The 57671-nt window shown below is 52.7% G+C and carries 49 protein-coding genes, 5 tRNA genes and 1 rRNA gene (1 of these 55 running past the window's edge); 53 read left to right on the forward strand and 2 right to left on the reverse strand.

Annotated features, from left to right (window positions below; all coding sequences use genetic code 11):
* The first annotated feature begins 133 nt into the window (after positions 1 to 133).
* The 10 genes from I4V53_RS07355 to I4V53_RS07400 all read left to right on the forward strand — a co-directional run bounded on the left by I4V53_RS07355 (position 134) and on the right by I4V53_RS07400 (position 5197).
* A tRNA-Lys gene (locus I4V53_RS07355) sits at positions 134 to 209 on the forward strand.
* 61 nt (positions 210 to 270) lie between these two features.
* Positions 271 to 345, forward strand: a tRNA-Glu gene (locus tag I4V53_RS07360).
* A 68-nt stretch (positions 346 to 413) separates the two neighbouring features.
* Positions 414 to 530 (forward strand): 5S ribosomal RNA (gene rrf / locus I4V53_RS07365).
* A 7-nt stretch (positions 531 to 537) separates the two neighbouring features.
* Positions 538 to 613, forward strand: a tRNA-Asn gene (locus I4V53_RS07370).
* Between the two features lie 46 nt (positions 614 to 659).
* A tRNA-Ile gene (locus tag I4V53_RS07375) sits at positions 660 to 736 on the forward strand.
* 401 nt (positions 737 to 1137) lie between these two features.
* Positions 1138 to 2337 carry a DNA polymerase IV gene (gene dinB, locus I4V53_RS07380; RefSeq protein ID WP_353616497.1) on the forward strand — a complete coding sequence of 400 codons (1200 nt, stop codon included), beginning with the start codon at positions 1138 to 1140 and terminating at the stop codon, positions 2335 to 2337.
* 65 nt (positions 2338 to 2402) lie between these two features.
* Entirely contained in the window at positions 2403 to 2822 is a 420-nt protein-coding gene (locus tag I4V53_RS07385) for a PPC domain-containing DNA-binding protein (protein WP_195985027.1), read from the forward strand.
* Between the two features lie 14 nt (positions 2823 to 2836).
* Entirely contained in the window at positions 2837 to 3133 is a 297-nt protein-coding gene (locus I4V53_RS07390; protein WP_195985029.1) for a Dabb family protein, read from the forward strand.
* A 158-nt stretch (positions 3134 to 3291) separates the two neighbouring features.
* Positions 3292 to 3627, forward strand: coding sequence for a phasin family protein (locus I4V53_RS07395; RefSeq protein ID WP_195985031.1), 336 nt, complete (start codon positions 3292 to 3294; stop codon positions 3625 to 3627).
* Positions 3628 to 3649: 22 nt separating this feature from the next.
* On the forward strand, positions 3650 to 5197 hold the full coding sequence (locus tag I4V53_RS07400) for an ABC1 kinase family protein (RefSeq protein ID WP_286167069.1): 1548 nt from the start codon (positions 3650 to 3652) through the stop codon (positions 5195 to 5197).
* A 68-nt stretch (positions 5198 to 5265) separates the two neighbouring features.
* Here I4V53_RS07400 and I4V53_RS07405 read toward each other — a convergent pair whose 3' ends face one another.
* Positions 5266 to 6111 carry a YitT family protein gene (locus I4V53_RS07405; protein WP_195985035.1) on the reverse strand — a complete coding sequence of 282 codons (846 nt, stop codon included), beginning with the start codon at positions 6109 to 6111 and terminating at the stop codon, positions 5266 to 5268.
* A 345-nt stretch (positions 6112 to 6456) separates the two neighbouring features.
* Here I4V53_RS07405 and thyX point away from each other — a divergent pair, with 345 nt between their 5' ends.
* The 27 genes from thyX (at position 6457) to I4V53_RS07540 (ending at position 39668) form a co-directional block, all read left to right on the forward strand.
* Positions 6457 to 7227 (forward strand): FAD-dependent thymidylate synthase, encoded by a 771-nt coding sequence (gene thyX / locus I4V53_RS07410; RefSeq protein ID WP_195985037.1) that lies wholly within the window; start codon positions 6457 to 6459, stop codon positions 7225 to 7227.
* Positions 7224 to 7901: a dTMP kinase gene (locus I4V53_RS07415; RefSeq protein WP_195985039.1), complete on the forward strand. Its 678-nt coding sequence runs from the start codon at positions 7224 to 7226 to the stop codon at positions 7899 to 7901. Before thyX ends, I4V53_RS07415 begins: the two co-directional genes overlap by 4 nt.
* The gene (locus I4V53_RS07420; protein ID WP_195985040.1) at positions 7894 to 8811 is read left to right on the forward strand and encodes a DUF2156 domain-containing protein; all 918 of its coding nucleotides are present in this window, start codon (positions 7894 to 7896) and stop codon (positions 8809 to 8811) included. The genes I4V53_RS07415 and I4V53_RS07420 overlap by 8 nt, the downstream gene beginning before the upstream one ends.
* 14 nt (positions 8812 to 8825) lie before the next feature.
* A complete protein-coding gene (locus I4V53_RS07425) occupies positions 8826 to 9731 on the forward strand; it encodes a GNAT family N-acetyltransferase (RefSeq protein ID WP_195985041.1) in 906 nt (301 codons plus the stop codon).
* 26 nt (positions 9732 to 9757) lie between these two features.
* Entirely contained in the window at positions 9758 to 10300 is a 543-nt protein-coding gene (locus tag I4V53_RS07430) for a DJ-1 family glyoxalase III (RefSeq protein ID WP_195985042.1), read from the forward strand.
* 74 nt (positions 10301 to 10374) lie between these two features.
* On the forward strand, positions 10375 to 10977 hold the full coding sequence (locus I4V53_RS07435) for a 5-formyltetrahydrofolate cyclo-ligase (protein WP_195985043.1): 603 nt from the start codon (positions 10375 to 10377) through the stop codon (positions 10975 to 10977).
* Complete coding sequence (gene mltG / locus I4V53_RS07440) at positions 10974 to 12239, forward strand: endolytic transglycosylase MltG (RefSeq protein WP_195985044.1); 1266 nt, start codon at positions 10974 to 10976, stop codon at positions 12237 to 12239. The genes I4V53_RS07435 and mltG overlap by 4 nt, the downstream gene beginning before the upstream one ends.
* Complete coding sequence (locus I4V53_RS07445) at positions 12236 to 13465, forward strand: peptidase U32 family protein (protein ID WP_195985045.1); 1230 nt, start codon at positions 12236 to 12238, stop codon at positions 13463 to 13465. The genes mltG and I4V53_RS07445 overlap by 4 nt, the downstream gene beginning before the upstream one ends.
* A gap of 11 nt (positions 13466 to 13476) precedes the next feature.
* Positions 13477 to 14544: an acyltransferase family protein gene (locus I4V53_RS07450; protein ID WP_195985047.1), complete on the forward strand. Its 1068-nt coding sequence runs from the start codon at positions 13477 to 13479 to the stop codon at positions 14542 to 14544.
* A gap of 91 nt (positions 14545 to 14635) precedes the next feature.
* Complete coding sequence (locus tag I4V53_RS07455; protein ID WP_286167070.1) at positions 14636 to 16240, forward strand: peptidoglycan D,D-transpeptidase FtsI family protein; 1605 nt, start codon at positions 14636 to 14638, stop codon at positions 16238 to 16240.
* A 296-nt stretch (positions 16241 to 16536) separates the two neighbouring features.
* Positions 16537 to 19170: an alanine--tRNA ligase gene (gene alaS / locus I4V53_RS07460; protein ID WP_195985049.1), complete on the forward strand. Its 2634-nt coding sequence runs from the start codon at positions 16537 to 16539 to the stop codon at positions 19168 to 19170.
* 72 nt (positions 19171 to 19242) lie between these two features.
* Positions 19243 to 19581, forward strand: coding sequence for a histidine triad nucleotide-binding protein (locus I4V53_RS07465; protein WP_195985051.1), 339 nt, complete (start codon positions 19243 to 19245; stop codon positions 19579 to 19581).
* A gap of 65 nt (positions 19582 to 19646) precedes the next feature.
* Positions 19647 to 20171 (forward strand): phosphoribosyltransferase family protein, encoded by a 525-nt coding sequence (locus I4V53_RS07470; protein ID WP_195985166.1) that lies wholly within the window; start codon positions 19647 to 19649, stop codon positions 20169 to 20171.
* 54 nt (positions 20172 to 20225) lie between these two features.
* On the forward strand, positions 20226 to 22370 hold the full coding sequence (locus I4V53_RS07475; RefSeq protein ID WP_195985053.1) for a ComEC/Rec2 family competence protein: 2145 nt from the start codon (positions 20226 to 20228) through the stop codon (positions 22368 to 22370).
* The gene (gene holA, locus I4V53_RS07480; protein ID WP_195985055.1) at positions 22370 to 23425 is read left to right on the forward strand and encodes a DNA polymerase III subunit delta; all 1056 of its coding nucleotides are present in this window, start codon (positions 22370 to 22372) and stop codon (positions 23423 to 23425) included. Before I4V53_RS07475 ends, holA begins: the two co-directional genes overlap by 1 nt.
* A gap of 13 nt (positions 23426 to 23438) precedes the next feature.
* Positions 23439 to 24029, forward strand: a complete 591-nt coding sequence (locus I4V53_RS07485; protein WP_353616493.1) for a ribonuclease M5 — start codon at positions 23439 to 23441, stop codon at positions 24027 to 24029.
* A 96-nt stretch (positions 24030 to 24125) separates the two neighbouring features.
* Positions 24126 to 24209, forward strand: a tRNA-Leu gene (locus tag I4V53_RS07490).
* A 186-nt stretch (positions 24210 to 24395) separates the two neighbouring features.
* A complete protein-coding gene (gene cbiQ / locus I4V53_RS07495) occupies positions 24396 to 25307 on the forward strand; it encodes a cobalt ECF transporter T component CbiQ (protein WP_195985057.1) in 912 nt (303 codons plus the stop codon).
* A 12-nt stretch (positions 25308 to 25319) separates the two neighbouring features.
* Entirely contained in the window at positions 25320 to 26135 is an 816-nt protein-coding gene (locus I4V53_RS07500; protein WP_195985059.1) for an energy-coupling factor ABC transporter ATP-binding protein, read from the forward strand.
* Between the two features lie 461 nt (positions 26136 to 26596).
* Positions 26597 to 27739 (forward strand): spermidine/putrescine ABC transporter ATP-binding protein, encoded by a 1143-nt coding sequence (gene potA, locus I4V53_RS07505; RefSeq protein WP_195985061.1) that lies wholly within the window; start codon positions 26597 to 26599, stop codon positions 27737 to 27739.
* A complete protein-coding gene (locus I4V53_RS07510) occupies positions 27729 to 28547 on the forward strand; it encodes an ABC transporter permease (protein WP_195985062.1) in 819 nt (272 codons plus the stop codon). Before potA ends, I4V53_RS07510 begins: the two co-directional genes overlap by 11 nt.
* Positions 28544 to 29359: an ABC transporter permease gene (locus tag I4V53_RS07515; protein ID WP_195985063.1), complete on the forward strand. Its 816-nt coding sequence runs from the start codon at positions 28544 to 28546 to the stop codon at positions 29357 to 29359. Before I4V53_RS07510 ends, I4V53_RS07515 begins: the two co-directional genes overlap by 4 nt.
* Positions 29356 to 30564, forward strand: coding sequence for an ABC transporter substrate-binding protein (locus I4V53_RS07520; RefSeq protein WP_353616494.1), 1209 nt, complete (start codon positions 29356 to 29358; stop codon positions 30562 to 30564). The genes I4V53_RS07515 and I4V53_RS07520 overlap by 4 nt, the downstream gene beginning before the upstream one ends.
* A 205-nt stretch (positions 30565 to 30769) precedes the next feature.
* Positions 30770 to 31648, forward strand: coding sequence for an aldose 1-epimerase family protein (locus tag I4V53_RS07525; RefSeq protein ID WP_195985064.1), 879 nt, complete (start codon positions 30770 to 30772; stop codon positions 31646 to 31648).
* A 309-nt stretch (positions 31649 to 31957) separates the two neighbouring features.
* Entirely contained in the window at positions 31958 to 33229 is a 1272-nt protein-coding gene (gene spoIVB, locus I4V53_RS07530) for a SpoIVB peptidase (RefSeq protein WP_286167071.1), read from the forward strand.
* 123 nt (positions 33230 to 33352) lie between these two features.
* The gene (gene spo0A, locus I4V53_RS07535) at positions 33353 to 34129 is read left to right on the forward strand and encodes a sporulation transcription factor Spo0A (protein WP_195985065.1); all 777 of its coding nucleotides are present in this window, start codon (positions 33353 to 33355) and stop codon (positions 34127 to 34129) included.
* Between the two features lie 256 nt (positions 34130 to 34385).
* A complete protein-coding gene (locus I4V53_RS07540) occupies positions 34386 to 39668 on the forward strand; it encodes an NPCBM/NEW2 domain-containing protein (protein ID WP_195985066.1) in 5283 nt (1760 codons plus the stop codon).
* A gap of 157 nt (positions 39669 to 39825) precedes the next feature.
* On the opposite strand, the gene I4V53_RS07545 is transcribed toward I4V53_RS07540, so the two are convergent.
* Positions 39826 to 40308, reverse strand: a complete 483-nt coding sequence (locus I4V53_RS07545) for an acyl-CoA thioesterase (protein WP_195985067.1) — start codon at positions 40306 to 40308, stop codon at positions 39826 to 39828.
* Positions 40309 to 40905: 597 nt separating this feature from the next.
* On the opposite strand from I4V53_RS07545, the gene ispD reads away from it, so the two are divergent.
* The 16 genes from ispD to yabP all read left to right on the forward strand — a co-directional run.
* Positions 40906 to 42084 (forward strand): 2-C-methyl-D-erythritol 4-phosphate cytidylyltransferase, encoded by a 1179-nt coding sequence (gene ispD, locus I4V53_RS07550; RefSeq protein WP_195985069.1) that lies wholly within the window; start codon positions 40906 to 40908, stop codon positions 42082 to 42084.
* An 83-nt stretch (positions 42085 to 42167) separates the two neighbouring features.
* A complete protein-coding gene (locus tag I4V53_RS07555) occupies positions 42168 to 42398 on the forward strand; it encodes a putative Se/S carrier-like protein (RefSeq protein WP_242846263.1) in 231 nt (76 codons plus the stop codon).
* The gene (locus tag I4V53_RS07560; RefSeq protein WP_195985071.1) at positions 42395 to 43537 is read left to right on the forward strand and encodes an aminotransferase class V-fold PLP-dependent enzyme; all 1143 of its coding nucleotides are present in this window, start codon (positions 42395 to 42397) and stop codon (positions 43535 to 43537) included. Before I4V53_RS07555 ends, I4V53_RS07560 begins: the two co-directional genes overlap by 4 nt.
* Before the next feature lie 138 nt (positions 43538 to 43675).
* Positions 43676 to 44548: a diadenylate cyclase CdaA gene (gene cdaA, locus I4V53_RS07565; protein WP_195985073.1), complete on the forward strand. Its 873-nt coding sequence runs from the start codon at positions 43676 to 43678 to the stop codon at positions 44546 to 44548.
* Positions 44548 to 45828 (forward strand): CdaR family protein, encoded by a 1281-nt coding sequence (locus I4V53_RS07570; protein ID WP_195985075.1) that lies wholly within the window; start codon positions 44548 to 44550, stop codon positions 45826 to 45828. Before cdaA ends, I4V53_RS07570 begins: the two co-directional genes overlap by 1 nt.
* A gap of 149 nt (positions 45829 to 45977) precedes the next feature.
* Positions 45978 to 48137 carry a single-stranded-DNA-specific exonuclease RecJ gene (gene recJ, locus I4V53_RS07575; protein ID WP_286167072.1) on the forward strand — a complete coding sequence of 720 codons (2160 nt, stop codon included), beginning with the start codon at positions 45978 to 45980 and terminating at the stop codon, positions 48135 to 48137.
* Positions 48112 to 50292 carry a RelA/SpoT family protein gene (locus I4V53_RS07580; RefSeq protein ID WP_195985079.1) on the forward strand — a complete coding sequence of 727 codons (2181 nt, stop codon included), beginning with the start codon at positions 48112 to 48114 and terminating at the stop codon, positions 50290 to 50292. Before recJ ends, I4V53_RS07580 begins: the two co-directional genes overlap by 26 nt.
* Positions 50293 to 50312: 20 nt before the next feature.
* Positions 50313 to 50930 carry an MBL fold metallo-hydrolase gene (locus tag I4V53_RS07585; protein ID WP_195985081.1) on the forward strand — a complete coding sequence of 206 codons (618 nt, stop codon included), beginning with the start codon at positions 50313 to 50315 and terminating at the stop codon, positions 50928 to 50930.
* Positions 50931 to 50934: 4 nt separating this feature from the next.
* On the forward strand, positions 50935 to 52458 hold the full coding sequence (gene hemZ / locus I4V53_RS07590; protein WP_286167073.1) for a coproporphyrinogen dehydrogenase HemZ: 1524 nt from the start codon (positions 50935 to 50937) through the stop codon (positions 52456 to 52458).
* Complete coding sequence (locus I4V53_RS07595) at positions 52430 to 53404, forward strand: uridine kinase family protein (protein WP_195985083.1); 975 nt, start codon at positions 52430 to 52432, stop codon at positions 53402 to 53404. The genes hemZ and I4V53_RS07595 overlap by 29 nt, the downstream gene beginning before the upstream one ends.
* 109 nt (positions 53405 to 53513) lie before the next feature.
* Positions 53514 to 53879 carry a zinc ribbon domain-containing protein gene (locus tag I4V53_RS07600; protein WP_074017449.1) on the forward strand — a complete coding sequence of 122 codons (366 nt, stop codon included), beginning with the start codon at positions 53514 to 53516 and terminating at the stop codon, positions 53877 to 53879.
* A gap of 171 nt (positions 53880 to 54050) precedes the next feature.
* A complete protein-coding gene (locus tag I4V53_RS07605) occupies positions 54051 to 55802 on the forward strand; it encodes a putative polysaccharide biosynthesis protein (protein WP_195985085.1) in 1752 nt (583 codons plus the stop codon).
* Between the two features lie 94 nt (positions 55803 to 55896).
* Positions 55897 to 56691, forward strand: a complete 795-nt coding sequence (gene mazG, locus I4V53_RS07610; RefSeq protein ID WP_195985087.1) for a nucleoside triphosphate pyrophosphohydrolase — start codon at positions 55897 to 55899, stop codon at positions 56689 to 56691.
* 67 nt (positions 56692 to 56758) lie between these two features.
* Positions 56759 to 57034, forward strand: a complete 276-nt coding sequence (gene hbs, locus I4V53_RS07615) for a non-specific DNA-binding protein Hbs (protein WP_050697761.1) — start codon at positions 56759 to 56761, stop codon at positions 57032 to 57034.
* A 93-nt stretch (positions 57035 to 57127) separates the two neighbouring features.
* Positions 57128 to 57388, forward strand: a complete 261-nt coding sequence (locus I4V53_RS07620) for an RNA-binding S4 domain-containing protein (protein ID WP_195985089.1) — start codon at positions 57128 to 57130, stop codon at positions 57386 to 57388.
* Between the two features lie 104 nt (positions 57389 to 57492).
* On the forward strand, positions 57493 to 57671 hold the 5' portion of the coding sequence (gene yabP / locus I4V53_RS07625) for a sporulation protein YabP (protein WP_195985091.1). It continues 106 nt past the right edge of the window; the window shows 179 of its 285 coding nt (coding positions 1–179); the start codon lies at positions 57493 to 57495; its stop codon lies off the right edge, out of view.

Genomic DNA, 57671 nt, shown 5'->3' on the forward strand with positions numbered 1-57671 from the left:
CTTGACCATATTTCTTGGTTCGACCCTTTTTCATCAAATTCGTTCTATTCTTAAATCTTTATTCAGTTTTCAGTGTACGACTGAAAGTATGCTGGCAATGGTTAACCTGCGAGAGCAGAGTGACCACAGGTCTGCACCATTAGCTCAGTTGGTAGAGCACCTGACTCTTAATCAGGGTGTCCCGGGTTCGAGTCCCTGATGGTGCACCATGAAGAAGTCGGACGAGGAGGTCAGGGACCTCTGGCCTCTGCGATCTGACGATAAAGATGTGGCCCGTTGGTCAAGCGGTTAAGACAGCGGCCTCTCACGCCGTTAACGTGGGTTCGATTCCCGCACGGGTCACCAAATAGCAGATACGAAAAGTTAAATATATACAGCAATGGAGATATTTACACAGCAATGTGATAAATACAGTTGGTGTCGATGACGATGAGGGTCCACCCGTTCCCATCCCGAACACGGAAGTTAAGCTCATTAGTGCCGACGATACTTGGCTGGCGACGGCCCGGGACAATAGGAAGACGCCAACATGAATATTCCTCCTTAGCTCAGCCGGTAGAGCATGCGGCTGTTAACCGCAGGGTCGTTGGTTCGAGTCCAACAGGGGGAGCCAGACAGTTGCCGCCGTTATTTTTAGCGGCGGCTTATTTTTTTCATTGGGGCCATTAGCTCAGTTGGTTAGAGCAACCGGCTCATAACCGGTCGGTCCAAGGTTCGAGTCCTTGATGGCCCACCAAAACAGGAATGCATTGGATTTTCAATGCGTTCCTGTTTTTTCTTATGCGTTTAATTTTTATAATGCCGGGGAATATATTTCATGAGGTGATAACAATGTCTTACGTCGCTCCGAAGATGCGTACGCATTTTGAATCTTTGTCAATTGATCTGAAAAATGAAATATTGAAACAAGATGTTCAAATCTATACCATGCGCGATTTGATTAATTGTTTGGAGAAGATTGTTTTGGAAGCTTAGTTTGTGATGCATTTTATGATTTGAAAAGCCAAGGAGCATTCCTTGGCTTTTTGTTTTGGCAGTATGGTGAATCATAATTCTTCTTGAGGCTCATAATAAAGCGGAGTTTCTGTAAAATAGAAGAAACAGAACGTATATTTGGGAGACGGATTTTTGGAACGAGTGATCCTGCATTGTGACTGTAATGCCTTCTATGCTTCGGTAGAATGCCAGTTGCATCCGGAGTATCGGGAAGTTCCAATGGCGGTTTGTGGAGATCCCGAACAGAGGCATGGTATCATATTGGCAAAAAATGAATGGGCAAAAAAGTATGGGGTACAGACGGCAGAAACTATTTGGCGGGCGAAAGAGAAATGTCCGCAGTTAGTGCTGGCAAAGCCTCACCGGGAAAAATATGCGGAGTATTCAAAAAGGGTCAATGAGATATACCAGCGTTTTACAGATTTAGTGGAACCTTTTGGTATTGATGAGAGTTGGCTGGATGTTACAGGCAGCCAGAACTTGTTTGGATCCGGGCCGGAAATCGCAGATACATTACGCAAAGTAGTGAAGAAAGAGACTGGATTGACAATTTCTGTAGGCGTTTCATTTAATAAAATTTTTTCAAAATTGGGAAGTGACTATAAGAAACCGGATGCTACAACCGTTATTACAAAAGATAGCATTCCCCGAATTGTTTTTCCACTTCCAGTAGATCGCTTACTGTATGTAGGAAAAAGCGCGAGGGAAACCATGCAAGAAATGGGAATCTGTACAATTGGGGAATTGGCAAGAGCTGACCGAAATCTGCTTCTCGCAAAGTTAGGAAAGATCGGCGGAGACTTGTATGATTATGCAAATGGTTTGGATGAAAGTCCGGTAAAGAGTATTTATGAAGTGCGTGAGGTTAAATCGGTAGGGAACAGTCTGACATTTAAACGGAATCTGCTTGGTTTGGAGGATGTTCGCTTGGGTATTACCGTGCTTGCAGACACAGTGGCAGCCCGTATGCGCCGCAGCGGTGTAAAGTGTACAACTGTGCAAATAACAATTCGGAATCCCAGTTTCAAAACAATTACACGGCAGAAGCCGCTGCCCGTTGCTACCTTTCTGGCGAAAGAGCTGGCAAAAGCGGCGATGCAATTGATTTTGGAATGTTGGAATCTCCGCGCACCGATTCGTATGCTGGCCTTAACCGGGCTGAACCTGTTCCGTGAAGAGGAAGCTCCAGGAGAACAGCTTAGTTTATTTCAGGAATCTCATCAGAATGAAAGAGAAAAGCAGGAACATTTGGAAACAGCATTGGATCGTATTCGCACCAAATATGGAAAGGGAGCAATTTCCATATGCGGCGTGCTGCAAAATGATATCGGCGCGGAATGAACGCACTTGCAATCCTTTTCACTGCCTGTTACAATAAAACAAATAGAAAGCAGGAAGTGAATGCAATGACCCAATATCATATCGGCGATACGTATGTTGTACGTCTGCAAAAGGGAGAAGATATTTTGTCTTCCGTTAAGATGTTGTGCGAACAGGAACATATTGCATTGGGAACAATCTCTGCGCTGGGAGCGGTCAACCATGTGGTGATCGGTGCCTATGAGGTTGAAAAGCAGCAGTATGTTTCTCGTGCGTTTGACGGAACTATGGAAATGACCTCTTTAACAGGCAATATAACCGAGATGAACGGCGGGCCTTACCTGCATGTGCACGCCACATTTGGTAATTTAAATGGAACAGTGATCGGTGGGCATCTGAACGAAGCGGTGGTCAGCGCTACCTGCGAGTTTTTTATCCGTCGGTTGGATGGCCGCATCGGCCGCAGATTGGATCGGGAAACCGGACTGAATATTTTGGATATTTAAAGGAGAACTGTAAAATGGTCAAGCATATTGTCATGTGGAAATTGAAAGAAGAGATAAAGAACGAGCAGTTGAATGAACTGATTACCTCGTTGCAAAGCCGTTTTAAAGCGTTGCTGGGGGTTATCGACGGATTGACTGATATTGAGTTTGGACGAAATTATAACGGCGGGGAATATGATATTGCTTTGTATTGTGCATTTACCACGCGGGAAGCGCAGGATGCGTATCAGAAAAATCCCGCGCATCTGGCGGTTGCGGAAACTGTGCGTGCTTCCACCTGCGGACGCGCCTGTGTCGATTATGAAATTTAATATAACAAGCCGTGTTCCGATGTTCATAGTCGGTGCACGGCTTGTTTTCTGTTTGGACATAAATTGTTCAATTGCTTCTGGAAAAAGTATGCTATGATAACACTGGAATCTTATTATGATCTGTTTAATAATGTGGTTAAGAAAAAGGAGGAATTGCAATGCTTACTGAATTGGAATCTACATTGAAAAAGGTTTTATTGGCGGGAATCGGCGCTGTGGCGGTAACTGCGGAAAAGGCTGACGAGATCATTAAAGAACTTGTGAAAAAGGGTGAGATTACCGTAGAACAGGGCAAGGTGCTCAACGAGGAATTGAAGCATCGGGCGCAGGAAGCAGCTAAAAAGGCGCAGCCGACAGAGCCGCTGGCCGCGCCGCCTAAAAAAGCGCCAGAGGTGGACGTAGACGCGATGAGCCATGAGGAACGTGAAGCGTTAAAGAAGAAGCTGGAAGAGCTGGAAACCAAAGAAGGCAATGGAAAAGACAACACCTTCTGAGCCGGCTGGCAGCAGTGGACGCTTGCGTGAAATTATGTCTATTCTTGCAAAGCAGGATCTTGTCAGGGGCGTTACACCTAAAAAGATGCGCATGGTTCTGGAAGAGCTTGGCCCGACGTTTGTCAAACTGGGACAGCTCCTGTCTATGCGGCGGGACATGATTCCCGCCGCATATTGTGAGGAATTGGCGCTTCTGCGTACCGACGTCCAGCCGCTGCCTTTTTCTGAGATCAAGCGGGTCGTCGAATCAGAATACAAACAGCCGTTGCAGAATATCTTTCTCTCTTTCTGTGAGGAACCCTTGGGCTCAGCTTCCATTGCGCAGGTTCATGAAGCGGTGCTCAAAGATGGCAGGCGCGTGGTGGTGAAGGTACAGCGACCGGGCATCCATGAAACAATGTCGCAGGATATTACGCTTTTGCACCGGGCGGCGGACCTTTTGAAGCTTACGGAGATAGGCACAGTCGTTGATCTGCACATGGTGCTGGGCGAAATGTGGACGGCGGCCCAGCAGGAAATGGATTTCCTGCTGGAAGCGAAAAATGCGCAGGAATTCCGCGAGCGTAACCAATGGATCGCGTTTGTCGATTGTCCCAATATAGAACATCGTTATACCACGGGCAAGGTACTGGTCATGGAATATATTGATGGCATCCCCATTGACGACCTGAAAGCCCTTCAGCTGGAAGAGTACGATTGCAACGAGATTGGTTTGAAATTGGCGGACCACTACGTCAAACAGGTAGTTGACGACGGTTTCTTTCACGCGGACCCGCATCCGGGCAATATCCGTATCCGGAACGGTAAAATCGTATGGATTGATTTGGGAATGATGGGACGTTTGTCCACCCGCGATCAGACATTGTTCCGCGACGGTGTAAAGGCGATGGCGCGCGGCGATGTGGACGAACTGAAAAGAATTGTTCTTACAGTCGGGGTCTGTACAGCGCCGGTCGACCATATAAAGCTGTACTCCGATATTGACGATTTCCTTTCCCGATACGGGAAAATGGATTTAGGCGGCATGAATTTAGGACAGATCGTGGAGGAATTGATGAACCTGGCGGGGGAACATCATATTTCCTTGCCCAAGGGGATGTCGATGCTCAGCCGCGGTATCCTGACGCTGGAAGGCGTGCTCGCCACGCTTAGTCCGGAAATTAACCTGCTTCAGATTATGGCGAACCGAATGTCAGCAGGGTTTCTGCGGGATTTTGACTGGAAACAAGAGATGGCCGGGAACGGACGCAGATTATATGAATCGGCGCATAAGGCGGTCGATATTCCAGCACAGGTTTCAGATTTGCTGCGTATAGGGACAAAGGGGCAAGCAAAACTCAATTTGGAATGGATTGGTTCCGTGCAGCCGCTTGCGAAGATCGACGGTATGGTACATAAAATTGTTAAATGCATTTTAGCTGCGGCTTTTTGGATTGGCTCCTGTTTGCTATGTGCGGCAGACATACAACCTAAAGCGTTTGGAATCCCATGGATCGCTTTGCTTGGTTTTATCGCCGCGCTGTTCTTCCTGAGCTGGTTGCTGTGGGATATGAAGCGGAAGAAGCGCTGACCGATAGGCAGATGCAAAAATCCTCCAATTGTAGACAGGGTATGCCTGCAATTGGAGGATTTTCTGCGTTATACGTTGTGGAATCCTTTGCCGATGATTTCGCTGGTATTGGAAATCAGAATGAACGCGCCCGGTTCCACCTGTTTGATATATTGCCGCAGCATGACCGCCTGATACCGGCTCATAACAGTAAAAATAATCTGCTTTTCCTCATGGGAAAAAGCTCCTTCTGCGTTGCAGACCGTTGCGCTGCGTCCAAGTTTGTGCACGATGAAATCACAGATGGGTTCCGGGTTGCTGCACACCACGTTGAAATATTTGCACATGTTGATGCTTTCAATGACGTTGTCAATCACCAGAGATTTGGTAAACAGACCCAGCATGGAAAACAGGAACGTCTTGATGTCGAAGATAAAGAAGGCGGAAAGAGTAATCAGCAGATCGCTCGCCAGCAGCGCGTTGCCGATGTTAATGCTGGAGTATTTCTTCAAAATCATGGCAACAATATCCGTACCGCCGCTCGAAGCGCCGATATTAAACAAGATGGCGGAACCCAGTGCGGGAAGGACAATGGCGAAAACCAGTTCCAGCATGGGGTCGTCCGTCAGCGGCTTGTCCAGCGGGAACAGGTACTGCATGGCGGATAAACTGACGGAAAGCAGCATGCTGGAATAGACTGTACGCACGCCGAATCCTTTCCCAAGGAAAAGGAAGCCGAGCAGCAACAACATCATATTAACCACAAAGTTGACTGCACTGGGCGAAAAAGGGAGAACCTTGCCGACTGCGACGGCGAGACCCGTCACGCCGCCAAAGGTAAAATTGTTAGGAAATTTGAAAAAATAAACGCCGACCGCGATGAGCAGGGTGCTGAACGTGATCAAGGTGTAATCTTTGATCGAATCCTTTTTCATCGAAATGCCTCCCTAAAGGTTCTATTTGCCTTATTATAGCATATCTGGTCTGAAACAGTCTCTTTCCGAAACGAAAATTTAAGACAGAATGATCCGCTGTTCCCGCAGCCATTGGAAACGTTGCTTCTGGTTACAGCATAAGGTTGTTTTAAATTCTTTGGAAGCGAAAGGGGCGATTGATGCAGGAAAGGGCGCATACTTGAAGTAGAAGGAAGAATTTGTTATAATAACCTTAATTATTGTCGGAAAAGGGAATCAGCGCTCAATCCGATAGGCGTCAAGATGCAGGGTCCGCCGACTGCGTCCGGTACAAAAGAAAGAAGTTCGGCGGGGAATGGAGTTTATATGGCAGAGGTCACTCTTTTAACGTATACGCCGCAGCCGGAAAAAACGGTCGCGATGGCGGCAAAACTTTGTTATTCCCCTTCGTCGATTGCTTCCATTGGGGAAGGGCTTACAGAAGAAAAAACGGCTTCTTTTGTGGAGATGCTGTCGGAGATCGGCCACGAAAGCCCGATTGAGCATGCGTCTTTCACTTTTGGAATTGAAGGGGTTTCCCGTTCCCTTCTGGCGCAGATCACGCGGCACCGTATCGCGTCCTTCAGCGTGCAAAGTCAGCGGTATGTGGCGGAGAACCATTTTTCCTATGTGGTTCCGCCGGAAATCGAAAAGATACCGGAAGCAAAAGCAGAATTTCTGGCCGCAATGGAAGAGGATCAGCGGCATTATGAGTGCCTGACAGCAATTTTAAAGGAAAAACATAAAAGAGCTTTTATTGAACAGGGCCGGGAGGAGAAGGCGGCGGACCGCGCGGCGGAAAAACAGGCGATTGAAGACGCGCGTTTTGTCCTGCCCAACGCCTGCGATACCAAAATGGTCTGTACGTTTAACGCGCGTTCCCTGCTGAATTTCTTTACGCTGCGCTGCTGCAACCGCGCGCAGTGGGAGATCCGGGACGTCGCCACACAGATGTTGTTTCTGGTGCGTGAGGCGGCGCCGCATCTGTTTGCGAGCGCCGGTCCGTCCTGCTTGCGGGGCGCCTGTACGGAAGGGAAAATGTCCTGCGGCAGGGCGCAGGAAGTGCGCGCATTCTTTCATGCGGAGGATGCGGAATGAGTGGGGCTTTGATCGCGGTGGAGGGACTGGACGGCAGCGGCAAGGCGACGCAAACCGCGCTGTTATGCAGGGCTTTGGAAAAGCGGGGCGTTGCCCTGCGCCGGATATCCTTCCCCGATTATGAACAGCCCTCCTCCGCATTGGTAAAAATGTACCTGGGCGGCGCGTTCGGCACGGATCCGCAGGCGGTCAATGCTTATGCGGCCTCCTCCTTTTATGCGGTGGACCGCTTTGCAAGCTTTGCGCAGTTTTGGAAGCCGGATTATGAAGCTGGCAAAACCATTGTGGCGGACCGATACTCCACCTCCAATATTGTCTATCAAATGTCGAAACTGCCCCATGAAAACTGGGACGCTTTTATCGAATGGATCTGCGACTATGAATATCATAAGCTGGGACTGCCGGAACCAGATTGCACCGTTTATCTGGACATGCCTCCGGAGGTGAGCCAAAAGCTGCTTAGCACGCGTTACCACGGCGATGAGCAGAAAAAGGACATTCACGAGCGCGACACGGCGTATCTTTCCGTCTGCCGGGAAAGCGCAGCCTACGCGGCAAAAAAGCTCGGCTGGCTTGTAATAAATTGTGCAGAGGGCGACAATGCTAAAGCAGTAGAGCAAATTCATGAGGAACTGATGAAACGATTGGCAGAGGAGACATTTTTACATGTTTGATTTCAGGATACCGGAGGTTTCCGATCGCGAATGGATGCAGCCGGCTTTGACCGCGTCCGGCGGGAGGGGCAGCGAATTTGCGTTTGGCACGCTGTACCTGTGGAGTGATGCGTATGCGACGAAGGTCTGTAAAATGGGCGATCTTATTCTGCGCTGTTCCGGCGGCCCGATGCGGATGACATACCAACTGCCCTTGGGCAATGGCAATTTGCGGGACCAGGTGGAACTGCTGCTGGCGGATGCAAAGGAGCGCGGCTGTAAATTCCGCATCTGGGGTTTGACGAAGGAACAGACCGAAGCATTGGAACAGGCAATGCCGGGAAAATTCCGGTATCAGCTGGACCGCGCATCTTCCGATTATATTTATGATACACAGAGCCTGATCCAGCTTTCCGGGAGGAAGTACCACGGCAAACGCAACCATCTGTCCCGTTTTCAGCGGACGTACGACTGGTCTTATGAGGACATTTCTCCGGATAATTTTAAAGACTGCCTTGCGGTTGCGCGTGCCTGGTGTGAGCAGAACGGCGGCTGCGGGGAAGAAGATGGAACGGACAGTGAGAACTGTGCCATTCACAAGGCTTTTAAATATTACGACGCATTGCATCTTTCCGGTGGACTGCTCCGCGTAGAGGGCAGACCGGTTGCCTTTACGGTCGGCGAGGAGATCAATCCGGAGGTTTACCTGCTGCATTTTGAAAAAGCGTTAAGCGGCTATGAGGGGCTTTATCCCGCGATCAATCAAACGTTCGCCGCGCAGCATCTGGAACCGTACCGCTATGTCAACCGGGAAGAGGACCTGGGAATCGAGGGGCTGCGCAAGGCAAAGCTCTCCTATTACCCGGCGATTCTCCTGGAAAAATACGTAGTTACCCTGCTGGAGGAAATGCCGGAGATCCCGGAGGAATAAAAGGAGGCGGCGCAATGATCGGCTTTGCAAACTGGGAAGACCGCCCGGCTTTGGCGGCGCTTTGGCAGGTAAGCTTTGAGGAAGAGCGCCGGTATGCCAACTTCTTTTTTAATAACTGTTTTTTACCGGAAAACTGTCTGGTGTACCGGTCCGGGAACAGGGTGGCTGCCATGCTGCATCTGCTGCCCGCGCGGGTCGTGCAGAACGGGAAGCCGGTCCGCGCGCACTATGTGTTTGCATGCGCCACACAGCCGGAGCATCGTTCTCATGGATATATGAACGCTTTGCTGGCGTACGCGGCCCTGGTGGGCACGCAAAGGGAGGAACAGTACTCCGTTATCCTGCCCGCGAACCGGAGCCTGTACAAATACTATGCAAAATCGGATTACCAAACCTTCTTTGAGCGGGACGAATACGAACTGTCCGACCTGCAAATGCGCGCGGTTGCGTCGGAACAGCCGTGGGGCCGGGCGGTTTTCCCGCCGGGACAGCTCAACGGCATGAGAGACGGGGCGCTTCAAAATCAAAACGGTTCTGTTCTGTGGGACGACGCCTCGTTTTGGTTTGCCATACAAAACCAGTTGGCCTACGGTGGCAAACTGGTCTGTGCGGAGAGAACGCAGGGGTTCGGCTATGCGCTTTGCCGGACGGCGGAACGGGATACCTGCGAGGTGACGGAGCTGATGAGTTCCGGGAACAGCCTGCCAGATGTGTTGGCGGGAATCCTGAAGGAGATGCCCGCGCAGCTTTACCGCCTGCGCTTTCCTAAAAACAGCGGACTGCTGAAACGGTTTGCAAAAGAACCGCTTCCTCCGCCGTCATCCGTTGCGTGCGGCATGATAAAACCGCTGGGCGGCGTTTCTCTGGAGCAGCTCCATGCGGGGCCAAACGTGCCGTATCTGGGCCTGGGAAAAGACTGAATTGTATTGATAAGGGGTGTGCAGCTATGATTTATGTATTTCTGGCAAACGGTTTTGAAGAGATAGAAGCGTTGACGACGGTGGACATCCTCCGCCGTGCGGAATTGGATGTAAAAACTGTGGGCGTCGGCGGCAAAACCGTCGCCGGTTCCCATGGGATCGCCGTTGTGGCGGACTTGAAAGAAAAGGACGTTACAACGGACGGACTGGAATTGGTGGTGCTGCCGGGCGGGATGCCGGGTACGCTGAACCTGGAAAGATCTCCGATTGTTACGGCCTCTGTTCGCTACTGCCTGGATAACGGCCTGTATGTGGCGGCTATCTGCGCGGCGCCGTCCATTTTGGGGCATATGAATGCGCTGAAGGGTTGTACGGCGACCTGTTTTCCAGGGTTTGAAAAGGAATTGAACGGCGCGAGTTTGTCCTCCCAGCCGGTCTGTGTCAGCGGGCGGATCATCACCGGCAAGGGCGCGGGCGTGGCGGTGGACTTTGCCCTGCGCATTGTCGCGGAACTGTGTGGTTCACAGCAGTCCGTTGCGATTAAAAAGGCGCTGCAGTGCCAGAACTGAGCGTCGTTTTCCCGCATGTAAAATAACAGCCGGTTGTCCTGCGTGTACTGGGCCGGAAAAAGGATGATGGCATTATGTATATCAAAAATATCAAAGAGCTGAAAAAAAACCTGCGCGCTCGGTACCGCCGCTTCCGGGAGAAGATGAATGCAGAACATAAAATCCGCCTGGACGCCAACATTCAATGCCGTCTGCTGGCGCTGGATGAATACGCCAAGGCGGAAACTGTTTTTACGTACGTAAGCAAATCCATTGAGGTAGATACCTTTGCAATTATCAACGCGGCGTTTGCCAACCACAAGCGCGTGGCGGTGCCGCGCTGTGTGCCGGATACCTTTGACATGGAGTTTTATTATATCACCTCACTCAGCGATCTGGAGAAGGGCGCCTTCGGCGTGTTGGAGCCGATGCCGGAAAAATGTGAGAAAGTGACCCGCTATGGGAAAGCGCTTTGTATCGTTCCCGGACTCAGTTTTGACGCACAGGGGTATCGTCTGGGGTATGGGAAGGGCTATTACGACCGCTATCTCGCGCAGTTCCGGGGTGTGACGGTCGGTATCTGCTACTTGGGGTGCATCCAGTGGAACCTGCCGCACGGTTACTATGACAGGCCGGTGGATATCCTGATTACGGAAAAATATGTCAGACGAATCGCAAAGCAGGAGGATATGCCATGAATGACGACAAGAACCTCGACGACCTGCGAAGAAGGCGGGTCGAAAATTTTAAAGTACAGATTCCGGACGAAGAGTTCGTGCCGGATAAAGAGCCCCCTGTCCTGAACAGCCACAGCGACCCGGAGGCGGCGCGCCGCGCGACCAATCAGGCGGAGCGGCAGGCCATGCGGAAAGCGGAGCGGGCGCATAAGCGGCGGAATCGGGAAAAGCGCGGGAAAAACAAGCTGTTTTTCCGCCTGGTCTGGCTGGTTATGGTGCTCTTTGTCGGCTTTGCTCTGGCGCAGTACGCCGTTACGGGCATCAACGACATGCTGGCCATCGGCAGAGAAAAAGTCGGCGTCACAGTGGAAATTGCAAAGAACGCCAGTACGGAGCAGATTGCAGCTGCATTACACACCGCGGGAGTGATCCAGCGCCCGGATTTCTTCAAGCTTTATTCCAAGCTGACCAAAGCGGACGGGCACTACAACAACGGTACTTATAAGATCGACACCAGCATGGACTACGAGGCGATCATCAACAGTTTGCAGTCGAATGCAAACCGCGTCGACATTGTAAAAATCACGTTCCCGGAGGGCACCAATGCGCCGGAGGTTGCCCAGCTGCTGCAGGACAACGGCGTGTGCTCCAAAGATGAGGCGCTGGCCTATATCAACTCCAGTCAGCTGGACGAAAAGTACGACTTCCTTCAAGGTTTATCCGGTGAGCGGTATTATCACATGGAAGGCTATTTGTTCCCGGATACGTATGACTTCTTCAAGGATGAAGCGCCGGAAAACGCGATTTCCAAGCTGGTGAGCAACTGCAACAGGAAGCTGACCAAGGAGGTACGCGACCAGATTGCCGCCAGCGGTATGACGACGGACGAAGTTATGACGTTGGCTTCCATGATCCAGGCGGAAGCGGCCGATGAAGAGGACATGTATGTGATCTCCTCTGTGTTCCACAACCGTTTGAACAGTGACGGAACGGACGGTTTGCTGCGTTTGCAGTCCGACCCGACAATGTACTATCCGTACCGGACAAGGGCGGCGGTTCCGGAAGAGATTCGGGACACCTATTCCAGCAAATACAACACGTACGAAATTCAGGGCCTGCCCGCCGGACCAATCTGCAATCCCGGCTCCAAGGCGATCGACGCCGCCCTGAATCCGAAGGATACCAAATACTACTATTTCTGCCACGATGCGGAGCGCAACGCCTACTACGCGCGTACGCTGGATGAGCATCAGGCAAATCTGAGGAAGGCGGGACTACGATGAGTTGGACAGCGGACCGTCCGGAACTGTTGGCGCCCGCGGGAGATAAAGAGCGTTTGCAGGCGGCGCTGGATTTTGGTGCGGATGCGGTATATCTGGCGGGGGAAGAATTCGGCATGCGAACTGCACCCGCCAACTTCAGCCGCGAAGAGTTGGAGGACGCTGTTAAGCTGGCGCACAGCCGCGGCGTGCGGGTCTATCTCACCTGCAACACGGTGCCCCGCAATGAAGAGATTGACCGCCTGCCGGACTATTTAGAATTCATCCAGGCGGCAGGGATCGACGCGCTGATCGCAACGGACCTGGGGGTCATGGAGCTTGCCAAAAAATATGCGCCAAAAGTGGAATTGCATGTTTCCACTCAGGCCGGCGTTGTCAACCACGCGGCCGCCAATGCGTTTTATCAGCTGGGCGCGAAGCGTGTGGTGCTGGCGCGGGAGATGCGCCTGGACGAAATTGCCGAGCTACGTGCCAAGACGCCGAAGGATCTGGAGATCGAGGCGTTTGTGCACGGCGCAATGTGCATGTCCTTCTCAGGTCGGTGCCTGCTCTCCAACTATATGGCGGGGCGTGACGCCAACCGGGGAGACTGCGCGCAGCCCTGCCGCTGGAAATATGCGCTGGTTGAGGAGAAACGCCCGGGCCAGTACATGCCCATCTTTGAGGATCAGGAGGGCTCCTATATTTTAAATTCGCGGGATATGTGTATGATTCATTATATCCCGGAGCTGCTTCAGGCGGGCGTCACCAGTCTCAAAATCGAAGGCCGCGCCAAATCCGCCTATTATGTGTCCGTTGTGACCAACGCGTACCGCAGGGCGCTGGACGAGGTCCTTGCGCATCCGGGGTGTCCGCTGCCGGACTGGATTCCGCAGGAGCTGGAAAAAATCAGCCACCGGGAGTACAGCACGGGCTTTTATCTGGGCGGCGAGCCGGGACAGGAGACGAAATCCGGCGGCTATGTACGATCCTACGAGGTGATTGCAATCTGTGAGGAATATAAGGACGGCGTAGCGGTTCTGTCGCAGCGCAACCGGTTTTTCCGCGGTGATACGGCGGATGTGCTGGAGGTGGGGGAAGAGCCGTTCCTGCTGCGGATGGACGAGCTCTTTGACGCGGAGGGCGAGCCGATCGAGTCCGCGCCGCACGCCACGATGACCGTGCTGCTTAAAACGGAACGGCCCTTGAAAAAGGGCGCGATTTTGCGGAAAAAGAGAACCGAAGCATAGGAGGGACGTCCATGGGAGGAGAAACGGCGGTGCAGGCCGCTTCGCTTCAAAAAGTGCGTTACGAGTGGGTGGACGCGCTGAAATTTCTGGGTATATTTGCGATCTATCTGGGACATCTCGGCGTCGCCGCCGGAAGCCTGTATCCCTTTGTGTTTCAGTACCATGTTGCGCTGTTTTTCTGGGCCTCCGGCTTTTTTGCGCCGCGCGAGGAGGAAATGGCGTTTTGGCCGTTCTTAAAAAAGAAAATCTGCTCGATCCTCCTGCCGTATTTTGCGTTCAGCCTGATCAATCTGGCGGTGGACGTTTTGGCCTGGGGCAGTACGTTTACGGAATTCCGGGAGCTGATTTCCGCCATGTTCATGGGAGTGCGCACACAGACCGTGGCGGCGGCGCTCTGGTTCTTACCTTGTCTGTTTGTGATACAGATGGCGCATTACCTGCTGAAAAAGCTGCTGAGGAAAGAGTGGCTGGTGCTGATCGTCTGTGTGGGGCTTTATGTGCTTTCTGAGATCGGTATCCCGTACCGCCCGGTGGGCGAACCGCAGATGTTTTTTGGAATCGACAGCGCCATGTGCTATATCGTTTATTTTTCGCTGGGCGTTTTGCTGTTTCCCTGTCTGCGGGGCTTCCGATTCAGGAGCCTTGCTCCCTTGGCGAAGGCCCTGTATGCGGCTGCGGCGCTGTTTTGTGCGGCAGTGGCCTGTGTGATCTATTTTAAAGGCCCGTCCTTTCCCATCGAGGCGCTTCCGTTTTCCCTGCCCGGGTTTATCAAAGTGTTTTATTCGGCGGGGCTTGCTTGCGCGTTCCTGTTCCTGAACTTTATCGCCGCGCGTTTTTTGGCTCGTGTGCCGTTGTTTACGGATATTGGGCGCAATACGCTGATTCTATGCGGAACGGAAAACCTGTTAAAAGAAACGCTGGCGGCTCTGCTGTCGTTGGCGGGTTTAAAATTGCAGGTGCCCTCCCAATTTGCCGCGTTTGTCTACGCGTTTTTCCTGCTCTGGCTGTCCAGCGTCACGGTTGTGCCCTGGATTCGCCGGCACAGTAAAATCCTGTCCGGTACGTTCCGCTTCCAGTGACATACCCGGTACCCTGTCGTTTAAACATCCTCTTTCCGGTTTATACTAGAAAGAGGATGTTTTTATATGGCAGCAAGGACGGGAGGAACGTATGGAACGGATTTTGAAACGGACGACAGCTTTTTTTCTGTTTCTGATGGCAGGGCTGCTGATCACCGTGCTGAGCGTGTTTACGGTGGCGAGCGGCACCAGACTGGCGCAGACGGCGGAGCGGCAGAGCAGTTACCAGCTGCAGGTTACCAAAACGCGCGGTGCAATTTACGATTGCAAGCTGCGCGGCTTTACGGGGGAAGAGTCAGAGTACGCCGCGGCAATCGTACCGACAATCGAGGACGCCGCGGCACTGAGCAATGTTTTGACACAAGAGGAAATGGCGGAGGTCTATCCGTCCCTGACGGCGGGAATGCCCTTTGTTTTAAAGGTGGATGAGCCGTTCACAGCAGACGGCGCGGACTTGTTCCGTATTGACAAACGGTATGCGGAAAAACCGCTTGCCGTTCATACCATCGGATATTTAAACGGCGCAGGGGAAGGGGTCTCCGGCATAGAAAAGCTCTTTGACCAGCAGCTTACGGAAGAACAGGGCGGCATCACGGTTTCCTACCGGGTGGACGCGATGAATCGCGCGCTGGCGGGCGAGGACAAAAAAATCAACGACACGACCTTCCTGAAGCGGCGCGGCGTGGTCCTCACGTTGGACCGGGAGATTCAGCAGATTGCCGAGCATGCGGCAAAGAAGCACCTGCAAAAGGGCGCGGTCGTCGTGACGGAGGTACCCAGCTGCAAAATCCGCGCGATGGTCAGCCTTCCGGACTTCGACCCGTACGACGTCGCCGCCGTTCTGGATGATGCGGACGCGCCGCTGCTGAACCGCGCCACAGCGGCATACAGCGTCGGTTCCGTATTTAAGCTGGATTCCGCCGCCGCCGCGCTGGAATACGGAATTTCCCCGGACACGCAATACAACTGTACGGGAGGCATTCAGGTTTCCGACGGCGTGTTTCACTGCGTCAATTCCAAGGTTCACGGGGAAGAGGATATGTGCCGCGCCATCGCGCAGTCCTGCAACACCTATTTTGTCAACCTGATGCAGATGCTGCCGCCGTCGCAGTTCCTCTCCATTACGCGCAATTTTGGCTTTGGCAGCGATATTGAGATTGCGCCGGGTTTCCACACGGCGGAGGGAAACCTGCCGACGCTGGACAGCCTGAAAATTCCCAAAGCGCTGGCAAATTTCTCCTTTGGGCAGGGTGACCTCACCGCCACGCCGCTGCAGATCGCCGGGATGGTCAACGCCATCTGCAGCGGCGGAGAATATACGGCGCCCAGCCTCTACGAGGGTTTTGTCAATGAAAACCAGGAGTATATCCAAAAGGTTTCTGTACCGAAGAGCAAGCGGGTGATCACTGAGCATACCGCATCGCTTCTGCGCAGTTTTATGGAGCAGTCCATCGAGGAAGGGACCAGCAAGAAGTTCAAGCCGCTCAAAGGCGGTGCGGGCGCGAAGACGGCGACGGCCCAGACGGGGAAGTTTGTGGACGGCGTGGAAGAAGTGATTTCCTGGGTGGTGGGCTACTATCCGCAGGACAATCCCAGATATGTAATCACCATCATGGGGGAGGGCGGAACGGGCGGCGGCGCAACCTGCGGCCCGGTGTTTAAGGATATTGCGGATGCGCTGCCGGTGAACGGTTAAAAGGAGTTGACATTCCGGGTTGCCGCGATTATAATAAATCTATCTGAAATAGGAACAGGCGATGAAGGGCCAAGCTGCGTTTGCTGTGCAAAAGAGAGGATCTCCCCGGCTGAAAGGGATCTGCACAGGGCGGCGGTCGGCGGCCAGCCCGGAGCTCTGCGGCGATGAACCGCGGCGTTTCCCGCGTTAAGGGGTGAAAGTGGCGTCGAAAGACGCAATTTGGGTGGTACCACGGGCTATTCCGTCCCATGCGGACGGGAGAGCCTTATTTTTTTGCAGAGATGGGAGTTTTTAACATGCAGTGGATTGGTTTAAACGAGTTGCGCGAGAAATTTCTGGCCTATTTTGAAAGCAAGGGACATCTGCGCCTTCCCAGCTTTTCGCTGGTTCCGAAGGACGACAACAGTCTCCTGCTCATCAATTCCGGCATGGCGCCGATGAAAAAGTATTTTACCGGCGAGGTCACGCCGCCCCGTAAGCGTGTGACGACCTGCCAGAAGTGCATCCGCACACCGGATATTGAGCGCGTGGGCGTCACGGCGCGTCACGGCACCTTCTTTGAAATGCTGGGCAATTTCTCCTTTGGCGATTATTTTAAATCCGAAGCGACCGCCTGGGCGTGGGAATTCTGCACCAAAGTGATGGAGATGCCGGAGGACAAGCTCTGGGTGACGATTTATCTGGACGACGACCAGGCGTTTGACATCTGGACCAAGGAGGTCGGCGTTTCGCCCGACCGCATTGTCCGCCTGGGCAAGGAGGACAATTTCTGGGAGCACGGCTCCGGCCCCTGCGGCCCCTGCTCCGAAATCTATTTTGACCGCGGCGAGAAGTACGGCTGCGGCAGCCCCACCTGCGGCGTCGGCTGCGACTGCGACCGCTATGTGGAGTTCTGGAACGTTGTCTTTACACAGTTCGACAGCGACGGAAAAGGCAACTATCCGCCGATCGAGCATCCGAATATTGACACCGGAATGGGACTGGAGCGTCTGGCCTGCATCATGCAGGGCGTCGACAACCTGTTCCTGGTCGATACCATGCAGAAGATCATGCAGCATATCTGCCGTATTGCGGACGTAAAGTACGGCGACGACGATAAGAAGGACATTTCCCTGCGCGTGATTACGGATCATATCCGCAGCACCACCTTTATGATCGGCGACGGCGTCATGCCGTCCAACGAGGGACGCGGCTATGTCCTGCGCCGTTTACTGCGCCGCGCCGCGCGTCATGGCCGCTTGCTCGGCATCGACCGCAGCTTTCTGGCGGAAGTGGCGGAGACGGTCATTGCGGAGAACAAGGGCGCATATCCGGAGCTGGAGGAGAAGCGCGCGATGATTCTGAAGCTCATCAACGTGGAAGAGGAGAGCTTTGCAAAAACCATCGACCAGGGGCTGCAGATTCTCAACAACCTGATTGAAAACCACAGCGGCGAGGTTCTTTCCGGCGAGGATGCGTTCCGTCTGAACGACACCTACGGTTTCCCGCTCGACCTGACAAAGGAGATCGTTGCGGAACGCGGCATAAGCGTGGACGAAGAGCGCTTTCACGAGTTGATGCAGGAGCAGCGCGAGCGCGCGAGAAACGCCCGTAAAAATGCCGGTGCGGACGCCTGGGCCGGCGAAAACGATATTCTGGCTGACATTCCGGAGACAAAATTCCTGGGTTACGAACTGGCCAGCACCCCGGCGACCGTTCTGGCGATTCTCAAGGACGGAGAGCGCGTCGATTCCGCCACAGCGGGCGACGAGATTGCGCTGATCCTGGACCAGACCACCTTCTATGCGGAGAGCGGCGGCCAGGTTGGCGACGTGGGACCGATTTCCTCTGAAAACGCGCTGATCGCCGTTGACCAGACGACCAAAAACCATGCGAAGAACTACATTCACCACGGTACGGTGCAGGCCGGCGTCATTGCGGTCGGAGACCGTGTGGAGACAGAGGGCAATCCGGAGAACCACCGTGCCATTATGCGCAACCACACCGCGGCGCATCTGCTGCAGGCGGCGCTGCGCACAGTGCTGGGCGACCATGTCGAACAGGCGGGCCAGCTGGTGGACGAAAATGTGGTGCGCTTTGACTTTACACATTTCTCTGCGCTGACAGCGGAGGAGCTGTGCCGCGTGGAAACCATTGTCAACAATGTAATCCTGAACGGAACGGCGGTGGATTGCCGCGAGATGCCGATCGAGGAGGCAAAGAAGCTGGGCGCGATGGCCTTGTTCGGTGAAAAATATGGGAATGTTGTCCGTGTGGTATCCGTGGACGATTTCTCCAGAGAGTTTTGCGGCGGTACGCATGTGGACAACACCGGTAAAATCGGCCTGTTCAAGATTGTGTCCGAAAGCTCGGTTGCGGCGGGCGTGCGCCGTATGGAAGCCGTCACCGGTATGAACGCGCTGCACTATATGAACGGCAAGCTGGAGGAGCTCAATGCGATTGCATCAGCAATGAAGGCGGGTTCCGCGGCAGGTCTGGTACAGCGCGCGGAGCAGATGACCGCGGAGCTTAAGGAGAAGGACCGTGTGATCGAATCCCTGAATGCCAAGCTGGCCGATATGCAGATCAACGGCCTGTTTGAAGGCGCCAAGATGGTAAACGGTGTGCGTGTGATTACGGCGCTGTTCTCCGCGACGGAGCCGAACGCCCTGCGTACCATGTGCGACAAGGTGCGTGAAAACGCACCGAACATGGTCGCCGTGTTGGCTGCAACCCATGACGGCAAGGCCAATATCGCGGTGACTGTCGGCAAAAACGCGCTGGAAAAGGGCCTCAACGCAGGCAAAATTGTGCGCGAAGTGGCAAAGGTTGCGGGCGGCAACGGCGGCGGAAAGCCGGACTTTGCAATGGCTGGCGCGAAGGATCTGACCAAGTTGGACGAGGCGCTCGCGGCTGCGGAAGAAATCGTTGCGGGAATGGTTGCGCAATAAGCTTTCTTGCGCTTGTTTTGGCGTTGTGCTACAATAAAATAGAAACATGGAATACAAAGGAGGGAATGGATCGTGGATTGTATTTTCTGTAAAATTGCAGCGGGAGAAATTCCCAGCAATAAAGCGTATGAAGATGATCGGGTGTTGGCTTTTTACGATTTGGACCCGCAGGCGCCGGTGCACATTTTGATGATCCCGAAGGAACACATTGGCTCCGCAACGGAAATCACAGCAGAGAACAGTGCGATTGTTGCGCATATCTTTGAAATTGCGGCTAAGCTGGCGGCAGAATTGCAGCTGGACCAGGGCTGGCGCGTGGTGACCAACGTGGGGAAAGACGGCGGTCAATCGGTGCTGCACATGCATTTCCACCTGTTGGGCGGCCGTTCCATGGCGTGGCCTCCGGGCTGATGCAGAACGGGCGACCTTATTGATATGTAGAAAGGCTGATCATTTTGAGCGAACAGTATTATCATATGAACATTGCGGGCTGTGAACGCGACCTGCCCATCTGTCCTATCGACGAGCATTTGGACATCGCCGGGTTCGTCATGCTGGGCGACGTGGAAATCACGGAAAAAACGGCGGCGGCGCTGCTGGAAAAGTGTCCGGCGCACGACGTTGTCGTTACCGCGGAGACAAAGGGAATCCCGCTCTGCTATGAGATGGCGCGTCAGGGCTGCCGCAAGTACATTGTGGCCCGTAAGAGCGTAAAGGCGTACATGCGCAACCCGATCCATGTGGAGGTAAAGTCTATCACCACGGATCATGTGCAGAAGCTGTATTTGGCGGAGGACGATTACAAGGGTTTAAACGGTAAACGCGTGCTGATCGTGGACGACGTCATCAGCACAGGAGAATCCCTCGCGGCGATGGAGGACCTGGTCAAGCAGTTTGGCGGTGAGATCGTGGGCCGTGCCTGCGTGCTTGCAGAAGGCGACGCGGCGGACCGGACAGATATTGTATTCCTGGAGCCGCTGCCGCTGTTTGCGAAGAAATAAGCGGAACGCGGTTGGCATATCCCGGACGGAATACGTCCGTAAGGAGGAAGGCTTATGCGGCGGCCATTTGCGCTGGTTGGATTTACATATCTGCTGGTGCTGGTGGCCGCCGTTTTTCTTGGCGCACGATGGTCGATGGTCCTTGCGTGCGTCTTCTTGCTTTTCGGCGCGGCAAGTCTTTTGCTTCCCCGCCTGCGGATCGGTGTGTTTCCAGTCGCATTGTGTACGGCGGCAATGGCATTTGGATGTTTTTCAGCTTTTGCCGCACAGCCGGTGCAGCTGGAGCAGACATTGGGAGAGGCGGACGCCGTCATAACCGGCGTGCTGCAGGAGCAGCCCTATCGCCGGTACGATCGGAGCTATTGCGTGGTACAGGTAACGTCTGTGGATGGGGAACCAATGGATTTTCAAATAAGGCTGTCCATGCAAAACGGCTTTACGGCAGAGCCCTATTCACGGTTCGAGGGCAAGGTGCATTTTTATATCCCCTCGGGCGGGACAGGCTTTTCCTCCCGCGCATATTATGCATCTCAGGATGTTTCCCTGTTGGCGTTCTTGTACGAGTATGAGCCGTTTGCTATTTTACCGCCGACGGAAAAGCCGCTCAACTACTATATTTTGCAGCTGCGGTCCGCGATGGGCGACGCGCTCAATACGATGCTTCCGGAGGAGGAAGCTGGTCTGCTGCGCGGCGTGCTGCTGGGGGACAAGACCGGGATTTCGCCGGAGCTGACGGAAGACTTTCGAACAGTCGGATTGTCGCATCTGATGGCGGTTTCTGGACTGCATATGGCGATCATCATGCAGTTGTTTTTCACACTGTTTCTGACGCTGCGGCTTCCAAGAAAGCTTGCCGCGTTTTTGACGTCCTTTGCGGTGCTGGGGTTTATGGCGGTGACCTGCTTTGTGCCCTCGGCTTCCCGCAGCGGCGTGATGTGCCTGCTGTTTCTGGCCGGGCAGATCCTTTCACATCGGGCGGATTCCTTGAATTCACTGGGACTGGCAGTCTGGATTCTCTGCCTGATTAATCCCTATGCGGCGGCCGATATTGGACTTTTGCTTTCTTTTTCAGCCACCTTGGGATTGATTTTGCTGGCGCGGCCTGCGGCTCGCTGGTTGGATCGATTTGCGCCGAAGCAGGGAATCTGGAGACGGTTTTTCCATGCCGTCAATTCCGGTTTGGGAACCAGCGTCAGTGCGATTCTGTTTACGCTTCCGGTTATGGCGCTGACCTTTCACAATGTTTCCATCATCGCGTTTCTTGCCAATTTGCTGGCGCTCTGGCCCGCCACGTTTATGCTGCAGTTTGCGTTGGGCGCGGCGGTTCTGTACTTGGTCCTGCCGTATACACTGGCTGCAATGCCGTTCGCCTTTGCAGCGGGATGGATCGCCAAATATTTATGCGCCTGTGTACGCGCTTTGTCAGAGATTCCCTATGCCAGCCTGCCAGCTTCCGCCGGATTTGTTCTTCTATGGATTGCCGCTGTGCTGGCATTGACAGGCGCTGCGCTTTGGCTGGGAAAGCCAAAGCGGCTGGCGCATACCGCTGTATGGCTGTCTGTTATTCTACTGTTGACCGGTGTGTACTCCTATCAGCTGTCCATGCGCGGTGTGACGCGTATCGCCGTTTTGGACGTGGGAGAAGGCCTTTCTGTTGCGGTGACCAGGGATGGACGGTCTGCGTTGATCGGCTGCTGTGGCTATTCTGCGATCCCGGTGAAAAGCTATTTGAAAGGGCAGGGAGTGACCGGTCTGGATTATGTGGAGCTCTTTTCCAATTTCGGACAGGAGGCGGGCAATGCCGCTGCGGTTTTGCAGACCTTTCCAGCGGAACAGCTTGTGTTGCCCTCCGGCGCCTATATGGATGACCTGTTGCAAAAACAGCAGGACCGCGTGAAGAAATTGGTTTCTTACAAAAATGCTGCGCGGGCGGAATTATGGGGCAGCGTTTCGATTGAAACACAGGATGGAGTTGCCTTATTGGAGACAAACGGTGTAAGCGTTTTGCTGCTGCCGGGAAAAAAGGAAGTTGCAGATGCCCCGGAGGACTGGAGAAGTGCCGATTTTGCCGTGTACCTGACCAGCGGCGCAGCTGTTTTAAAGGCTGGCAGCGAGGGCTACGCTCATAATATGGACGAGGGTCCCATTATATTGGAAATTACCGGTGAAAAGACGGTTAAAATCAGGAGGGATATTTGATGCCGGAACTGACGGAAGCGGAGCTGAAAAAGCAGATTGAGCAAAACAACTTTGCCAATCTCTATTTGCTTCATGGAGAAGAAAAATATCTGTTAAAGCGCAGCGCCGACCGGCTGATGCGTAAAGCCAGTGGGGATGCCTTCCAGGATTTTAACATGCAGAAGCTGGACGGCGAATCGGTTTCCATTGACGCGCTGGCCAACGCGGTGGAGGCGCTGCCCCTTTTTGCAGAACGAAAATGTGTTGCGGTAACAGACTTTGACGCGGAATCGCGTAACGCGCAGGACCTTTCCAAGCTGTATGAACTGCTGGACAGCGTACCATCCAGTACAGTCCTGATTTTTTATCTGCCGTCGGTCCTGATTGATTATAAAAAATCTGCCAAATGGAAGAAGCTGTTGGCCGCGGTCAACAAAGCGGGCTGCACCGTGCAGTTCCAGCGGAAGAGCGGACCCGACCTGCAAAAGCTGCTTTGTGCGGCGGCGTCCAAGCGGCATTGTGAGCTCTCTCGGGCGGATGCCGCCAAGATTGTCAGCTACTGCGGAAACGACCTGCAAATGCTCTTTAACGAGCTGGAGAAGCTCTGCTCCTTTGCGGGTGGAGGAGAGATTACGCTCAAAATGATTGAAGAGCTGGTGACCAAAAATCTGGAAACGACCGTTTTTTTACTTTCCCGCGCCATTGTGGCAGGGGAGTACGACAAGGCGTATTCCATTTTAGATCTCCTGTTTTATCAAAACGAGGAGCCGGTCTCTGTGCTGGCTGTACTCTCCAGTGCATATCTGGACCTGTACCGTGTACGTGCCGCCATCCAGAGCGGACAGAGTGCATTGGCTCCGGCGAAATATTTTGATTACAAGGGGAAAGATTTTCGTTTGCGAAATGCGGAACGCGACGGCGGGCGTTTTTCCATGGAGATGTTGCGGCAAAGCCTGGACGCGCTGCTGGAGGCGGACGTCGCGTTAAAGAGCGCCCGGGGAAACCGGCGGACCGTGATGGAAAAGCTGATTGCGAAGCTCCTGTTGATTGCGGAGCAGGAGAAACAGGCGATGTAGGAGGGAACAGGCCGTGCGGCTGAAGATAAAAGAAGCGATTATCGTGGAAGGCAAATATGATAAAATCAAGCTGTCGTCGCTGATCGACGGAACCATCATTGAAACGAATGGTTTCCAGATATTTAAAGATAAAAAGCAGATGGCGATGATTCGCCGGCTTGCCGAAACGCGGGGAATTCTGGTACTGACGGATAGCGACGCGGCGGGCTTTGTCATCCGCAATTATCTCACTGGTGCGATTCCAAAAGAGCAGATCCGGCACGCATATGTACCGGACATCTTTGGAAAGGAACGGCGAAAGGACCAGCCTTCCAAGGAAGGTAAGCTGGGAGTGGAGGGCATTCCGAAGGAAGTTTTGCTGGAAGCGCTGCAGCGTGCAGGCGTTTTTTGCGACGAATCCGATTCGGAAGCGGAAAAACGGTTGATTACAAAAACCGACCTGTTTGAAATGGGCTTGTCCGGTGGAGAAAACAGCGCGCAGAAAAGAAAAAAACTGTTGCAGGCGCTCAATCTTCCGGAGCATCTTGCGCCGAATTCCCTGGTAAAGGTGCTGAATAGCCTGATGGATTATAAACAGTTCTGCAAAATTGTAGAAAAACTGTAGGGCTTCCCCAAATCGTGAGGAAAAGAATTTATAAAAAATACCAATGACATATTGACAAGCTACGATTAAAAGTGCTATAATAATTCACGCTGAGTCGCGCGAGTGCTGGAACTGGCAGACAGGCACGTTTGAGGGGCGTGTGTCTATGACGTACGAGTTCAAGTCTCGTCTCGCGCACCAACTGAAAGCTCTGAAACCCGCATGAATGTTGGGGATCAGAGCTTTTATTTTTTTATTTGAAAGTTAAAATCAGTTAAGATGCTTTATTTATACTTGAAAAAGTGCAAAGAGATAAATTTCCATATGATCTGGCAGTACAAAAATTGAAAGAGAAAACCGGAACCTATGCCATGTGTTTCAAAGGAGATGAAGGTTGTGATTACTGCGATTCTGGCCGCTTTTGTCATGTGGTGTCTTATGCAAGGTGCAGTCCCTTTCGCCGTACAGATTGCAGTCAGCCTCGTGACCGGAACCATTTTTCTTTTGTTTGGGCGCCATCATCACGATGGTGTTTTGAGCATTGATGTACTGGCACGTCGTTCCCGATTTGCCGCGGAAAACGCCGTACTGAAGGTTTGGGGGACTCTTTTGCTGTTAATTCTATGTGTTTGTTCCCAAAGCCTGTGGCCGCCTCTGGTACTGTTTGCGGTATTGGCGGCTCTGAATATGGGAGTGGGCGGAACGTCTTTGCATGCGTATTTTTCGCTGTTTCGTTTACCGGCTGTTTTTTTGCTGCTCAGCGGACTGGTGCTCCTGTGGGATTTTTCCCATAGCCCAATAGGAATATGGAATATTCCTTGCTTTGGCGGATATCTCACGATGACGGCTACAGTGCAATCTTCCACGCGGATTGTACTGGCCCGGTCGCTTGGTGCTGTCAGTTGCCTCTATTTTCTTAGTCTATCCACCCCCATGCCGGAAATCCTCGCAGTTTTGCGCAAAGCGCATGTGCCATCCGTGGTGATCGAGTTGGCGGTCCTCATGTACCGGTACATATTCATTCTTTTGTCCACCTACCGGAACCGCAGGGATGCGGCGGCCAGCCGGCTGGGGTTTGTCAGCCTGCGGCAAAGCATCCGAACAATGGGTTGCCTGTATGGGAATTTGCTGGCCTGCAGTTTTAAAAAAGCCGGCGCCTGTTTTGATGCAATGGAAAGCAGGTGCTATACGGGTGAAATCCGGTTTTTATCGAAGAAAAAGCCGGTCACAGCCTCGGGCGCTGTTTTGTTCAGCGCACTTCTTGTGGGAACGACGGTGCTGGTTGTCTTAATCGATTGACGGGGTGAAGTTATGCGTGAGATTATTTGTTTTGATCATGTTTCATACGCCTATGAAAAGGGTCGGGAGGCTTTGACCGATGTGTCTGTATCCATTCACAAGGGAGAAAAAGTGGCGGTTCTTGGCAACAATGGGGCGGGAAAGTCCACTTTTTTTCTGCTTGCCAACGGCGTTTTATTCCCTCAAAAGGGGAGCGTTTTCTTTTCCGGCTCCGCTGTGGGGAGGAAGGAAAAGGAATTAAACCGTTTGCGCCGCGGCGTGGGATTGGTCTTCCAGGACCCGGACGAGCAGCTTCTGGCAGGTACTGTGGAGGAGGAGATCAGTTTTGGCCCGATGAACCTTTCACTGGAGGAAGCCGATGTACGGCGGCGCGTCGATGAATCGATCAGGATGCTGCAACTGGAACCGCTGCGGGAGCGTGCGCCGCAGTATCTTTCTGGCGGGGAAAAGAAGCGCGTTTCCATTGCCGACGTGTTGGCCATGGAACCGGAGATGCTGCTGCTGGACGAGCCGACCTCCAGTCTCGATCCGGCTAATACAAAGCGGTTGGAGCAGACGTTGCATATGCTCAGTGCAAAAGGATTGGCCTTGGTGGTGACGACGCATCATGTGGATTTTGTATGGCGTTGGGCGGAGCGCGTCCTGGTATTCCATGCGGGCAGCCTGGCGGCAGACGCACCCCCGGAAACCGTATTTGCAGACAAGGCGCTTTTACAGAAATGCAATTTGGAACAGCCCATTTTGTACCGGGTGGGAGAAGCCCTGGGCCTTACACCGTTGCCCCGCACGGTAGAGGAGTTTACAGCTGCAATCAAGAGGAAACAATGATGGTTTAAAGGCTCAATATAATTAGATTTTATAGAATCCACAGGGCGATTTAGCTCTGTGGATTTTTTGCAGTGTGCGTTTTTTTCTAGAGGAAAGTGCGGAAAACGGTCTGTTACAATGTTCACAATGTGTTCAGAATTGAAACGGCAAATCAAGGAGAATACACAAGAAAACCAGAGAAAATTTGATGTATTGAAAGGATAGATTGAAAAAATACGGGTTTTTTGCAGAAAAATGGAATAAAATATTGACAAATCACGATTTACCTACTATATTAGATTCGTTGCGTTTGCATCTAACTATATATTCGGCTTTGCTTCATTGCCGCAGTCAGCTTTGATTGTGAAAAATCCTTTGCGGAGGGCAATGGCGACGGCAAAGCTGGGATTGCGTTTTAACCACAGGCTGATCTGCCTGGCTATAACGTAACTATTTTAACCGCAAAGGGGATGCACATTAAAATGGGAGAAAAACCAATCATTGAGCTGAAAAACATCGCGGTTTCGTTTGACGGGGAGTCTGTGCTGAAGGATTTTAACCTCAGTATCCGGGGCGGGGAGTTTGTCACGCTGCTGGGGCCTTCCGGCTGTGGAAAGACCACAACCCTGCGGATTGTGGGCGGCTTTGTCAAACCGGACAGTGGCGATGTTTTTTTCAATGGCAAGAAAATCAACGATCTGCCGCCGCATAAACGGGAAGTCAATACGATTTTCCAGAAATATGCGTTGTTTCCGCATCTGAATGTTTACGAAAATGTGGCGTTTGGCATGCGGGTGCACGGCAAATCCGAAAAGGAAATTAAGCAAACTGTCCACGACCTGCTCAACATGGTGAATTTGAATGGCTTTGCACGCCGTAATGTCAATCTGCTCTCCGGCGGACAGCAGCAGCGCGTGGCGATTGCCCGTGCCTTGGCGAATCATCCAAAGGTCCTGCTTTTGGACGAACCGCTGGGCGCGCTGGACTTGAAGCTGCGCAAGGATATGCAGGTGGAGCTGAAGAAGATTCAGCAGCAGACCGGCATCACCTTTATTTTTGTCACGCATGATCAGGAGGAAGCGCTCTCCATGTCGGATACGGTTGTCGTGATGGACAAGGGCGAAATCCAACAGATCGGTACGCCGCAGGATATCTATAATGAGCCTAAAAATGCCTTTGTCGCGGACTTTATCGGTGAAAGCAACATATTGGACGGCGTAATGCATGCGGATTACCTGGTGGAATTTGCCGGGCAGAAATTCAAATGCGTGGATAAAGGATTTTCTCCCAAGGAGCCGGTGGACGTCGTCATCCGGCCGGAGGATATTGACGTGGTGGAGCCGGAACAGAGCTTGCTGTCCGGAATGGTCACCAGCGTCACTTTCAAAGGCGTGCATTATGAGATCATCGTGGACGTCAAGGGCTTTAAGTGGATGATCCAATCCACGGATTATCAGGAGGAAGGAAAAAAGATTGGACTGGTGCTGCAGCCGGATGATATCCATATCATGAAGAAATCGGAATATTCCGGCATGTTCGGCGATTACAGTACATTCAGCGACGAAATGGACGAGGATATCCAGGCCTCGGAACAGAGGGAGGCCGAAGAAGAGGATGAAGTCTAAAACTGCTTCAGTGCCCTATGGCATCTGGGTTTCTATTTTCATCGTGGTTCCGATGATTCTGGTCGTTATTTTTGCGTTTACCGATAAAAGCGGCAATTTTACGTTTTCCAATATTGCCGCAGTCGGACAGTACTCCAATGTGTTTTTGCGTTCCATCTGGCTGGGGGCGATTGCCACGGCGATCAGTCTTTTGATCGGTTATCCGCTGGCATACATTATCTCGCGTTCCGGTATGCGGGCGCAAAGCGTTTTGATCATGCTGGTCATGCTGCCGATGTGGATGAACTTCCTGCTGCGCACCTATGCTTGGATGACGCTTCTGGAAGACAACGGCATTATTAATACGGTAATCGCCTCCCTGGGATTTCCCAAATTTCATATGATCAATACCGCGGGCGCGGTGGTACTGGGAATGGTTTATAATTACATCCCTTACATGATCCTTCCGCTTTATTCGGTTCTGGCAAAGATGGATCACTCCGTAATCGAGGCGGCGCAGGACCTGGGCGCCAACCAGGGCCGCGTATTCAGGAAGGTGATCCTTCCGCTCAGCATGCCGGGCGTAATTTCCGGGATCACCATGGTATTTGTTCCCGCTGTCAGTACGTTTATCATTTCCAAAATGCTGGGCGGCGGTGCAAACCTGTTGATCGGCGACCTCATTGATATGCAGTTCCTGGGGAGCGCCTACAACCCCAATCTGGGTTCCGCTATCTCTCTGGTGCTGATGGTTCTGATTTTAATTTGCATGGGCATCATGAACCAGTTTGACGACGGCGAAGAGCACGGGGGAGGGCTGATGATATGAAAACAATTTCCAAGGTATATACAGCTCTTGTCTTCCTGTTCCTGTATGCGCCGATTTTTGTATTGATCATTTTTTCCTTTAACGATTCCAATACCATGAGCCGTTCGGTCTGGTCGGGTTTTTCACTGAAATGGTATACCCGCCTGTTTGAGGACCGGATGATTATGGAAGCGCTGAAAAATACCCTGATTATCGCCGTTGTGGCCGCGGTCGTCGCCACCATTTTGGGAACCGTGGCGGCGATCGGTATTAACGGTATCAACAATAAGCTGGCCAGACGCATGATGATGAATCTGACAAATCTGCCCATGGTCAACCCGGAGATCGTCACCGGCGTTTCTCTGATGCTGCTGTTTGTTTTTGTGGCACAGAAAATGGGCGGTTTATCTCTGGGAATGGTGTCCCTGATTCTGGCGCATATCACGTTCTGTTTGCCCTATGTTATTCTGTCGGTGCTGCCAAAGCTGCGACAGATGGATTCTCATTTGTATGAGGCGGCGCAGGACCTGGGCTGCAATCCGCTGCACGCATTCTTTAAAGTCGTATTACCGGAGATTTCCCCGGGAATTATTACCGGCATGATCATGGCGTTTACGCTGTCCATCGACGACTTTATCATCAGCTATTTTACCAGCGGCACCACGCAGACCCTGCCAATCTACATTTACTCCATGACCAGGAAGCGTATCAGCCCGGAGATTAACGCGCTGTCGACTTTGCTCTTTGCAGCGGTGCTCCTGCTGCTTCTGATTATCAATCTGCGGCAGTCGAGAGAGAAGCGCCTGGAAGAGGGAAAGGCGGTGGAGTCGTGACGTTTCAAAAACGGATCGCCGCTCTGCTGACTGCGGCTGTTCTGATTCTGGGAATGCCGGTATCCGCCATGGCGACGGAGGAAACACCGGAAGAAGAGGCAGCTCCCAAGCGCGGCGTGACCATCAACGTCTACAACTGGGGCGAATATATCTCCAATGGCGTTGACGATACGCTGGATGTCAACGCGGAATTTACCCGGCGTACGGGAATCGATGTCAACTACACGACCTTTGACACAAATGAATCCCTCTATTCCAAGTTGGCCGGCGGCGGGGCCAATTACGACGTCATCGTTCCGTCGGACTACATGGTTTCCAAGCTGCTGCAGGAGGGCTATCTGGAAAAGCTGAATTTTGATAGCATCCCCAATTTCCAGTATATCGATGAACAGTACCGCAATCCGGATTACGATCCGACCAACGAGTATTCCGTGCCGTACACCTGGGGCGTCGTAGGTGTTTTTTACAACAAAAACTATGTCCAGGAGACGGTGGACAGCTGGAGCATTCTCTGGAATCCGGACTACGCTGGAAAGATCCTGATGTTTGACAATCCACGCGATTCCTTTGGCATTGCACAAAAACGCCTGGATTATTCCTTCAACTCGACCAATGAAAAGGAATGGGAGGATGCCGCCGCACTTTTGAAGGAACAAAAGCCGTTGGTACAGGCATACGTCATGGATCAGATTTTTGACAAGATGGCCAGCGGAGACGCATGGCTGGCGCCTTACTACGCGGGCGACGCCGCCACCCTGGTGGACGACAATCCGGACATTGGATTTGCGATTCCAACCAAGGAGGGAACCAACTTTTTTGTGGATGCGCTCTGTATTCCCAAGGGAGCGAAGCACAAAAAAGAGGCGGAGGAGTACATCAATTTCCTCTGCGACCCGGAAATTGCTGCGGCCAATGTGGACTACATCGGCTATTCAACGCCGGAAACAGCGGCGAAGGAGCTGCTCCCGGAAGAAACGGTGGAGAATCCGATTTTCTATCCGCCAAAAGAGATTCTGGATAATTCCGAGGTTTTTGTCAATCTGCCGGAGGAAACCAGTATCCTGCTGGACAAGCTCTGGGCAGAGGTCAAGATGGGAGGCCCCGGGGAAACGGCGACCCTGGTGGCGGTTTTGGCGGGCTTTCTTTTGCTGTACCTCGCGATTGTGATCTATAAGAAACGGAAAGCAAAAAGAGAATTGCAATAACAAGAATGACAGGATGATAATGCACGTCCTGCATAAAATATTAACAAGATAAGAGCGATCCCCCTGCTTCTGACAGGGGGATCGTCGAATTTAGCTTATTTTTTTGTGTATTCTGTAAATTATAAGACAGTCTCTTTTTTCGTTGCGCAGCAGTCAGGGAAATGATACAATAGAAGCAATAAAATACAGGAAGGGGAGGTTTATTATGCTGATCAGGATTCAAAATGAGTGGGGAAGCGCAGAGGTGGAATCTCTTGGCGCACAGCTGATGAGCCATAAAAATGCGGAGGGCGTCGAATACCTCTGGCAGGGTGATCCGGCCTTCTGGAGCGGGCGTGCGCCCATTTTGTTTCCCACAGTTGGCGCCGTGCGCAATGGGGAAACCATTATGAAGGGAAAACCTTTCATGATGAAGCGGCACGGCTTTGCGCGCAATCTGGAGCATGCAGTTCTGGATTCCGGGAAGGATTTCGTTACATTTTCCCTGCGGGATTCAGAAGAGACGAAGAAGCAATACCCTTTTTCGTTTGAGCTGCGCGTAACCTACCGTTTGACAGAGGCCGGGCTTGCGACAGAATTTTATGTAAGCAACAGCGGTGCGGAAGATATGCCCTTCGGGATCGGTGGGCATCCCGCGTATTGTTGTCCTGTGATGCCGGGAGAAGCGTTTGAAGATTACAGTATTTTGTTTGAGAAAAAAGAAACGGCGCTCTGTCCGACCATCGATCTGCAGACGGGGCTGATCGATTTTAACAAACGCGAAAAGGTTCTGGACGACCATGCGGAAATTCCGTTGCGTCATGACCTGTTCGTAAACGACGCGCTGGTTTTCGATGCGCTGGTTTCTAAATCGGTCCGTGTATGCAGCCGTATTTCCGAGCACGGTGTGGAGATGAATTTTTCCGGCTATCCGATGCTGGGCATTTGGTCGGCGCAGGGAGACGCGCCGTTTGTGGCGCTGGAGCCATGGGCGGGCTGTGCCACCGCAGCGGATGAAGACGATGTTTTTACGCATAAACGGCATATCAACCTGCTGCAGCCCGGCACAAACAAATCGTTTGTTTTTACAGTAAAGCTTCTTTAAAATTTACATTTTAAAACCGCTTTGAAATGCATTCTCTGCAGGGAAAGAAAGTTTCCAGAACCTGTTCAGTGTTTGCAGAAAAAAGCGGTTTTCCTTTTTTTAAAGCCGTATCCAATGTACGCCAGTTTTCTCCCAAGAAAGCGCTTCGCCGCCGCTGAACTCCCAGTTAGCGGCAGTATAACGGAATTTTGACATCATAAACCTCCCGCCGTCGTGGCAAAGTAACAAATGCCGGTTCATAAACAGCGTTATATCGCAACTGCATTTTCCTGTTTATGGCGCCGGAAAAAGGCAAAAGGAGGTGAGTGATTGGAAACGGAAAAGAAAAGATGGAAAACCCGCACAAAGGCTGCGGCAGCCGCTGTGATTATGGCTGCTGCGGTTGTAACCACTTCTGTCGGCGTCGCGCGTTATTTTACGCCGGATCAATACAGCGTAACACGGGGGAACTCTCTGGAATGGAATTCCGGGGTGGTTTCTCTGCGCGGTTTGCAGGACGGAGGGGAAGTTTGTGCGGGTACGTCCACAGCTCCTGAAAATTATCGGGCGGAACTGATGCTGTTTCATTCCATCCCAATCAAGACAGTGCAGGTAAAGGTGATGGAAGAGACAAATGTGGTGCTTTGCGGCAGGCCGTTCGGTATTAAAATGTTTACAAACGGCGTAATGGTCGTTGGAGTGGCGGATATTCAGGGCGAGACTGCAACAGTCAATCCGGCAGCGGTTGCCGGGCTGAAAACAGGCGATATCATTACGGAAGTGAACGGACATGCAGTTAACCGGAATGAGGAGGTTGCCAAAGCAGTGGAAGAAAGCGCGGGGCAGCCGCTGCAGGTTACGTTTCAGCGGGAACATGAGTCCCAGACAGCAACGCTTGTTCCGGTACGTTCCAAGCTGGACGGCGCCTATAAAGCCGGGCTTTGGGTGCGTGACAGCACTGCCGGCATCGGAACATTGACGTTTTACGATCCTGCCACCAATTCCTTTGCGGGATTGGGACATGGAATATGCGATACGGACACCACAGAATTGATGCCTCTGCGCAACGGAGAAATTGTGCCTGTTACGATCAACGGCGTGGTCAAAGGAAAAAAAGGCGCGCCCGGAGAATTGAGAGGCTATTTTAATACGGATATGCCAATGGGAACGCTGTATGCCAACAGCGATCAGGGCGTTTACGGCCAACTAAAGGATGGCAGCGCCCAGAAGCAGGGATTGGTTGGCGATACGGTCTGCGTCGCGATGAAGCAGGAGGTAAAAACCGGTCCTGTTCAGATTTTAGCGACCGTAGACGGCGGAGAGGCAAAATATTACAATGCTTCCATTGAAAACATCAATTATCACGATACGGAAAGCAGCAAGAACATGATTCTGAAGATCACCGACCCGGAGCTGCTGAGCGAAACGGGCGGCATTGTGCAGGGCATGAGCGGCAGCCCGATTATTCAAAACGGCAAACTGATCGGCGCGGTTACGCATGTATTTGTCAATGACCCGACGCGCGGTTACGGCATTTTTGCGGAGAATATGCTGGGGGTTTGCCAAACGGTGGAAGAAACGCTGCAGAGACAAAGCGCGTAATTTTGATGTTCTAAAATATTTTTCCCCTTAATTAGAAAAATTATTTTTTCAAAAGCTATTGCCATATTTTCCAATATATGGTATGATAGCGGCATAATGAATCTACAATTAGGGGGACTTATTATGGAAAAGCGATTAAATGTAGTAGTATCAAACGACAGTGTGGAATTTCAAAAGGAATACGGTCGAGTTTTGGAAGAATGCGGTATGAACGTGACGTACGTTCCCAAAGACGGTATGAAAGTGATGGAAAAGATCGAAGAATTGCATCCCAATGTGGTTCTTGCCGATTTGTTTATGCCGCAGTTGGATGGTATCGGTGTGATGCATGCAGCGGAAAAGCTGGGCTCACAGAAGCCAATGTTCATTATCATTTCCAATTTTACCAGTCCTACCCTTGAAAGGGAAGTGATGTCTTCTGGAGCAGCCTATTTTGCAGTGTTGCCCTTCCATGCGGTGGACTTGGCAGAGCGCATCGTGCAGCTCGCTGGCATGGAGGAAGAAAGCCAGCTTTCCACTAACGCCAGGAGCAGTGCGAACGAGCCTTCTCTGGAAATTCAGGTCACGGAAATTCTGCACCAGATCGGCGTTCCGGCGCATATCAAAGGATACCATTACCTGCGTGATTCCATCATCATGGCGATTGAGACGCCGGATATTATTAACGCAGTAACCAAGCAGCTGTATCCCAGCGTTGCAAAACGGTATGAAACCACCAGTTCACGTGTGGAGCGCGCCATTCGTCATGCAATAGAAGTGGCTTGGGACCGCGGCGACGTTGATATTCTGAACAGCTATTTTGGGTATACGATCCACAACACCCGTGGAAAGCCCACAAACTCCGAGTTCATTGCCATGATCAGCGACCGTCTTCGTCTGCATATGAAATCCGCCAGCTGAATGAGGGTCAACTGCATCGCTTTACGGGAAAAACCTCCGCCTTGTTGAAGTTTCGACGAGGCGGAGGTTTTGTTTTGCAAAGATATCAATGAATTGTGTTGAAAACAGGATGAAAGAAATAGTTGTAACTTTTATAAATTCTGATATATGATAAATTATTTTGTTTACTATGATAAAATCGGATTGATCAGAGTCTTTAAAACCAGGAGGTGAAAAGGAGCGCTTACCGTTGTAATATTATATTTAGGAGGACGTCATGAAAAGGAGAGTATTGGCAATGCTGCTTTCCCTGTCTTTGATAGCGACAGGGCTCGGCATATACCCGGCTACGGCGGCGGAGGCGGCGCGCTTTGTGCCTGCAGATGCACAGGAGGTGCAGGCGCCGGAAGAGAATCTGCTTGTACATTTCTGGCTGGAGGATGGCCAGCCGTTTTACAATGTGGAGTTTCAGGGAAAAGAATTGGTTGAAAAATCCGCGATGGGTTTGAATACCTCAATTGGGGATTTAGACGGCGGCTTTACGCTGACCGGAACGGAGGAGAGTTCCGGGGATGAAATCTGGCAGCCTATCGTGGGCGAACAGGAACAGATTCGTGATTATTATAATCAGAAGTCTTTTGAATTGACCAATGATGAGGGAATCGTCCTGACGCTGGAGATGCGCGCTTACGATACCGGCGTCGCGTTCCGGTATTTGTTGCCAGAAGTCCCGCAGGGCATGAATTCCTATCTGATCACAGACGAACATACACAGTTTGTTTTTCCGGCGGGGGCGACGGCAAACGCGCACATCAGCGGCAATCAGACCGTTCCCAACCGTATTTCCGTCAGCAGCTTCAGTGCAAGTCAAACATACCAGCGTCCTATGACGCTGCAGTATCCGGACGGCGCGGCGTTGACCATCTGCGAGGCGAACCTGGACAACTATGGAGTGATGGTTCTGCGCAAGGATACGTCTGCCCAGCGGGCGCTTAAGGCGGAGTATACTTCCTATAAGCCCAGCCGCCCATCCAGTGCGCCGGCAAGAGGCCCTGAGATCACAGTGAAGGAGGACAGCCCCGCAGCGACGCCGTGGCGTACTTTTGTAATCGGCGCCAGCGAGGTCGAGCTGCCACAGAACAGCACAATTGTGGAAAATTTGAACGAAGCGCCGGATGAAGCGACCTACGGTTTCTCCGAATGGGTGGACCCGGGCACCTGCCTGCGCGCTGCGAGCGGTATGAATACCACGGCAATTAAAAGTATTGTCGATCAGGCGGCGGACCGCGGGATGAAATATGTGCTGCTGGATACCGGTTGGTACGGACCGGAATTCGACGTCAACTGCGACCCGCGTCTTGATCCGGCTGCTTTAGAGCCGGACAAGTATCCGAGCGATAAGATTTTGATGGATCAGTATTTCAGCACGACCGGCGGCTATCACAACACCGGAGAAGGCGTATTCAACACGCGCGGCAAGGGTTTCGACGTTTATAAGGATCTGGGTACGCCCGGCACCTTCCAGACAGACGTGGATATCCCGGCGATCTGCGACTACGCAAATACCAACGGTGTCGGCATCATCCTGTATGTCAATGGCGTTTATCTGCCCGACTCCAGCGGCAGAAACCGTTACGGGGCGGAAGAAATCTTTACCTATTTTGAAAAATGGGGCGTCAAGGGTGTGAAGCCCGGTTTCGTCCATGTGCGCGCGCAGGAATTTGAAAACTATATGCAGGAAGTCGTGGCGGCTGCCGCACGGCACAAGTTGATTATGACCGTTCACGATGAATATGTTCCGACCGGTTTGCAGCGCACATTCCCGAATCTGTTCTGCACGGAAGGCATTCTGGGCGATGAGGGAATCGGCAAGACGGACCCGCAGGTGCCGCAGGATATTGCGACGCTGTTTACCCGTACGATTCAGGGGCCGGCCGATCACACCTATTGCTGGCCCGGCAAGGCGACAAAGGCGTACGCGTTGGCGTCCCCGCTGATGTTCCGCACCGGCATGAACGTCCTGTACTGGTACACCAATCCGAACAGTGTGCCGGAGCAGGATAAGGACAAAATGGACTTTTGGAAGAATATGCCCACAACCTGGGATAAGAGTCTGTACCTGGAAGGCAAGATGTACGAGTACGCGACCTATGCGCGGCAGAGCAAAAGTAAAGACTGGTATGTCGGCAGCCTCTCTGCGATCGAGCGCACGCTGCAGGTGCCGCTGACCTTCCTGGATGAGGGCGTCTCCTATGTGGCGGATGTCTACGCAGACGGTGCAGACGCGGATGCATATGCCGGCTGGAACAGTGACGCAAAGAGAAAGCAAACGCTGGAGAACAACAAGTATATTGTTTCCAGCAAATCGGTTCTGGAGCGCGACCTGAAATACGGCTTCGGCTACGCGGTAAAGCTGACTCCGGCGACGGAAGAAGATCTGAAAACGCTGCCCGCTTACAATGTAGACCGTGAGCGCATGGAGTCTGTGCTCCGGCAGTTGCAGGGTCTGAATGAAGGCGACTATACTTCCGATACCTGGGCGGTCCTGACGCAGGCAATTCAAAAGGCGGAAGCGCTGTTAAACGCAGCAGAGGATGTACCGGCAGAGCAGTATCAGCAGGCAACAGCTGCTTTGCAGCAGGCAAAAGAGGGCCTTCGTTCCAAGCAGGCGCTGACCGATGCGGTCAGCAGCGCCGGTGTGCTGACGGAAGCACATTATACCAGCGAGAGCTGGAAGGTTTTAAAGGATGCACTGCAGGAGGGAGAACGCCTGTTGGAGGAACAGCAGGTATCCCAGGAAGAGATCGATCATGCGGCGGAGCAGATTAAAAAAGCCATTCAGGAGCTGGTCAAGCGGAATGGGCTGGAGGTCATGTCCTCCACCTATCTGGACAGTCTTGATTGGCTGTCAAAATCGTCCGCTCACAACAACTTTATTGCAAAAAATAAAGCATACAGCGGTTCGATCGTTCTGCGTATCAACGGAGCGGACGTTCCGTTTGCGCATGGCGTCGGAACCCACGCACAGTCAGAAATCTATTACAACATCGAAGGTATGGGCTTTGAGGTCTTTGAGGCTACCGTCGGTGTCAGCGCGGCAAAACTGGATGAGAAGATGGGCAATGTCATTTTCCGCGTATACGGCGACGGAAGATTACTGTACGAGACGCCGGCGGTTGGCTATGGAGCAGCGGTGACGTCCATGCCGATCAGTGTTCCGGTTGCGGGCGTAAAAGAGCTGCGCCTGCAGGCGGATACCAACGGCGCCAATTCGGGCGACCACTCCAACTGGGCGGATGCAAAGTTTGTACAGTTGGGCGTTCCGGGACTGGCGGCTATCTCCGTGAATGGAACTGAGCTGCCAGAGTTCAAATCTTCCCGGTATGAATATTTTGTGCCGCTTGCCGAGGGACAAACAGAGGTTCCGGAGGTCACAGCGGAGGTGCTGGATGGTATGCCGATTACCTTCGAGGTGTTCCCGGCGCAGAAGGTGCCCGGCACAACGGAAATTCACGTCCAGACGTCCACCGAAACACTGGTATATAAAGTGAATTTTTGCAATATGGCTTTGGCGGATTATGTAAGTGACCTTGACTATGAGTCCGCGGTGGTGCATGGCGGCAAAGTTTACAAGGATATTTCTTATGAAAATAACCCGATGGCGGTTACCGCCGCTGATGGCAAAAGTGAAATGCTTTTTGAAAAAGGTCTTGGAACCCATGCGCCGGCAAATGAAACCGGCTACATTGTCTACGATTTGGGAGGGAAAGGCTACGATCGTTTCCAAAGCTGGGTTGGCATCAGCTATCGCAAAAACGATCCCCGTTCCACTGTGCGGTTCCGCGTCTTTGCGGACAATGAGCCGACTGCGCGCTTTGACAGCGGCGTGATGCAATATCGCACACCGGCCAAGTTTATCGATCTGGACATCCGCGGCGTCAACAAGCTGCGTCTTGAAATCGACCGAGTGGATTCCAATGCCGCAGACCATGCGAACTGGGCGGACGCAAAACTCCTTACCTATGAGGAGATCAAAGCAGACCCGCAGCTGCTGAACGTGCAGTGGAACCCGAGCCAGGCGGATGTGGAAATCGCCGGCGAAGCGGACGTGCTGATCGACGGCAACGGCATCTACGGCGCGAAGGTGGTTCCGGGCACGAAGATGACCTTCACCTTCACCCCGGCGAACGGCCCGTTTGCGAGCGCAAAGCTGAACGGCGAGGATATCCCGTTTGAAGCCGACGGCTTTACCTACACCTATACCATGCCGAACGACAAAACCGTTCTGCGCTTCACCTTCACCAGCGTGAACAAGGATATTCTTGAAACTCTGCTGGAGAAGGCAAACGAAGTGACCGACGAGCAGCTCGACAAACTGGTTGAATCCGTCCGCACGAAGTTCCTCGCGGCGCGCGACAACGCCCAGAAGGTCTTTGAAAGCGATAAGGCGACCCAGGACGAAGTGAACGAAGCCTGGAAAGAACTGCTCGACGCGATGCATTACCTCTCCTTCGAGGAAGGCACCAAGGACGAGCTGAAATACTGGCTCGACTACGCGGCGGAGCTGGATCTGGACAACTTTACTCCGGCCAGCCAGGAGGGCTACACGGAAGCGCTCGCCTATGCACAGGAAGTCTACAACGACGAGGGCGAAACACTGAAGGCGGAAGTCGAGAAGGCGGCAAAGAACCTGCACGAAGCGATTCTGCGCCTGGAGTTCAAGGCAAACACGGAAACGCTGGAAGCCTTTGTAAAGCAGGCACAGGAGATTGAAATCGACAAGTATCTGGACGGCCCGGAGAAAGACAAGTTCAATGAGATTCTCCCGCAGGCGGAAGCCCTTCTGGAAGACGCGAACGCGACCCAGAAGCAGGTGGACGAGATGGCGGACGCTCTGTACGAGGCGATGATGAATCTGCGTATGATCCCGGACAAGGAAGTGCTGAAAGCCCTGATCGACGAGTCCGAAGCGCTCAACCCGGCGGACTACACCGAGGCGAGCTATGCGATCCTGCGCGCGGCGCTGAATACCGCACTAAACGTCTACGAAGACGAGAACGCCACGCAGGAGGAAATCACGGCAGTCTGCGCAACGGTGGAGAAGGCCCGCGCGGGCCTGGTTCCGGCAGACAAGCCGGAGGAGCCTGAGAAACCCGACAACAAACCATCCAATAAACCCTCCGGCGGCAGTTCCGGCAGCAAAAAGCCGGCTGGCAACGTTTCCGGTGCGGGAACGGCAGTCGCCGTGACCAACCCGGTCATCAGCGCGGCGCAGAACGTGATGGGCCAGAAGTCCATCTGTTCCGACACCACAGCAAACTTCACTTTGAAGAGAGGCAGTGCCTACTGCTTCAAGATGACGGTTGTCAACGGAAGCAATACGGCCCCGAACTTCACCGTGGGCAACGGCAATGTACTGAAGACCCAGTTTGTGGCGAAGACCGGCAACGACTGCTATTACAGAGTCTGGGCCATCGGCACACCGGGCCAAAGCACCGGCGTGTATACGACTATGTCCAATGAGGAGCCGCAAAAGCATTGTGTTATCACAATTGCATAAAATGGTCTTCGCTGTAAGCGCGTCCCGACCGGAGGTCCCCAATGAAGCGGCACAGCAGCATTGTGTGGTAATCGTCGGCTAAAATATGAGCTGGCATATAAAGCAAAGGGCCTCGGGATATGTATCCCGAGGCCCTTTGCTTTAATATTGTGTGCATTCAGAATGCTTCTCTGCGCCGCTGTTTGCGGAGTTCCCTGCGGCGTTCTCCGGCATCCCATTCGGCACGTTCCTGAAAAGTTTCGCAGATCAATCCGGGCACTTGGACCGGATTGCCATCGTCATCCAAAGCAACCTCCACCAGATAGGCGGTGTTGACCAGTTTACGTTCTCCGGATAAATCCTCAACGAAGCTGTCGACACGTACCTCCATAGAGGTTTTGCCCACATAGGTCATTTTGCCGTGGAGAACGACAATGCTATTTTCATAAACAGCTTCTTTAAACTGCAAATTATCAATTGCGGCGGTGGTCACATTATGATTTGCATGTCTGGTAGCAACAATTCCCCCCACAATATCAATCCAAGCCGCTAATTGTCCGCCAAATACACGACCGGCGCCGTTCAAATGGTTTGGCATAATGGTCTGAAACTGTTCTACCTCGGAATCGGCCACGCGTTTGGCGGCGACTTGTGTGTGCATGTATCATCAGATCCTTCATAAAAAGTTTAAATATACAAATCTGTAACATCAATTTAAATTTATTATAGCATACCCAACCAGAAGAAAATTTCTTTTTAATCTGAGGTAGTTTTTATAATCCAGCCAGTATGATTCAATGTTCTCTCAGCCGTCGGAAGCTCTGCTTCCGCTTACGGCGTGAGGTTACTCAATCATACCCGATTTATGATACAGCGTCTTTTGGGGTTAGAGTTGTTTTTATAATCCAGCCGGTATGATTCAATGTTCTCTCAGCCGTCGGAAGCTCTGTCTCCGCTAACGGCGTGAGGTTACTCAATCATACCCGATTTATGATGCAGCGTCTTTCAGGGTTAAAGCTGTTTTTATAATCCAGCCGGTATGATTCAATGTTCTCTCAGCCGTCGGAAGCTCTGCTTTCGCTTACGGCGTGAGGTTATTATAGCCTAAAATGCACATTTCTGTAAAGATACCTTGTGAAAACTGATGGAAGAGGGAAAAAGCGTTCCAGAATGATCGGAAGAGGTAACAGGATTGTAATTGCTTCCGTTAAAAATAGTGTTTATAATAATTTCTATGCTATAAGAGGGAGGCGGCAAAATGCAGAATACGCCAAAGTGCTGTGCGATCCTGGTGGCCGCAGGAAGCTCCAGCCGAATGGGGACGGCATGTTCCAAGCAGTTTCTTCCGCTGTGCGGCAGGCCTGCAATTTCTTATACGTTGCACGCGTTTGAACAGGCGGAGTCAGTTTCCGATCTGGTTATAGTCTGCCGTAAAGAAGACATTTGTGAAATGGAACGGATTGCAAAACAATGCGGCATGAAAAAACGAAGGGCAATTATTCCGGGAGGCGCAACCAGGCAGCAATCGGTTGCCGCCGGACTGGCGGAAGTGCCCGCTGATGCCGCATATATTGCCGTCCACGACGGCGCGCGTCCGTTAATTTTGCCGGAGGAAATAGACGCTACAGTGCGGGATGCCTATACACATGGAGCCAGCGCGCTTTGCGCACCGGTTAAGGATACTATCAAGCGCCAGGATACCACGGGCTTTGTTCAGGAAACCCCTCCCAGAGAGCTGCTGCGCGCCGTACAGACGCCGCAGGTTTTTCGCTTGGATCTTTACCGGCGGGCGATGGAACAGGCGGAAAAAGAAGACGCGGACTATACGGATGACTGCCAGCTTGTGGAGCATATGAACGTGAAGGTGCATCTCCTGACGGGCGGATATACCAATTTAAAACTGACCACGCGAGAAGATATTGCAGCGGCAGAGTCAATATTACAAAAGAGAGGCGGAAACTGTATGCGGATAGGCCATGGATATGATGTGCATCGTTTTGCGGAAGATCGCAAATTGATTCTTGGCGGCGTTGAAATCCCTTACGAAAAGGGGCTTTTGGGGCATTCTGATGCGGACGTTTTGTCACATGCAATGATGGACGCTCTGCTTGGCGCGGCAGCGCTGGGAGATATAGGAAAATGGTTCCCGGATACAGATCCGGCGTATAAGGGTGCGGACAGCCTGTCTTTGATGAAACAGGTCTGCGCGCTTTTGACGGAGCGTGGTTTTTCCATCTGCAACATCGATGCGACGGTCCTGGCGCAGGAACCCAAGCTAAAGCCGTATATTTCTGACATGCGCTGTAGGATTGCCGGAGCCTGCGGGTTGGCGCCGGAGCGTGTCAGTGTGAAAGCGACCACTGAGGAAGGGCTCGGCTTTACGGGAGAGAAAAAAGGAATTGCCGCGCACGCGGTCTGTTTGGTTCAGGAAAGCTAAAAGAGCAATCGTTCTTTCCCGGGAAATAGTCAAAGGGCTTGTTTTCGGCATACTCTGTTATAAAAAACAGAGAGGTGATACTTGTGGGCAAGCCTATGATTTTGGTAAGCTCGATCACGTATGCGATGAAGGGCCGGGATATTCTTTTCCAGCATGGAATCAAATCGTATGTGGAGAGAATGCCGCACAATACGGGGAGTGTTGGATGCGGTTACAGCATATATGTTCCCAACCGTACGGACGAGGCAGAGCAGATTTTAATTCAGTCGGGCATTCATGTGAACGGCAGAGTGGAAAGAGAGGGCGCGATATGATCTATCTCGACAATGCCGCGACCACTTATCCAAAGCCGCCGCAGGTACTGCAGGCGGTCAATTACTCGTTAAAATACTATGGGGCGAATCCCGGCAGGGCGGGCCACGCGATGTCCATGGCGGCAGCGGAGGAAATTTACCGCTGCCGGTCCGCCGTCGCGGACTTCTTCCAGGCGCCGGGACCGGAATGCATTGCGTTCACATTAAATTGTACGCATGCGATGAATATTGTGTTAAAGGGACTATTAAAGCCGGGCGATCATGTAGTGACGTCCTGTCTGGAGCACAACGCGGTGATGCGGCCGCTGCAGGCGTTGCAGAAAAAAGGTATTACGTATACCATGGCGCAGGTGGTTCCGGGGGATAACGACGCGACGGTCGACGCCTTCCGCAAAGCGTTGCGCGCAGATACCAAACTGATTGTCTGCACGCATGTTTCCAATGTGTGGGGAATCCGTCTGCCAATTGAACGGTTGGCCGCGCTGGGCCATGAGTACGGTGTTCCGATTGCCATTGACTGTGCGCAGAGTGCGGGTGTCCTGCCGGTCAATATGCAGGATAACGGCTTTGATTATTTGTGTGTGGCAGCGCACAAAGGTCTGTATGCGCCTATGGGGATGGGCGTTTTGGTTACGCCCAACGGTTCCGGGCTGGATACCCTGGTTGAGGGCGGTACGGGAACCTCGTCAATTTCTCTGGACCAGCCGGATACCATGCCGGACCGGATGGAAAGCGGGACAGTCAACGTGCCGGGAATTGCCGGTCTGCGCGCCGGTGTGGAATTTGTGAAAAGCAAGACGCCGGCGCGAATTTATGCCCATGAGATGTCTCTGGTACAGATGCTGCATCGGGATTTATCGCGCATGAAGGGCGTTCAGCTCTATACGCCGGAGCCGGTGGAACCCTGCTTTGCGCCAGTGCTCTCTTTCAACCTGGAGGGAGAGGACAGCGAAATTGTAGCGAAAAAATTGGGAGATATGGGAATTGCAGTACGTGCAGGACTGCATTGCGCGCCCAAAGCGCACGAATTCATGGGAACTTTGGAGCAGGGTGCGGTGCGTGTTTGCCCATCGGCTTTCAGCACACCAAACGAAATGCGGGCATTTTCAAATGCAATTATGAAAATAAATAGAAAATAAGGGAAAAGCATTTGCATATTTCATAAGATGTGATAAAATTATGTTGGATATTTTTAGTCTGGAAAGGCTTTTCAATAAAGCACAAGGTGTGAATGAGGCGAAGATGTAAAAATATGGAGATAGTGGGTGCTTATGGATATGGGGTTTGTTTCAGGACTGTGGGATACGTTCCTGGCTTTGGCCAACACCTTTCGGTTGGCGGATGCACTGGATGTATTGCTGGTCTCATTTATTATTTATAACGGAATTAAACTGGTCCGTGAGACACGCGCGGAACAGCTTGTCAAGGGTATCATCATTTTAATGCTGGTCTATGCGGCTTCGGTCGTTCTGCAATTGAATATGATGAAAACGCTGCTGGATTATTTCTTCAATTTTACCATCATTGCTCTTCTGGTCATCTTTCAGCCGGAGGTTCGGCGTGCGCTGGAGCAGATTGGCCGGAGCAAGATCAGTAATCAGAACTGGTTCCAGTTCTCTTCCGAAGAAGTTGAAAAATTGCAGCAGCAAAAACGTAAATGTCTGAATGCGGTGGTGGACGCCGCCGCAAACTTTCAGAAGACCAAAACCGGCGCGCTGATCGTCTTTGAAATGCAGACGAAGCTGGGCGATATCATTGATACAGGTACGATTGTAAATGCTGAACCGACCGTTCCCATGATTGGAAATATCTTTTTTAATAAAGCGCCCCTGCACGACGGTGCGATGGTCATCCGGGACGGCGTGATTTACGCAGCGGGATGTATTCTTCCGCTGACAAAAAGCGATAACGTCAGTATTGAGCTGGGAACCCGTCACCGTGCCGCAATCGGCATGAGCGAAAACTCCGACGCTGTAGTCATGGTTGTTTCTGAAGAGACAGGTCAGATTTCAATTGCCGTCAACGGCGTACTGACGCGAAACTACACCCGGGAAACCTTGAAAAGCGCATTGGAGGCGTTGATTCTGCCGGATAATGCAGGGGAAAAGAAACAGAGTCGAATCCCTTCGATTAGGAGGGCGAAAAAATAATGGATCACAAGAAATTTAGTTTGGGCGCGCTCTTTTATAACAATAAGTTTGTCCTGGTTTTTTCTGTCCTGATTGCTTTGGGATTGTGGGCGGTTTTGGCATTGCGCAATACGGAGGATATTCCGCGGACCGTCACAGAGGTACCCGTGGTAATACGATTGTCCGATTCCGCGCAGCAGTCAGGGTTAAAAGTGTTCAGTCCGACCGATGCAAAGGTCAAGGTTTCCATCAAGGGCAACAGCTTGACAGTCAATCAGGTCAAAAATACCGACTTGCAGGTGGAAGCAAAGCAGGCCTCGTCACTGACCGGACCAGTCAGCGATTATAAGCTGGAGCTGACGGAAAAGAAGCTCTCCAACCTGACCAACTACGAAGTGGTTTCCATTGAACCTTCTTCGGTATTGGTGACGGTGGATTATTACAGTGAAAAGGTGTTTAATATTGACACCAGCAAGATTACGCCGCCGGTGGACCCGCGCTATTATCTGAATTCCCCCACATTGTCCAGCGACAGCGTGACGGTTTCCGGTCCCAAGCAGGTGGTGGATAAAGTGGCCAAAGTTATGGTGCCCTATGAACAGGATAAAACGCCGCTGACGGAAACAAAACATTTTACGTCCCGGCTGGTCATGCTGGACGCGGATGGCAATGAGATTAAAAACGACCGCATTTCTCTCAGTATGGAGAGCGTAGACGTCACCTGCAACGTGCTGTCGAGAAGGGTCCTTCCTTTGAAAGTGGACTTTACCAATAAGCCGTATGGGATGATGAACCTGCTGAGCCGCGTTTCCATTGAGCCGGAGGAGATCGAAGTGGCGGGGCCGGAGGATGCGTTTGCAAATATTTCCGAAATTAATCTCCCGACCATCGACTTTTCCACCATCAGCCCGACAAACAATGAGTTTGACGTGGACGTCAGTCTGCCAACCGGTTTTAAGAACGTCAGTAATATCTATACAGCAAAGGTTACTGTGGATTTGGGTTCCTATACAACCCGCACGATGGCGCTCAATCCGGAGACAATTACGTTTAAAAACCTGAGCGCTGGCAGTGAAGCGGAGGTCTATACCAAAAATCTCAGTGTAACGGTGGTCGGCCCGCCGGGCGAGCTGGAAACTCTCACGGAAAATAACCTGTTTGCGCAAATCGATATGACGGGTAAAGAGGAGTTTACCGGCCAGACGGAAATGGCGGTTACCATCAGTATCACCGGCGGCCCCAACTGTTGGGCTTACGGCAACTACATGGCGAATGTTGGAATCCGGGAAAAAACTGAATAGCACAGGCAAACAGCACGGCGTCTGCCGTGCTGTTTTTTTGTTGGGAGTTTACGAGGGTGAATTTTTATGGGCGTATTATTGAATCACAACGGCTAAAATGGTACAATTAAAACTTAATAATGGCAATATATCGGAGGATTTCCTCCTTTTTGAAAAAAGAGATTGGAAAACACGGCGTCGCTGGCGTGTTTCCAAACAAACTAACGGAGCGGATTTGGAAGATGAAAAAGTGGAATGTTTTACCCTGTGACCGGTCGGGCGCGGAGGCGCTTGCCTGTCGGTATCAGGTGCCTGCGGTCATGGGAGTCCTGATGCAGGCGAGAGGCCTGACAGACCCGGAGCAAATTGAAAAGACGTTCAACGCGGAGGCTGTTTTTGCCGACCCAATGGAAATGGCTGATATGGAAAAAGCGGTGGATCGCCTTTGGCGTGCCGTGGATGCGTTTGAGAAAATCGCGGTGTACGGCGATTATGACGCGGATGGCGTAACCTCTACCGCCATGCTGTATTCCTACCTGGAATCCTGCGGCGCGGATGTATTATATTACATTCCAGACCGGGAAAACGAGGGCTACGGGTTAAACCTGGAGGCGATCGCCGCATTGCGGGAACAGGGCGTCCAATTGATTGTGACGGTGGACAACGGGGTTTCTTCCATAGAAGAGGTGGATTATGCCAATCAGCTCGGTATGGATGTTGTGGTCACCGACCACCATCAGCCCAGGGAAAGCCTTCCCGCCGCTGTTGCCGTCGTTGATCCGCACCGCCAGGATTGCCCCAGCGCCTTCAAGGAGTTTTCCGGCGTCGGTGTGGCGTTTAAATTGATTATGGCAATGGAAGGACCCGGGTGTGATGTGACGGGGCTTTTGGAAAACTACGCAGACCTTGCCGCGATCGGTACCATTGGCGATATTGTCCCGCTGACAGGGGAAAACCGCACGCTTGTCAAAGCTGGGCTTCCGCTTCTTTCGCGTACAGACCGGCTCGGATTGCAGGCGTTGCTGGAGAATGCCGGGCTGGATAACCGCAAGCTCAACGCGGGGAATGTCACCTTCGGCGTTGTTCCCCGGATCAATGCGACGGGGCGCATGGGAGCGCCGGAACGAGCGGTGCGTCTGCTGCTCTCCGAAGATCCCGACGAAGCGGGGCAGCTTGCCCTTGACATCTGTGACAACAATACCTATCGCCGCGAAATCGAAAGTGAAATTTTTGAACGGGCGGTGTCTGCCCTGCAGGAACGCCCGGAGCTGTTGCAGGATCGGGTGCTGGTCATTGCGGGGGAGGACTGGCACGCCGGTGTCATCGGCATTGTGGCGTCCCGCATCGTGGAGCGCTTTGGAAAACCGAGTATTTTGATTGCCGTAAACAACGGGGAGGCGAAAGGGTCCGGGCGGAGTATCGATGGCTTTTCCCTGTTTGACGCGGTCTGCTCCTGCGCAGATCTGCTCACCAAATTTGGCGGCCACCCCATGGCGGCAGGGCTCAGCCTCCTGCCGGAACAGATCGAGGCGTTCCGGATAAAAATCAACCGTTTTGCAGCGGAACGCTATCCGCTGATGCCGCTGCCGAAGCTGCGGATCGACTGCCTGCTGGAACCGGAGGAACTCAATTTGGAGCTGCCCCGCTGTGTCAAACTGCTGGAGCCGTTCGGCACGGGAAATCCGGCGCCCTTATTTGGACTTTATCAGGCAAAGCTGACGGATGTAACGCCGGTTGGCGGAGGCAAGCATCTCCGCCTGACGGTGATGAAAGGGCAGTATGCGATCCGCTGTATGCGCTTTGGTACAACGCTGGAGGAGTTCCCCTATGTGCCCGGTGATTTGTTGGACCTCGCGGTGACGGTGGAGGAGAAGCCGTTTAACGGCAAAAGCACGCTGTCCATTGTGGTGAGGGACTGCAAGCCCGCGGGCCTGGATGGCGGCAAGGTCCTGCGGGAACGGCAGATTTATGAAAAAAGCCGGCGTGGGGAGCGTTTATCCCAGACAGAGGCGGCGTCTCTGATGCCGGACCGGGACGCCTTTGCGGCGGTATACCGGTTTTTGCGCGCGGGAAACGGCTTTGAAGGCCAGGAGGAGGTTTTGCTCTGCCGTCTGCATAACCCGGCGCTGGAATTGGGCAAACTGTTTATTATGCTGGATGTGCTGGAGGAACACGGTTTGATCCGGCAGCGGCGGTTTGGCGGAGAATGCGAAATTTCCGTTGAGCCGGTCCAGGCGAAGGTGAATCTGTTTGATTCCAGAATTTTGGCAGGACTTCAAAGACTGCAGGAGGAGGGTGAGACGTATGTCAGAGCATCTCAGAACCTATGACGATCTGTTAAAATTGATTCAGGCGAGCGAGCGGGACTATGATATGCCGTTGATCGAAAAGGCCTATCAGCTTGCGGATTCCATGCACAAGGGGCAGATGCGCCTGTCCGGCGCGCCGTATGTTTCCCATCCGATCGCGGTTGCCTGTATCCTGGTGGAACTGGGAATGGATTCGGAATCCGTCGCGGCAGGCCTGCTGCACGATGTGGTGGAGGACACACCCGTGGATCTCGACCAGATAAAAAAGATGTTTGGTGAGGAGATTGCGATCCTGACAAACGGCGTCACCAAGCTGGGACGTATCCCGTTTTCCTCACGGGAAGAACAGCAGGCGGAAAACCTGCGCAAGATGCTCATCGCGATGGCGGAGGATATCCGGGTCATCATCATCAAGCTGGCGGACCGCCTGCACAATATGCGGACCATCGAGTTTATGGCGCCGCAGAAGCAGCGCGATAAGGCGCTGGAAAATATGGAGGTCTATGCGCCGATTGCGCACCGCCTCGGTATCCGGGCCGTCAAAGAGGAACTGGAGGACATTTCCCTGCGCTATCTGGATCCCATTGCTTATCAGGAGATTGAAAGCGGTTTGGCCATGCGCAGCAGCGAGCGCAAAGCGTTTATCGACCAGACCAAAAAGAGAATCCATGAGCGCGTATCCCCGCTGATCCCGAATGTGTATCTGGAAGGGCGCGTCAAAAGCATCAACGGCATTTACCGCAAAATGTTCATCCAGGGGAAGAACATGGATGAAATTTATGATATTTACGCGGTGCGTATCATTGTGGATACCGTGAACGACTGCTACAATGTGCTGGGAATCGTGCACGATATGTTCCGCCCGATTCCAAACCGCTTTAAGGATTATATTTCCACGCCGAAGCCGAATCTGTACCAGTCCCTGCACACGACGGTGCTGAGCAAGGACGGAATCCCGTTTGAAGTGCAGATCCGTACCTGGGAGATGCACCACACGGCGGAATACGGTATCGCCGCGCACTGGAAGTATAAGCTGGGAATCAATAACCGGGGCGATACGCTGGACGAACGTCTGGCCTGGATCCGGCAGATGCTGGAAAATCAGAAGGACAACGAGGACGCCACGGATCTGGTCCGCACCATCAAGACCGATCTTGCGCCGGAAGAGGTCTTTGTCTTTACGCCGAAGGGCGACGTAATCAACCTGCCGTTCGGTTCCACGGTTATCGACTACGCGTACGCCATCCACAGTGCGGTTGGCAATCGGATGGTGGGCGCAAAAGTGGATAAACGCATCGTTCCGATTGATTATAAGGTCAAAACGGGTGAGATTATCGAAATTCTCACGACAAAGGAAGGCAGCCACGGTCCCAGCAGGGACTGGCTGAAAATTGTCAAAACAAGCGAGGCGCGCAACAAAATCCGCCAATGGTTTAAAAAAGAAAAGCGCGAAGAAAATATCGTGGAAGGCAAGGCGGAACTGGAGCGCGAACTGCGCCGCAACAATATATTTTTCTCCGATGAGGAGATGAAAACCCTTTTAGAGACCATCGGCAAGCGGCAGAACTGCACCACGCCGGACGATGTCTACGCCGCGATTGGCTACGGCGGCATTCAGCTATGGAAGATACTGCCGAAGGTCAAAGAAGAATATAATAAGCTGAAAAAGCCGGCGCCGATGCTCACCGTGGAAAACCAGACGCCCAAACCCGCGCCGAAAAAGCCGGCGGGCGGCGTAACAGTGGACGGCATGGACAACTGCCTGGTCAAATTTTCGCGCTGCTGCAACCCGCTGCCGGGCGATGAGATCATCGGTTTTATCACGCGCGGTTTCGGCGTATCAATTCACAAGCGGAGCTGCACCAACGTGCCGAAGGTTATCAGCGAATCGCCGGAGCCGGAACGCTGGATTCAGGCGCACTGGACAGGCGTTGTCAAGGAAGAATTTAAATCCACGCTGGAGATCGTTGCAACGGACCGCCCCGGCCTTCTGGCGGATGTGACGCAGCAGATGTTCAACATGCATCTGTTTATCCATTCCCTCAATTCCAGGGAGACGAAGGACGGCAGCGCGGTGATTTCCGTCACCATCAGCATCAACGGACGGGACCATCTGCAGAGCATTATCACCCGTTTGAATGCGATTCAGGGCATTGTCTCGGTAAGACGAGCCTGACAAAGAAATGGAGATTTTCTATGACTGTAACAAAATTTGTCGTTGGGCCCTTGCCCACCAACTGCTATCTGCTGACGGACGACCGTACCGGAGCCTCTGCGGTTATCGATCCGGGGTATATGAGCGAGGAGCTGCGCCGTGCGGTGCAGAAAGCCGATGTACAGATGATCCTGCTCACGCATGGCCACTGGGACCATATTGCCGGCGTGGAGGAGCTGCAAAAGCTGACGGGCGCCAAGCTGGTTGTCGATGTGGACGATGAACTGTTCCTGACAGACAGCTCCCTGAACCTTTCAGTTGAGTTGACCGGACGCCCCCTTGCGCCGCTGCACGCGGACCGGACCGTTTCCGAGGGGGACAGCATCCAACTGGGCGATCTGACTATCCACGTCCTGCATACGCCGGGGCATACCATCGGAAGCTGCTGCTATCAGGTGGAGGACGCCATTTTTACGGGAGATACCCTGTTTAAACTCAGCGCCGGCAGGACGGATTTTCCCACAGGAAGCTATCCGCAGATTTTGTCTTCTCTGAAAAGGCTGTGCAGCCTGGAAGGGGACTATCACATCTACCCGGGGCATGAAGGGGTAACGACTCTCGCGTATGAGCGCAGGAACAATCCGTTTGTGGGAGCGTAGCATCATGGAAGAAAAAATGCAAAAAACGTCCGGACTGCAGGCGCTGCGGCTGCGCATCAAAGGCCATCCGTTTCACTACGAGATGGAAAACCTGTGCCGCCTTTTCTTTCCGTATCATAAGATGGAAGTGCTCGCCGGGGAGGAGGCGTCAGAACCGGCCGGGCTGTATGTGAATACGGAAATGCAGCGATTGGCAGATGGATACCATATCCGGGTGCAGCTTTCAATGGACGCCGATACGTCCACCGCTGAGGAGTCGGTTCCGGGGGACGCCCCGGAAAAAGAGCTGGAACGCCGCATGGCTGTTCTGCTCTATGGTTTGCTTATCAAGGCCTGTGGGTTTACGCCTAAATGGGGAATTCTCACGGGCGTGCGGCCCATCAAGCTGATGCGCCGGCTGTGCGGCGAGTCCGGAGAGGCGGAAGCGTCCCGCTATTTTCAGGAAGAACTGCTGGTCAGTCCGGAAAAAACAGAGCTGAGCCTGATTACGATGCGCAATGAACAGAAAATTCTGTCGTTGTCCCGTCCGGAATCGTTCAGCCTGTATGTTTCCATCCCGTTTTGTCCCACGCGCTGTTCGTATTGCTCGTTTGTGTCCACCACGGTGGAGCGTGCGGTCAAGCTGATGCCGGAATACTTACCTCTGTTGTGCCGGGAACTGGCGGTTACCGCGCAGATTGCAAAGGATCTGCATCTGCGGCTGGAATCGGTCTATATCGGCGGAGGGACGCCCACTACGCTTTCCGCGGAGCAGCTGGCGGTGTTGATCGATACGATTACGCAACAGTTCGATATGGGTACCTGCCGGGAGTTTACGGTGGAAGCTGGGCGGCCTGACACCATCACAGCGGAGAAGCTGCAGGCGATGCGGCCGCGCGGCGTGACGCGCATCAGCATCAATCCGCAGACGCTGAACGATCATGTACTGGAAACCATCGGACGGCGCCATACGGCGGCCCAGACGCTGGATGCGTTTAATCTGGCGCGGCGTTTCGGCTACGACGACATCAATATGGACCTGATCGTCGGCCTGCCGGAGGATACGCTTGAGAGCTTTCAGAATACGCTGGATCAAATACTGGAGCTGGACCCGGAGAGCGTGACCATACATACCCTCGCCCTGAAGCGCTCGGCGCGGTTGAATCAGGAAGAAAACGCGCTGTTCACCCGGGATGCGGAGATTGCGGCCCGCATGCTGGAGGATGGGGACGCAAAGCTGCTGGGCGCGGGGTACGCGCCGTACTATCTTTATCGCCAGAGCCGCATGGTGGGCAATCTGGAGAACACCGGGTGGGCAAAGCCCGGCAAAGAAAGCCTGTACAACGTCTATATCATGGACGAAACGCATACGATACTGGCATGCGGGGCAGGCGCCGTCACCAAGGTCCGCGACCCGAATTCAGATCGCCTGAAACGGATTTTTAACTTTAAATACCCATATGAATATAATAGCAGATATGAGGAAATGCTTACTAGAAAAGAGCAGGTGAAGGCCATCTATGAGGAATATTCTCAATCTAGGACATAATTATTTTCAGGTAGAAAATGAACTGGAGCGGATCAATTACCGCGCCGCACACTGCGCGCCGGAGTTTATCGCCCAGACGGAAATGGCTTTTCACAGGCACATTCAGGCAATTGCGCAGAGAATTGCCGGCATGGAACAGCCCTGCAAGGTCATGATGCTGGCCGGGCCTTCCAGCAGCGGAAAAACCACCACGGCGCATATCCTGCTCGACGCGCTGCGGGAGTGCGGCATTCGTTCCCAGGTGATTTCTCTCGATAATTTTTATAAAGGGGAGCGGCAGGCGCCCCTTCTGGAGAACGGCCAGCACGACTATGAGTCGGTGGAGGCGCTGAACGTGTCGCTGTTGGAACAGTGCCTGCTGGATCTGATGGAGACGGATGCGTGTGACATGCCGGTATTCGATTTTGAGAAACGCATGCCTTCCCCGTTTACCCGCCGGGTTCAGTTGAGCCCCCGGGAGATGGTTGTGGTTGAGGGCATTCATGCGCTCAATCCGGCGATCAGCCAGCATCTGCCGGAGGAGGGCGTCCTCAAGGCGTATATCAGTGTCAAACAGGGGGTGGATGAACAGGGGGAGCCGCTGTTGACGGCAAACCAGCTGCGGCTGATCCGCCGTTTGTTGCGGGATTATCATTTCCGCAACAATCCTCTGGAGCGCACGCTGGACATGTGGGAAACCGTTATGGCGGGCGAATATAAATATATCAAGCCCTACCGCGGAGAAGCGGATGTCACGATCAATTCCCTGCATTGCTATGAGCCGTGCGTCATGCGGGAGGAAGCGATCCCGCTGCTTCGCGCGGTCAGTCAGGAAAGCGTGAGCGGCGCGCTGGCGTGGGAGCTGGCGGATCGGCTGGAGCGCTTTGTGCCGATTCCGCAGGAGCTGGTTCCGGAGAGTTCCCTGCTGCGGGAGTTCATCGGCGGCGGGCGGTACAGCGAATCGTGAACATAATGAAAATACTTTTTGAACAAACGAGTTTCCGTTCCGTAATGCTTGAATCCGTCAAATATTGGTGCTATAATTTAACAAATAAAACAAAAAGGAGTGTGTGAGGATGGGACTTTTTGAAGATGTTGTTGTGAACGCGAAAACAGCAGTAAATGTCGTTGGCAAAAAAGCGGGGCAGATGGTTGATATTTCCAAGCTCAGGATCAACGCGGCTGATTTGAATAATGAAATTTCCAAACGGTTCGAGGCGCTGGGCAGGGTAATTTACGACGCCAAAAAGACAGAAAACGATTCGGCGGAGCTGGTCAACGAATGTGTGGCGGCGATCGACGAGCTGTATGAACAGCTGGACGCGGTAAACGAGCAGATTTCCTCGCTCCGCTGCAGGGTTGTCTGCAAGCAATGCGGGGAAGAGAATTCGGCTGAGGCCTGCTATTGCAGCAAGTGTGGAAACAAGCTGGATCAGGAATAAAGAAAAAACGGCGAAGGAGGGGACGGTCTGTGCCCCTCCTTTTTCTGTGCGTGTTTTAGGTCCAGTCCGCGCATGCTGGTCTATTTTTCTGCAGATTGCCGTATAATACAAAAGGACGAACGGTTCGGAAACGAACATTACATAAGAAAATGACGGAACGGAAGTGTTGCAATGGGAAAAAAGGCTGGACATACGACGAAACAGAGCTTTTTGCATGGCGCTTTGATTCTTTTGGTTGCAATCGCGATTGTAAAGGTGATTGGCGCACTGTTCAAAATTCCGTTAAATTTGATCATTACGCCGGTTGGTATGGGGTATTTTACCACGGCGTATAACCTGTATAATCCCATTTTCAGCCTGGCGACAGCCGGTTTTCCCATCGCTATCGCACGGCTGGTTTCAGAGAGCTACGCGCGGGGCCGGTTCCGCGACATCCGGCAGATCCACAAGGTGTCAATCCCAATTTTCCTCACCCTGGGCGCGCTGGCGTTTTGCCTGATGTTTTTCGGCGCAAAGCCCTATGTGGCCTATGCCACGGACAGCGGGGATATGAACGCGCTTCCTGCCATCTACGTATTGGCGCCCGCAATTATTTTCAGCAGTATGGTGGCGATCTACCGCGGCTATTACGAAGGGCTGCGCAATATGTACCCAACGGCTCTTTCTGAAGTGGTGGAGGCCATTTTTAAGCTGATATTGGGTCTTTCCGCCGCCTATTATGTCATCGGCAAGGGGCTGGAGGAATTCGCCGTCTCCGGAACCGTGTATGGCGCTGCAATGCCGTCTGAAGAGTATGCGAAGGCCGCAACGCTGCCCTATGCGGCGGCGGGGGCGATTCTGGGCGTTACCGTGGGCGCGCTGTTCAGTTTTTTATTCCTCTGGATCTATCATAAACGCAACGGGGATGGTATCACACAGGAAATGCTGCTCGGTTCTCCGCGGCCCCGCCCGATGAAGCAGACGATCAGCCGGATGATCCGTACGGCGATTCCGGTGGCGCTGGGGGCGCTGGCGGTCAACCTTTCCAGCCTGGTGGACACCACGTTTGTACAGCGGCGCCTGCGGGACATCATGTCGCTCAATCCCGATGTGCTGCTGAACCTGTACAATGGACTGCTCAGCGATGTGGTCATCCAAACGGACCGTGTGCCGACTTTTCTGTTCGGCTGCTACGGCAACGCTACCACCCTGTTTATGCTGATCCCCGCAATTACGCAGGCGTTCGGTGTTTCCGCTCTGCCCAGCGTTACCACGGCCTGGACGACGGGGGACCCGAAAAAGATCAAATACAGCATTGAATCCGTGCTGCGCGTGGTGGCGCTGATCACCATTCCGGCGGGTTTGGGCCTTTCCGTGCTCTCCGGGCCGATCACACGGCTGCTGGGATACAACTCCATTACAGGAAGCATCCTGGTGCTTTTGGGATTGGGCGCAATCTTCGCGGCGACCAACACGCCGATCAACAGCATGCTGCAGGCGGTCGGGCGCGTGGATATTCCCATCAAGCTCCTGTCCGTCGGATTGGTCATCAAGGTGGCATTGAACTATTATCTGGTGGGCATTCCGGAGATCAACGTGATGGGCGCGGGAATTGGCACGCTTGCCTGTTACCTGTTCCTCACCATCTTTGCATTGTTTTTCCTGTGCCGTGAAACCAAAGTCAAGCTGAACCTGTTTGCGCTTTTCGTCAAGCCGTTTTTATCCGGCGGCGTCTGTGTGGCGTCGGCTTATTTTGTACAAAAGTTTGCGGCCCAGCTGATTGGCCAGGACAAAATTGCGACGCTGCTTGCTCTCGCGTCCGCGGTGGTAATTTATACCATTTGCATGCTGTGGTTGAAAGCGCTGGATAAAAACGATATACTGATGTTGCCCAAGGGACAAAAAATTGCGAAAATACTTGAAAATCATGGGTGGATAAGGTAATATAAAAGCTGTTCCATTTTTTGCGGGAATTAGAAATTTCAGGAAGCTGAGCGTGCGTCATGTATTTTGGCGCTGGAAACAGAGGTGCAAAATCTTGGATTTTCAAAGAAAAGAAACCTATGACATCGACGATCTGCTGCAGATCATGAAGCTGCTCCGCGCCCCCGGAGGCTGTCCGTGGGACAGGGAGCAGACGCATAAAAGTATCCGCAATTGCTTCATTGAAGAAACCTACGAAGCGGTGGAAGCCATTGACGGCGACGATCCGGCGCTTCTGCAGGAGGAGCTTGGCGACGTCCTTCTGCAGGTGGTATTCCATGCGGAGCTGGAGAAGGAAGCGGGCCGGTTCACCTTTGCGGATGTGGTGGACGGTATCGCGAAGAAAATGGTGCAGCGCCATCCGCATGTGTTTGACACGGTTGTTGTCAACGGCACGGAGGATGTGCTGACCAACTGGGACGCGATCAAAAAGAAAACGAAGGACCAGAAGACCCAGACGGAGGTGCTGCAGAGCGTCAGCAAGGCGCTGCCGGCCCTGATGCGCAGCCAGAAGGTGCAGCAAAAGGCGGCGAAGGTCGGCTTTGACTGGCCGGACGTCTCCGGCGCGCTGGAAAAAGTGGCGGAAGAGACTGCAGAATTGCGGGAGGCGATCGAGAACGGCGCACAGGAAAGCTGTTCCGAGGAACTGGGCGACCTGTTGTTTTCCGTCGTCAATGTATCCCGCTTTATCGGAGTCAATCCGGAGCAATCTCTGAGCGAGGCCTGCGAAAAATTCATCGCCCGTTTTGCCAAAGTAGAACAGCTGGCAAAAGAACGCGGCATGGATATGGCGTCTGCCGGGATTGAATCGCTGGACAAGCTTTGGGATGAAGCGAAAATAATGAAATAATTCTCAGCTTTTTTCATCATACTATGAGAAAGCTGATGAATAATAAAAAAACGGAGGTTAATTCTTCATGAACAAAACAGAATTGATTACCGCTGTTGCGGAAAAAACCGGTATGTCTAAAAAGGATGCGGACAGCGCGGTAAATGCAGTTATTGATACGATCATTGAAGCGGTTGCCAATGAGGAAAAAGTACAGATTGTCGGCTTTGGTACCTTTGAGGTGCGCGCGCGCAGCGAGCGCCAGGGCCGCGACCCGCGTACCAATTCCCCGATCACCATCCCGGCTTCCAAGGTTCCGGCTTTTAAGGCTGGCAAGGCTTTCAAGGACGCCATGGTGAAATAAGGTTTGCCAAGTACTATTGGGGCTGCAATGATCCGGAGCCATTCCGGGCTGTTGCGCCCTTTTTGTTTTGTGAGAGAAGAAAAGGAGAATAGTATGAGACTGGATAAATACCTGAAGGTTTCCCGCATTATTAAACGCCGCACCGTTGCCAACGAGGCCTGCGACGCCGGCCGCGTGCTGGTCAACGGCAAGCCGGCGCGCGCTTCCTATGACGTCAAGGAGGGAGATGTCCTGGAACTGCAGCTCGGCCCGCGCAGCGTCAAAGCAGAGGTGCTGACCGTGGTGGAGTACGTCAGAAAAGAGAACGCGGGAGAAATGTACCGCATTCTGTCCGACGAAGCCGCTAAAGCGTAACAGCGCCGCATAAGCGAACCGATCCCCGCATAGGTATGAGACAAGAGCTGTTCCAGCGTTGCCGGGCAGCATTGATTACCAAAAAGCAGTGGGAGGAGTTCAGCATGACAGAGGAAAAAAAGACCGTGGGCAAATTGCCCCACAGTGTCATATTGGAAAATCGAAAGAATTTTACCGCGACCGGCGTTTCCAATGTGGACAGCTTTGATGAACAGACCATTGTGGCTTATACAGATTTGGGAGAGCTGATCGTCAAGGGCAGAAATCTGCATATCAACAAGCT

Origin of the sequence: Clostridium sp. D33t1_170424_F3 (assembly GCF_015667585.1) — a bacterium.
Taxonomy (GTDB): domain Bacteria; phylum Bacillota; class Clostridia; order Oscillospirales; family Acutalibacteraceae; genus Anaeromassilibacillus.

Bases quoted from the DNA above. Each gene is read 5' to 3' on its own strand.
- I4V53_RS07395 (WP_195985031.1), top strand. From the start codon at position 3,292: ATGCTTACTGAATTGGAATCTACATTGAAAAAGGTTTTATTGGCGGGA.
- I4V53_RS07620 (WP_195985089.1), top strand. From the start codon at position 57,128: ATGAGACTGGATAAATACCTGAAGGTTTCCCGCATTATTAAACGCCGC.
- alaS (WP_195985049.1), top strand. From the start codon at position 16,537: ATGCAGTGGATTGGTTTAAACGAGTTGCGCGAGAAATTTCTGGCCTAT.
- I4V53_RS07475 (WP_195985053.1), top strand. From the start codon at position 20,226: ATGCGGCGGCCATTTGCGCTGGTTGGATTTACATATCTGCTGGTGCTG.
- I4V53_RS07470 (WP_195985166.1), top strand. From the start codon at position 19,647: ATGAACATTGCGGGCTGTGAACGCGACCTGCCCATCTGTCCTATCGAC.
- I4V53_RS07420 (WP_195985040.1), top strand. From the start codon at position 7,894: ATGTTTGATTTCAGGATACCGGAGGTTTCCGATCGCGAATGGATGCAG.
- spo0A (WP_195985065.1), top strand. From the start codon at position 33,353: ATGGAAAAGCGATTAAATGTAGTAGTATCAAACGACAGTGTGGAATTT.
- thyX (WP_195985037.1), top strand. From the start codon at position 6,457: ATGGCAGAGGTCACTCTTTTAACGTATACGCCGCAGCCGGAAAAAACG.
- I4V53_RS07585 (WP_195985081.1), top strand. From the start codon at position 50,313: ATGACTGTAACAAAATTTGTCGTTGGGCCCTTGCCCACCAACTGCTAT.
- I4V53_RS07500 (WP_195985059.1), top strand. From the start codon at position 25,320: ATGCGTGAGATTATTTGTTTTGATCATGTTTCATACGCCTATGAAAAG.
- potA (WP_195985061.1), top strand. From the start codon at position 26,597: ATGGGAGAAAAACCAATCATTGAGCTGAAAAACATCGCGGTTTCGTTT.
- I4V53_RS07415 (WP_195985039.1), top strand. From the start codon at position 7,224: ATGAGTGGGGCTTTGATCGCGGTGGAGGGACTGGACGGCAGCGGCAAG.
- mltG (WP_195985044.1), top strand. From the start codon at position 10,974: ATGAATGACGACAAGAACCTCGACGACCTGCGAAGAAGGCGGGTCGAA.
- I4V53_RS07425 (WP_195985041.1), top strand. From the start codon at position 8,826: ATGATCGGCTTTGCAAACTGGGAAGACCGCCCGGCTTTGGCGGCGCTT.
- I4V53_RS07600 (WP_074017449.1), top strand. From the start codon at position 53,514: ATGGGACTTTTTGAAGATGTTGTTGTGAACGCGAAAACAGCAGTAAAT.
- I4V53_RS07570 (WP_195985075.1), top strand. From the start codon at position 44,548: ATGGATCACAAGAAATTTAGTTTGGGCGCGCTCTTTTATAACAATAAG.
- I4V53_RS07435 (WP_195985043.1), top strand. From the start codon at position 10,375: ATGTATATCAAAAATATCAAAGAGCTGAAAAAAAACCTGCGCGCTCGG.
- I4V53_RS07605 (WP_195985085.1), top strand. From the start codon at position 54,051: ATGGGAAAAAAGGCTGGACATACGACGAAACAGAGCTTTTTGCATGGC.
- I4V53_RS07545 (WP_195985067.1), bottom strand. From the start codon at position 40,308: ATGCACACACAAGTCGCCGCCAAACGCGTGGCCGATTCCGAGGTAGAA.
- holA (WP_195985055.1), top strand. From the start codon at position 22,370: ATGCCGGAACTGACGGAAGCGGAGCTGAAAAAGCAGATTGAGCAAAAC.
- hemZ (WP_286167073.1), top strand. From the start codon at position 50,935: ATGGAAGAAAAAATGCAAAAAACGTCCGGACTGCAGGCGCTGCGGCTG.
- I4V53_RS07525 (WP_195985064.1), top strand. From the start codon at position 30,770: ATGCTGATCAGGATTCAAAATGAGTGGGGAAGCGCAGAGGTGGAATCT.
- I4V53_RS07510 (WP_195985062.1), top strand. From the start codon at position 27,729: ATGAAGTCTAAAACTGCTTCAGTGCCCTATGGCATCTGGGTTTCTATT.
- I4V53_RS07450 (WP_195985047.1), top strand. From the start codon at position 13,477: ATGGGAGGAGAAACGGCGGTGCAGGCCGCTTCGCTTCAAAAAGTGCGT.
- I4V53_RS07560 (WP_195985071.1), top strand. From the start codon at position 42,395: ATGATCTATCTCGACAATGCCGCGACCACTTATCCAAAGCCGCCGCAG.
- I4V53_RS07540 (WP_195985066.1), top strand. From the start codon at position 34,386: ATGAAAAGGAGAGTATTGGCAATGCTGCTTTCCCTGTCTTTGATAGCG.
- cdaA (WP_195985073.1), top strand. From the start codon at position 43,676: ATGGGGTTTGTTTCAGGACTGTGGGATACGTTCCTGGCTTTGGCCAAC.
- I4V53_RS07390 (WP_195985029.1), top strand. From the start codon at position 2,837: ATGGTCAAGCATATTGTCATGTGGAAATTGAAAGAAGAGATAAAGAAC.
- I4V53_RS07445 (WP_195985045.1), top strand. From the start codon at position 12,236: ATGAGTTGGACAGCGGACCGTCCGGAACTGTTGGCGCCCGCGGGAGAT.
- I4V53_RS07515 (WP_195985063.1), top strand. From the start codon at position 28,544: ATGAAAACAATTTCCAAGGTATATACAGCTCTTGTCTTCCTGTTCCTG.
- I4V53_RS07430 (WP_195985042.1), top strand. From the start codon at position 9,758: ATGATTTATGTATTTCTGGCAAACGGTTTTGAAGAGATAGAAGCGTTG.
- cbiQ (WP_195985057.1), top strand. From the start codon at position 24,396: ATGAAGGTTGTGATTACTGCGATTCTGGCCGCTTTTGTCATGTGGTGT.
- ispD (WP_195985069.1), top strand. From the start codon at position 40,906: ATGCAGAATACGCCAAAGTGCTGTGCGATCCTGGTGGCCGCAGGAAGC.
- I4V53_RS07580 (WP_195985079.1), top strand. From the start codon at position 48,112: ATGTCAGAGCATCTCAGAACCTATGACGATCTGTTAAAATTGATTCAG.
- I4V53_RS07405 (WP_195985035.1), bottom strand. From the start codon at position 6,111: ATGAAAAAGGATTCGATCAAAGATTACACCTTGATCACGTTCAGCACC.
- hbs (WP_050697761.1), top strand. From the start codon at position 56,759: ATGAACAAAACAGAATTGATTACCGCTGTTGCGGAAAAAACCGGTATG.
- I4V53_RS07595 (WP_195985083.1), top strand. From the start codon at position 52,430: ATGAGGAATATTCTCAATCTAGGACATAATTATTTTCAGGTAGAAAAT.
- I4V53_RS07455 (WP_286167070.1), top strand. From the start codon at position 14,636: ATGGAACGGATTTTGAAACGGACGACAGCTTTTTTTCTGTTTCTGATG.
- I4V53_RS07385 (WP_195985027.1), top strand. From the start codon at position 2,403: ATGACCCAATATCATATCGGCGATACGTATGTTGTACGTCTGCAAAAG.